This is a genomic window from Pseudomonas sp. 58 R 12, assembly GCF_900005865.1.
GTDB lineage: Bacteria > Pseudomonadota > Gammaproteobacteria > Pseudomonadales > Pseudomonadaceae > Aquipseudomonas > Aquipseudomonas tritici.
In genome coordinates this window covers 480,798-538,260 of the sequence record NZ_CVTP01000021.1, presented here as the reverse complement: position 1 = coordinate 538,260, position 57,463 = coordinate 480,798, and the positions used below count along the sequence as shown (strand labels likewise).

Sequence of the window (57,463 nt, the reverse complement as noted above, 5' to 3'; positions counted from 1 at the left end):
TAGGACGGAGCGGATTCTGCCTAGGCAAATTCCATTCGGCAAGCCTTCTTTTTCAAACGCCCGTCAGCCGCGCTTGGCACGGTAGATGCGAAAACCATTGCCTTCAGCCTTGACCGCACAAATACCCAGATGCTCTTCAATCAAGGGTTGGTACTTGAGGAAACTGTTTGCGACTACGCGAAGTTCGCCGCCTTTTGCCAGATGTTTGCCGGCTTTTCGCAGCAGGTTTTCTGTGGCGAAGTAATCGGTGTGCACGCCGACATGGAACGGCGGGTTGGTCAGAATCGCGTTCAAACCCATCGGCGCTGCGTCAATGCCATCACCGGTCAGCACCTCGGCTTCCAGGCCGTTGGCGGCCAGGGTAAGACGGCTGCTGGCGGCGGCAAACGCGTCCACGTCGAGCATCGTAACGGTGTTGTGTGGGTAGCGGCGTTTTACCGCAGCACCCAGCACACCGGCACCGCAACCGAAGTCCAGCAGATGGCCGCTCGGCAGTTTATCCAGGTGCTCCAGCAACAGCTCGGTACCGCGATCCAGGCGACCATGGCTGAACACACCGGGCAAGCTCACCACCTTGAGTGGCCCCTCAGCCAAAGGCACATCGAACACCTGAGCCAGGCTCTCCAGCTCGACCGCTTGCGGGGCATTGGCCACGGTGACTTGCCACAGTTGGCAATGCCGCGCGTTGTCGAGCTTGCGCGGTTTGCCGAAGGGGATCATCTGCTTGGCGGCGCTCTCGATACCGCCTTTTTTCTCCCCTACCAGATACACCTCAGCGCCGGGCAAGCGCGCGGCTACGGCGTTGAGCAGGTAGTCGGTGAGGTCCTTGGACTTGGGCAGGAAGATGACCGCCGCCTCGAATTCGCGCTCAGGCACATTCACGCCAAATTGGCTGCGCTCGGGGAAGCGTGCGTCCAGCGCCGCCTGGTCGCCGGCATGCCAGCACCAGCCGTTCGCGTTGGGCAGGCGACCGAGCAGGTCGTCGGCGGGCAAACCCACCAACAGCAGGTTGCCTTGAAAAAGTTCGGCCTGACGAAGCAGTACTTCACTGCGCGGATCCATGGTCTGCTCCTTGAAAAGGAGCGCAGTTTATCAACTCACAACGCGAAGCGGGGCGCCGCTGAAAAAGCCCCGGGCGTTTTCCGCCAACTGGCCAACAATGCGCTGGCGCGCCTCGCGACTGCCCCAGGCGTTGTGCGGGGTGACGATCAGCCGGGGGATATCGCCGGCCAGCAGCGGGTTGCCGTTCACCGGCGGCTCAACGCTCAGCACATCGGTCGCCGCGCCGCCCAGGTGGCCGTTGCGCAACGCATCGGCCAAGGCTTGCTCGTTGATCAATCCGCCGCGCGCGGTGTTGACCACAAACGCGCCGGGCTTGAGCAGCGCCAATTCGCGGGCGCCGATAAAGTCGCGGGTGTGGTCGTTGAGCGGGCAGTGCAAGGTCAGCGCGTCGACCTGCGCCAGCAGTTCATCCAGCGGCACGCGATCAGCGCGGGCAGGGCGACCCGGAATGGCGCCCAGTAACACGCGCATACCAAAGGCTTCGGCCAGGCGCGCAACCGCGCTGCCCAATTCACCTTGGCCGAGCAAGCCAAGGGTTTTACCTTCCAGCTCGACAATCGGATGGTCCAGCAGGCAGAACTGTTTGGCTTCCTGCCACTTGCCGGCGCTCACATCCCGTTGATAATCCTTCAAGCGCGTCGCCAGGTTGAGCAACAGCATGATCGTGTGCTGCGCCACCGACGGCGTGCCGTAGCCCTGGCAGTTGCTCACGGTAATGCCACGGGCACGGGCGGCTTCGAGGTCAACGTTGTTGGTGCCGGTGGCAGACACCAGGATCAGCTTGAGCGCCGGGCAGGCCGCCAGGGTTTCGCTGTTGAGGGCGATCTTGTTGCTGATCGCAACCTGGGCGCCTTGCAGGTGTTCGATCACGTTCAGCGGCGTGGTGTCGCTGAACAAGTGCAGGTCGCTGAAGCTGTTGCGCAGTTCGCTGAGGTCGAGGTCCCCCAAGTCCAGGGACGGGTGATCAAGGAAGACGGCGCGGCGATTGTTCGTCATCAACTGTACCTTTGTGCGACAGGGTTCGAAGGCGTAATCTGCCGAGCCTATCAGATGAAATAATCAGTTACTTAATGGAGTGCGTATGTACGTCGCCGAGTTTTTGACCGTAGCGCTGATTCACTTATTGGCGGTGGCCAGCCCCGGCCCGGATTTCGCGGTGGTGGTGCGTGAAAGTGTGACCCACGGCCGCCGTGCAGGGACCTGGACCGCGTTGGGCGTGGGGTCGGCTATTTTCCTGCACGTGGGGTATTCGTTGCTCGGTATCGGCTTGATCGTCTCCCAGTCCATCGTGCTGTTCAACGCGCTGAAATGGGCGGCGGCGGCCTACCTGCTGTACATCGGCTTCAAGGCTTTGCGCGCGCAGCCGGCCAAGCCTGCGGCCGAGGGTGAGTTGCATCGCGAAGCGGGCGAACGCACGCCCCGTGGCGCGTTTACCGCAGGTTTTGTGACCAATGGCTTGAACCCCAAGGCCACGTTGTTCTTCTTGTCGTTGTTCACCGTGGTGATCAACCCGCACACGCCACTGGCGGTCCAGGCCGGTTACGGCGTGTACCTGGCGGTGGCCACGGCGTTGTGGTTCTGCCTGGTGGCGATGCTGTTCAGCCAGCAACGCGTGCGCGCCGGGTTTGCGCGGATGGGACATTGGTTCGATCGGACCATGGGTGCGGTGTTGATTGCGATTGGGGTGAAGCTGGCGTTTACCAGCATGAAGTAAGGCTGGATAAGTAAGACCGAATGCAAGTGGGCACGGTCCATGTGTGAGCCGGGCTTGCCCGCGATGCAGGCGCCTCGGTATTTCCGATGTACCGAGGCGTTGCTATCGCAGGCAAGCCAGCTCCCACCTTGGAGCGCTGCATGTCCCCGATGCTGGCGCAAAGCTAGCATTCATTGGGCGCTGCAAATCATTCCTTTGGCTGATTTGGCTGAAACATAAGGTCTCTAAAGTGCAGGTCTTCAAGCCAAGACCGTGCAGTCATAAAAGGGATTCGTATGTTGCAGACCCGTGTCATTCCGCCCGCCGAAGGTGCGTACCAATACCCGCTGCTGATCAAGCGCCTGCTGATGTCCGGGACCCGTTACGAGAAAACCCGGGAAATCGTCTACCGCGATAAATTGCGCTACACCTATCCAACCCTGATCGAACGGGTCGCGCGCCTGGCCAATGTGCTGACAGAAGCCGGGGTCAAGGCCGGTGACACGGTGGCGGTGATGGACTGGGACAGCCATCGCTACCTGGAATGTATGTTCGCCATTCCGATGATTGGTGCGGTGATCCACACCATCAACGTGCGCCTGTCGCCGGAACAGATCCTGTACACCATGAACCATGCCGAGGACCGCTTCGTGCTGGTCAACAGCGAGTTCGTGGGTCTCTACCAGGCCATTGCCGGGCAACTCACTACCGTTGACAAGACGTTGTTGCTCACCGATGGCGAGGCCAAGACCGCCGAGCTGCCAAACCTGGTAGGCGAGTACGAAACCCTGCTGGCCGCTGCCAGCCCGAAGTACGACTTCCAGGACTTCGACGAACACTCCGTCGCCACCACCTTCTACACCACTGGCACCACCGGCAACCCCAAGGGCGTGTACTTCACTCATCGCCAATTGGTGCTGCACACCATTGGCGTGGCGACCATCATGGGCAGTGTCGACAGCGTGCGCCTGCTCGGCACCAATGACGTGTACATGCCGATCACGCCGATGTTCCACGTGCACGCCTGGGGCCTGCCGTACGTGGCGACCATGCTCGGTTTGAAGCAGGTCTACCCCGGCCGCTACGACCCGGAATACCTGGTGGAGCTGTGGCGCAAGGAAAAGGTCACTTTCTCCCATTGCGTGCCGACCATCCTGCAAATGGTGCTCAATGCAAAAGCCGCCCAGGACGTGGATTTTGGCGGTTGGAAAATCGTCATTGGCGGCAGCGCGCTCAACCGCACCCTGTATGAAGCATCCAAGGCCCGTGGCATTCAACTGACCGCAGCCTATGGCATGTCTGAGACCGGGCCGCTGGTGTCCTGCGCGCACCTCAACGAAGAGCTGATGGCGGGCACCGAGGATGAGCGCACCACCTACCGCATCAAGGCCGGCGTGCCAGGGCCCTTGGTGGAAGCCGCGATCATCGACAGCGACGGCCATTTCCTGCCCGCCGACGGCGAGTCCCAGGGCGAACTGGTATTGCGGGCACCGTGGCTGACCGAAGGTTATTACAACGAGCCGCAGAAGGGCGCCGAGCTGTGGGCGGGCGGCTGGATGCACACCGGCGACGTGGCGACGCTGGATGCCTTTGGCGTGATCGATATTCGCGACCGCATCAAGGATGTGATCAAGACCGGCGGCGAGTGGATCTCTTCCCTGGCCCTCGAAGACCTGGTCAGCCGTCACCCGGCGGTACGCGAAGTAGCGGTGGTGGGCATCGCCGACCCGCAGTGGGGGGAACGCCCGTTTGCGTTGTTGGTGGTGCATGATGGCCATGTGATAGGGGCCCGCGAGCTCAAGGAACACCTCAAGCCGTTCGTGGAGCTGGGCCACTTGAGCAAGTGGGCGATTCCAAGCCAGATCGCTGTTGTTACTGAAATTCCCAAGACCAGCGTCGGCAAGCTCGACAAAAAACGTATCCGCATTGACATCATCGAATGGCAGGCCAACAACAGCACGTTCCTGTCCACCCTCTGAGCTGATTCGCCGTGCCCTTGTTGCACGGCGATGCTCTATCTCGCGCCTTCACTTGTGATTTGCCAATTTTCAGCCATCCTTCCCGCGTCGGCCTTCGTCGACGTGGCGAAAGGGTCGTGGCAGACGGGTTGCTGATGCAAATCACACTTTAGAGGGATCAAGCACTACCCCCTGCTGGCTATAGTCCCTTCCAGAGTTTTTCAAGGATGCGGTGCTGCGGACCATGGAGGTTCAGTTGCAGTCCGGCATTGGAATCGTTGTATTCCGGCCGTTACAAGCATCACAGAACGAACTCACTGCCATAACAATAATGCACATGGAGTAGCGTCGATGACCTCAGTAAACCAGTTCTGGCGCCGGGCTAAATTGCCCCTGGCCGTCAGTCTCGCCTCTACGCTCGCCGGGCCCGCATTCGGCGTCAGTTTCAATATCGGTGAAATCGAAGGGAGTTTTGACTCGTCTCTTTCCGTGGGGGCGAGCTGGTCGACGGCCAAGCCCAATCAGGATCTGATCGGTGTTAACAACGGTGGCAATGGCCTGTCCCAGACGTCCGATGACGGCCACCTGAACTTCAAGCGTGGCGAGACGTTCTCGAAAATCTTCAAGGGCATCCATGATCTAGAGCTGAAATACGGCGACACCGGCGTATTTGTGCGTGGCAAGTACTGGTATGACTTCGAACTCCAGGACGAGAGTCGCGAGTTCAAGGACATCAGCAACAGCAATCGCAAAGAGGGCGCCAAGTCCTCCGGCGGGCAAATTCTCGATGCTTTCGTTTACCACAACTACTCGATTGCTGATCAGCCCGGCAGCGTGCGGCTCGGTAAGCAAGTGGTGAGCTGGGGTGAAAGTACCTTCATCGGTGGGGGCATCAACTCCATCAACCCGATCGACGTGTCTGCGTTCCGTCGTCCGGGGGCTGAGGTCAAGGAAGGCTTGATTCCGGTCAACATGTTCTATGTGTCGCAGACGCTGACCGATAACTTGTCGGCGGAAGCGTTCTATCAGTTGGAATGGGACCAGACGGTTACCGATAACTGCGGGACATTCTTCTCTCAGCCGGACGTCATCTCTGATGGTTGCGACAACAACCTACGGGTGTTGAACAAGCGCTCTCGCATCTCGCCTCTTGCTTATCCAACCCTCAATACTTTGGGTGTTGATGTGAACGAAGAGGGCGTATTGGTGCGCCGTGGTCCTGACCGTGATGCTCGCGACAGCGGTCAGTTTGGCGTTGCCATGCACTACAACTTCGAGCCGTTGGACACCGAGTTCGGCGCTTACTTCATGAACTATCACAGCCGTGCGCCGATTTTCAGTGCACAAGGTGCGCCAGCGTCAGCGTACAACCGTCCTCTGGGTGGGCTGGCGGCGCTACGCCCGGTGATTGTGGCGGGTAGCTCCAACTACTTCGTCGAATACCCGGAAGACATCCGTCTTTACGGCTTGAGCTTTTCCACCACGCTGCCTACCGGTACCGCATGGAGCGGTGAGTTGAGCTACCGGCCAAACGCACCGGTGCAACTGAGCACCACCGACATACTCTATGCGGGCGTCACGCCTATTACCGGCTTTGGCAACGCTTCGGTGCTCAAAGGCTCGCCTGGTCAAGACCTGCATGGTTACAACCGCAAGGAAGTCACGCAGTTCCAGACCACATTCACGCACTTCTTTGATCAGGTGATGGGCGCGAGCCGCTTGACCACGGTGGGCGAGATTGGGGTGACTCACGTGGGCGGCCTGGAGAGCAAATCAGAGGCTCGTTATGGCCGCGACCCGGTATTTGGTCCAGGTACGTTGCCCGGTGGTTTCTGCAATACGCTTAATAACTCGACCGCCGTAGGTGCCGGCCTGGGTAATGCCAATGGGCTGAATACCAACTGCAACAACGATGGCTTTACCACGGCCACTTCCTGGGGCTACCGCGCTCGGGCAATCTGGGAATACCCGGATGTCTTCGCCGGCGTCAACCTTAAGCCAAACGTGGCGTGGTCCCATGACGTCAAGGGTTACTCCCCTGGTCCTGGCGCTAACTTCGAAGAAGGTCGCAAGGCTGTCAGCCTGGGTCTGGACGCCGAGTACCAGAACACCTACACCGCCAGCCTGAACTACACGAACTTCTTCGGCGGCGATTTCAGCACAGTGAATGACCGCGACTTTGTCGCTTTGAGCTTCGGCGCGAACTTCTAAGCACACTGCATTTCAGGAAGACCAGAACATGAAAATAACCAAAAGTCTGTTGCACGTGGGTGTGCTTGGGCTGTCGATCCTGGCGAGCAACGTCATGGCGGCAGTGTCGGCGGATGAAGCCGCCAAGCTGGGCACGAGTCTGACCCCGATGGGCGCCGAGATGGCCGGTAACGCTGCAGGCACCATTCCTAAGTGGTCGCCGTTGCCTACCAACGCCGGTGCCGTCGACGCCCGTGGGTTCCTGGCCAACCCTTACGCCAGTGAACAACCGCAATTCACCATCACCGCGCAAAACGTCGAGCAGTACAAAGACAAGCTGGCGCCGGGTCAGTACGCGATGTTCAAGCGCTACCCCGAGACCTTCAAGATGCCGGTCTACCCGACCCATCGCGGCGCTACCGTGCCGGCTGATGTGTTCGCCGCTATCAAGAAGAACGCCACCACCACCAACCTGGTGTCCGGCGGCAACGGCCTGGAAAACTTCGAGACCGCCGTGCCGTTCCCGATTCCCAAAAGCGGCGTTGAAGTCATCTGGAACCACATCACCCGTTATCGCGGTGGCAGCGTGACCCGCCTGGTAACCCAGGCTACGCCACAAACCAACGGTTCCTACAGCCTGGTGTACTTCCGCGACCAGTTTGTGTTCCGCGACAAGATGAAAGACTTCGACCCGAAAAACCCGGGCAACGTGCTGTTCTACTTCAAGCAGCAAGTGACCGCGCCGGCCCGTCTGGCCGGTGGTGTGCTGCTGGTGCACGAAACCCTGGACCAGGTGAAGGAGCCTCGTTCGGCCTGGGTCTACAACGCCGGCCAGCGCCGTGTGCGCCGGGCGCCGCAAGTGTCCTATGACGGCCCAGGTACCGCCGCTGACGGCCTGCGTACCTCCGACAACCTCGACATGTACAACGGTGCACCGGACCGCTACGACTGGAAATTGGAAGGCAAGAAAGAAATCTACATCGCCTCCAACAGCTACAAGATCGACGATCCGAAGCTCAAGTACGCCGACATCATCAAGGCCGGCCACATCAATCAGGACCTGGCTCGCTACGAGCTGCGCCGTGTCTGGCATGTAGTCGCCACCTTGAAAGAAGGTCAGCGCCACATCTACGCCAAACGTGATTTCTTCATCGACGAAGACACCTGGCAAGCGGCGGTCATCGACCACTACGACGGCCGTGGCCAACTGTGGCGCGTGGCTGAAGCGCATGCCGAGAACTACTACGACAAGCAAGTGCCGTGGTACGCCCTGGAAACCCTCTACGACCTGCAGTCCGGCCGCTACCTTGCACTGGGCATGAAGAACGAAGAGAAACAGGCGTATGACTTCGGTTTCACCGCCACCACCAGCGACTTCACCCCAGCGGCCCTGCGCCAGGATGGCGTGCGCTAAGCTGAGTTAACCGAGGCCGCATCCTCGGAAAAAAGCCCCGACCCGTTCGGGGCTTTTTTATGTGGCGAATTTTTTTGTCGCAGTTCTTTTTCAGGCAAATGTTGCAAAGATCTACAAACCTGCTGCTTTTACCGCTAGTCTGCGGACATCTGCAATGCCGACAACAGCCTTCTACAAGAGCCCGGCGATGACTGATCTGTCCCGAATCCAAGGGCCTGCCAGTGCGGTAATTCCCACCCTGGAAGGTCGCTTCTACAGGCCACCGCTGCCTGACGGCTACGTGCTGCGTCCGCGCCTGTGCGAACGCCTGAGTGCTGGCCTGCAAGGGCGGCTGCTGCTGGTCAGTGCACCGGCAGGGTTCGGCAAGAGTTCGTTGGCGGTGGAGTTCTGCCAGAGCCTGCCGGCCCATTGGCAAAGCCTGTGGCTGGGCCTGAGCCCACGGGATAACGACCCCGGCCGTTTCCTTGAGCGCCTGCTCGACGGTTTACAGCAATTTTTCCCGCAACTCGGCGCCCAATCCCTGGGCCTGCTGAAAATGCGCCAGCGTCACCAACCCTTTGCCTTTGAAGAATGGCTGGACGGACTGCTCGATGAGCTGACCGTGCACCTGTCCCCGCGCGCGCCGTTGTTATTGGTACTGGATGACTACCATCTGGCCCAGGGGCCGGTGCTCGACCGGTGCCTGCAGTTTTTCCTCAACCATTTGCCCGATGGCCTGGTGGTGCTGGTCACCAGCCGTCAGCGCCCGGACTGGCATCTGGCGCGGCTGCGTTTATCGCGCCACCTGCTGGAGTTGCACGAACAGGATTTGCGCCTGACGCACAGCGAATCCCTGGCGGTGCTGGATCGCCACAGCAGTTCCTTGCGCGGCGAAGCCCTCGACAACCTGATCCGCCGCAGCGAAGGCTGGGTTGCCGGGCTGCGTTTCTGGTTGCTCGCCGCCTCCGAGGCCGGCAACGACGGGGCATTGCCGCAGAGCTTGCACGGCGGCGAAGGGCTGATCGGCGATTATTTGCTTGAAGAGGTGATCGACTGCCTGCCCGCCGAAGTGCAGGCGTTTTTGTACGACACAGCCCCTCAGGATCGGTTTTGCAGCGAACTCTGCGACGCGGTGCGCGAAGCCCATGACAGCGCTGAAATCCTGCGTTACCTGCAAGCCCACCAAGTGTTCCTGGTGCCTCTGGACGAGCAGGGCCACTGGTACCGTTATCACCATTTGTTTTCAGACCTGCTGCGCACCCGCCGCGCCAGCAGCAATGTGCTGCCGCCGGCCAGCCTGTACCTGCGCGCGTGCCGCTGGTTCAATGCCCAGGGCTTGATCGATGAGGCCGTGGAGCAAGCGTTGCGCGCCGGCCATCTGGATGTCGCCGCCAACCTGGTTCAGAACCTGTCCGAGGAGCAACTGCTGGCCGAGCAGAACGTGGGCATGCTGCTGCGTTGGAAAATGGACTTGCCCGACAGCTTGCTGATCAGTACGCCGCGCCTGATTGTTCTCTACAGCTGGGCCTTGGGCCTGGCCTGCCAGTTGGATGCGGCGGAAGAATTATCCAGCTACCTCAGCCGCTTCCTGCCAGCACCGTCGGCCACGGCGCAAAAATCGATGCTGGCACAGTGGCTGGCGCTGAGCGGGATCATCGCCCGGGGCCGGGGCGATCGCGAGCTGACCCAGCGCTATTGCAGCGAGGCGCTGGAAAGCCTGCCGCAACGGCGTTACGGCCAGCGGTTGATGTGCCTGTCGACCCTTTCCAACCTGGCCATTGTCGATGCCGACCTGTGGCGTGCGCGTGGCTTGAATCGCGAATCCCTGGAGTTGGCGCAGCGCGTCGGCAACCCATTGTTCGAGGCCCTGGCCCATTACGACCGTGCGCGTGTGTTGCAGGCCCGCGGTGAAATCCTGCGTTCCCTGGATGAAGTGCATCAGGGCCTGCAACGCCTGCAGGGCTTAGCGCCGCAGCGGTTGTACGCGGTGCGCGCGCGGTTGTCACTCTACGAAGGTTTTTTGCTGCTGGTGCGGCTACAACCCGAAGCCGGACTCGCCCGCTTACGCGCCGGGCTCGTCGAAGCCCGTGCCTGCCGCGACATCAGTGTGTTGATCGGGCATTGCGTGATCGCCAATTTCGAAGGCCGCCGTGGTGACTTCGGCAAAGCCTTTGCTGAACTCGCCGAGGCCGAGCGCCTGATGCATATCTGGGACGTGCCGCCGATCTACTACCTGGCAATGATCACCCTGATCAAATGCGAACTGTGGCTGGCCCAGGGCCGTACAGATCTGGCCGACGCCTGGCTGACCCGCCTGGGGCAGACCTACAACGGTGAGCAGGCCGCCGCCGCGCCGGAATTTCACCCGCACCTGCCACAACATATCGAGCTTCAACAAGCGGCGCTGGATGCCACTCGCCATCAACCTGTTGCCGCATTGCAACGGCTTGAAGCGTTGGCGCAGCAGGCGCACAACAGCGGCCGCCAGATGATTGCCCTGATGGCGCTGACGCAGCAGGCCCAGTTGCTCTTGGAAAGTGGCCAGGAAGCCAAGGCGCGCGCGGTTCTGGTCCAGGCCCTTGAGGCCGGCGCCGGGGGCGCGCTGCAACCTTTCCAGCGCTTGTTGGAAGGGCACCCTGGCTGGATGCGCGAGCAATTGGGCAAGGATGCGCATGGCCTGCTGAACCAGAGTTTGCTGGTGCTTCTGCCGACGGTGGTGACACCCGAGGTAGCGCCGGCTCACGAAACCTTGAGCGCGCGTGAGTTGGCAGTGCTGAAACTGATTGCCCAAGGCTGCTCGAACCAGGAAATCAGTAACCAGCTGTTCATCTCACTGCACACCGTGAAGACCCACGCCAGCCACATCAACAGCAAGTTAGGGGTGGAGCGGCGGACCCAGGCGGTGGCCCGTGCCAAGGCAATGGGACTGCTGGCGTAGACCCTCCGAAGTCTATGGCGCGCTTGGGCACTGGTTGGACGGCCTGTCGACTGCCTGGCGAATCTGCGCCGCGAAGCGTTTGAGATTGTTCTGGTGGGCGAGCACCAAGTCGTCAATGCTCGCGCCGGCCGACGACTGCAAGGTGGTGCGGCAGGTCAGCGGCGCGCGATCACTGCCGCTGGCCGGCCGCAGACGCCATTTGACGTCAAGCAGTGCGTACTGGCCGGGCACGGAGTCAAAGCGCTGCACCTCAAGGCGCAACAGCATGGGTTGTCGAGGGTTGCTGTTAGCCAATTGGTCCACCAGCGCGCTCCTCAACTCATCCACCAGGCTGGCAGCCCACCACTGGGTGTCCAGGATCGCGACGCCGCTGTTGCCTTGGCGAACCACAATCTGCGGGCGGTCGACTTGTGGCGGCACACTGATACTTTCGATTTTTATCCCACCCGCGTCGGCCCCGGTGGTGTTGCTCCACTGCGCCGGGGTCAGGGTATGAAAAGTAATCGGTGTACTGCTGCATGCCCCCAGCGCAAGCAATGCGCTGAGCAGGGTGATTTTCAACGGTAACGTCATGGCGCTTGCTCCACGGTTCATTTGCGCGGCGGTCCTTGCAGGTCCAATGGGGCGGCGTTGTCTGGGCGGCCGCGAATCAGTGATTCCGGGTGTCGGCCCAGGTAGTCCGACAGCTCGCGCAAGGAACGCGACATGCGACCCAGCTCATCCAGGGTCTGGGTCAGTTGCTCGCGTTGCGGTGAGTCTTCGGCCAGGGTCGAGCTGGCCGATTGCAATGTCTTGCTCACGTCAGCCAGGGTGTTCTGGACGCTGGGCAAGGTCTTGGCGTTGAACTGGGTCAGTCCTTTGCGCAGTTCCACGAGGTTGCTGTCGAGGTTGCCGGCGATACGTTCGATCGGTAGCTGGTTGATCTTGTTGACGATGTTTTCGAGTTTTTCCTGCAACTGTTCCAGGTTGCCAGGAATCGTGGGAATGCTGACCGGACGCGCCTTGGGATCAAACGCCACCTTCTCGGCTTTCGGGTAGAAGTCCAGGGCGATGTATAACTGGCCGGTCAGCAAATTGCCGCTGCGCGCCTGGGCCCTCAGGCCGTTTTCGATAAACGAGCCGATCAGGCGCACACCGGCGGCTTCATCATTGGGGTCATGGTTCATCGTCTTGAGCAACTTGGTATGGGCCTGACCGAGCAATTGCGGGTAGATCACGATGCCGACGTTGAGCGGAAAGCTGCGCTTCTTCGCGTCGAAATCCAGGTTGATCGACACCACCTTGCCAAACTCGACGCCGAGGAATTCCACCGGTGCACCGACCTTGAGCCCGCGCAGAGCCTGGTCGAAGCGCAGGCTCATGTATTGCCCCTGGCCGTTGGGCGGGGCGAGGGCGGCGAGCTGATCGTCGAACAGTTCAAACGTGCGTTCTTCACCGGCCGGCTTGTCGTTGGGGCTGTAAGGCGGTGCGAGGAAAGCGATACCGCCGACCAGCATGGACGACAGCGATTCGGTTTTCAGCGCGAAGCCATTGGCGCCCACACTCAGGTCGATGCCGCTGGCGTTCCAGAACCGCGTGTTTTCGGTGACGTAGACATCGTTGGGCGCGTGCACGAACACCTCGATATCGACGCCCTTGCCTTCGGCATCCAGCTTGTACGCCACGACCTGGCCGACCTCGATTTTGCGGTAATACACCGGCGAGCCGATATCCAGCGAACCCAGGTTCTGCGTGTGCAGGGTGAAGCGCTTGCCCGGTTCGCCGTAAGTGATGGGCGGCGGGTTTTCCAGGCCGGTAAACTGTTTGGCGCGGGTCTCGGACTGGCCAATGTCGGCGCCGATGTAGTCGCCGGAGAGCAGGGTATCAATGCCCGACACGCCGCCTGCGCCGATACGCGGGCGTACTACCCAGAACTGCGAGTCGGCGCGGGTAAAGCTGTCGGCCTGCTTGGCCAGTTTCACGGTGGCGTTGACGCTTTTCTGGTCGTCACTCAAGGCCACTTCGGTCACTTGGCCGATCACCACGTTGCGGTATTTGACCTCGGTTTTATTCGCGGTCAGGCCACTGCCGGTCTTGAAGTTAAGGATGATGGTCGGGCCTTGCTGAAGCACGCTGTGAACCACCAGCGAAATCCCCACCAACACCGCAACGATCGGTACGATCCAAACCAGCGAAACGCTGAAACGCCGAGTCTTGACGGCCGGCGAGCCTGGGGATTGCGGGGTGTCAGGGGTGGGTGACGTCATCCGAGGTATCCTTGGTGTGTGGGGGTTCCCAGATCAGCCTCGGGTCGAAGCTCATGGCGGCCAGCATGGTAAACACCACCACCAGGCCGAAAAACAGAATGCCCAGGCGTGGCTCGATAGTGCCCAGGGCCTGGAACTTGACCAACGCGGCCACCAGCGCAACCACGATCACGTCGAGCATGGACCAGTAGCCGATCAGTTCGACAAACCGAAACAGCTTCGAGCGCTCCTTGCGCGCCCAGCGGCTGTTGCGCTGCACGGTGACCAGCAGCAGCGTCAACGACACAAACTTGATGCCCGGCACCGCGATGCTGGCGATGAAAATAATCAGCGCAATGTCCCACGCGCCATGCTGCCAGAACTCCAGCACGCCGCTCATGATGGTGCTGTCTGCGCCTGAACCGAGCATGGTGGTGTTCATCACCGGCAGCAGGTTGGCCGGCACATAAAACGCCAGCGCCGTCAGCATATAGGCCCAGGTACGGGTCAGCGAGTTGATTTTGCGCCGGTGCAGGGGGGCGTCACAGCGCTGGCATTCCGGCGCGCCGGTGCTGATGTCGGCAGACAGGCCGCAACTGTGGCACAGGCACAGGTTAAGCTCGCTGGCAGTCGGTGGCGGGTTCATACGGCGTCCCACAGGTCGCGCACGTCACGACCGGCAATGCGGATCAGCAACAGGCTGAGCGCCGCCAGGGCAAAAAGCCCGGTGCCGGGGATCACATCCAGCATACCGGCCAGCTTGAACACGGCCACCATCGCACCAAGCAGGCACACTTCCAGCATGCTCCAAGGTCTGAGCGCTTCCAGCCAGCGCATGCATCGCTTGAAGGCGGGCGAACGTCTGCCCGAGAGGGCAAAACTCAGCACCCAGGTCAGCAGCAATAGCTGAAACACCGGTGCGATGATGATGGAAATAGCGGCCACCAAGGCGATAAAGGTAATCGGCCCCAGACTCAGCGCAACCACTGAATCCCACAGGGTGGCGCTGTTTTTCAGTCCTTGCAGGCTGATGCTCATCACCGGATAGAAATTGGCGAAAGTCCATAACACGGCGGCGGTCAGCGTCAGGGCAAGACGCTGTTGGACTGACAGGCCGTTGTAACGCTGGAGTACGCCCGCGCAGCGCACGCAATGGGCTTTTTGATGTTTGGCGAGCGTGACTTTTTCGTACACACAGTCGCAGTGCTCGCAGATGATCAGCTGATTCGCCATGGGGCTCGCTCCAGCGCGGCGCGGTTGCGGTCTTGGATTGTTCTTCAATGGCGCTTGGAAAGCTTAGCCGTTGGTACTCGGGACGCAATGCTCCCTTTCGGGTCAGGGGTATCGTCAACCATACTCTGTGCCGAATATGCCATAGAGCCTGCTGGAGCACCGATGAATATTGAACACGCCGCACTCATCCGCGAGACCTTTCCCGTCGGCCCGCTGCAGTGCAACTGCACCATCATCGGCGACCCGATCAGCAAAAAAGCCATCGTGGTCGACCCGGGTGGCAACCATGAGCTGATCCTGGCGCGCCTTGATGCATTGGGCCTCAAGGTCGTGAGCATTATCCACACCCATGCCCATCTCGATCACTTCCTGGCGTCCGGGCAGTTGAAAGAGAAGACCGGCGCCACACTGCACTTGCACAAGGAGGATCAATTCCTCTGGGACAATCTGGAAATGCAATGCCAGATGTTTCGCGTTCCCTACACCCCGGTGCCTTCGCCTGATCGCTGGCTGGAAGATGATGAGGAATTGGCCTGCGGCTGCGGTGTGGCGTTGCACACACCGGGGCATACGCCGGGGTCGATGAGCTTCTGGTTTGCCGATGCCAAGCTGCTGATTGCGGGTGACACGCTATTTCGTCGCGGTATCGGGCGTACAGATTTGTGGGGCGGGGACCAGGCGACCATTGTGCGTTCGATCAAGCAGCGCTTGTATACCTTGGATGAGGGCGCAACGGTGGTAACCGGTCACGGCCCCGATACCCGGTTGGGGGATGAAATGCGCGAGAACCCTTTTGTGCGGGCGTAACGGAATAGTTGCCACGCAGGTGCTGTTCTATAGCGGGCACGCCTTGTAGCAAAAACTCAGGTCGTGTTCAGCGTGCATCTGCTACGGTTTTTGTAGCCACGGAATTTTTACCGTTTGTCGCGTTCCAAACTCGGCACAGGTCCATTGCCAATGTCCTTTGCACCTCAGAATGCAAAAGTAGGAGCTCCCTTCATGTTCACTTCGCGTCGTCTGCTTGTTGTTGCTACCGCCGTAGCCTTGTTGTCCGGCTGCGCATCACCTAACCCTTATGACGGCAGCAGCCAGGGACAGGCGAGTAACGAATCCGGCGGTATGAGCAAGACCGCCAAGTACGGTGGCCTGGGTGCCCTGGCGGGCGCATTGGCGGGTGCGGCCATCGACCATAACAACCGTGGCAAGGGCGCACTGATCGGTGCCGTGGTTGCGGGTGCCGGTGCTGCGGGCTACGGCTACTACGCCGACCAACAGGAAAAGAAACTGCGTGAAAGCATGGCCAACACCGGTGTTGAAGTTCAGCGCCAGGGCGACCAGATCAAGCTGATCATGCCGGGCAACATCACCTTCGCGACCAACTCGGATGCGATCTCCAGCAGCTTCTATCAGCCGCTGAACAACCTGGCCAACTCGCTCAAGCAGTTCAACCAGAATACCATTCAGATCGTTGGTTACACCGACAGCACCGGCAGCCGCCAGTTGAACATGGACCTGTCCCAGCGTCGGGCGCAGAGCGTGGCCAACTACCTGACGTCCCAGGGTGTCAATGGTGCCAACCTGACTGCACGCGGTGCCGGCCCGGATAACCCGATTGCCAGCAACGCCGACGTCAACGGCCGCGCCCAGAACCGTCGCGTGGAAGTGAACCTCGGTCCAATCCCAGGCCAGCAGTATGGCCAACCAGGTGCCCAGCAACAGGCGCCACAGCAGAACAACCAGTTCCAGGGCAATCCGTACTCTCAATACCAATAAACAATCGTTAATAAAAAAGGGCGCCATGCGGCGCCCTTTTTTGTGGCTGCGTGATTACATCAATCGATGTACTCGAAGACCTTGACGATTTTCTGCACGCCGGACACACCCTGCACCAGATTGGATGCACGGGTTGCTTCAGCCTGGGTCAGCAGGCCCATCAGGTAAACGATGCCGTTGTCGGTGACGACCTTGATGCGCGAACCAGGGATCGCGTTATCAGTGAGCATCTGCGCCTTGATTTTGGTGGTCAGCAGGGCGTCATTGCTGATGGCGAGCAGAGTGATCGGTTCCATCACCTGCAACTCGTTGTGCACCTTCTTCACGCGCTGCACAGCGGCAGCAGCTTGTTCGGCCTGGGCCTTGAGGTCGGCGCGTGGCGTCTGGCCTGCTAGCAGCACGACGCCGTTGAAGCTGGTCACAACAATGCGCGATGCGCCGTTGCCCAGATCGGTCGCGGCCTTGGCGACGTTGACTTCGACCTTGGTTTCGATCAGCGAGTCATCGATCTTGCTGCCGAAGGTACGGGTGCCCTTGTCGTCCTGAATAGGGGTGTCGCGTGTTGCGGTGATGGCCGTGCTGCAGCCGCTGATAGCGAGGCACAGGGTAATGGCCAAAAGGCTGAGGCGGTTAACGGTCATTCTTCACTCCCAAACAGTTGGCTGTCGATCAGATCGCACAGGCAGTGGATCGCCAGCAGGTGGACTTCCTGGATACGTGCAGTGACATTGGCCGGGACGCGAATCTCCACGTCTTCCGGCAACAGCAGCGAGGCCATGCCGCCACCATCGCGTCCTGTCAATGCTACGACAATCATTTCGCGATCATGTGCGGCCTGGATCGCTTGAATAATATTCGCCGAGTTGCCGCTGGTGGAAATCGCCAGCAGCACGTCACCGGGTTGGCCCAGGGCGCGGATCTGCTTGGAGAAAATTTCGTTGTAGCTGTAATCGTTGGCGATCGAGGTGATCGTCGACGAGTCGGTGGTCAAGGCAATGGCCGGCAGGCTCGGGCGCTCACGTTCGAAACGGTTGAGCAGCTCGGACGAAAAATGCTGGGCATCGCCGGCCGAACCGCCGTTGCCGCACGAAAGCATTTTGCCCTCGTTGAGCAGGGCATTGACCATGACCTGACTGGCTTGCTCGATGTGCGGTGCAAGTACGTCCATCGCCTGTTGCTTGGTGTCGATGCTGGCCTGGAAAAGCTGGCGAATTCGGGATTGCATGTCCATCTGTGTGACCTTAAGTAGCGCGGCTGTTTGGCACAGGAATGTGTAGCCCGCAAAGCAAAGAGCAAAAGTGTGTGGTGAAGATGTCCGGCGAATCAACTGTCGAAGGCATTTTTAAGCCAGTTCAGATCAGCCTGACCAGACGGCGTGCTTTCTATGGCAACCACATCGAAACGGCAGGGGGCGTCGGCCCAGCGATGCTCTTTTTGCAGGAAAAACTGCGCTGCGAGTATCAGTTTCTGACGCTTGCGCCCGTCGATACTGGCGAGTGCGCCACCCCATTGTGCGTGTTTTCTGTAGCGGACTTCGACGAATACTACTGTATCGCCGTCAAGCATGACCAGATCAAGCTCGCCGCGTTTGCACAACCAGTTCTGCGCCAGGAGGCGCAGACCCTGCTGTTGCAAGTGTTTCAGTGCTTGAAGTTCGGCGTCCTTGCCGCTTTGTGCGCTGGACCGCTCGGGCATCAGCGCGGGGTGTCCGGCAGGCGCTGGATCTCGCCACCGACGAACTTGGCCCATGGCATCTGACGATCAACGCGCTGGTTGGTGCTGATGCCCAGGTTGCCCGAAAGGCCGTCAATACGGGTATCCGGCAGTGCCTTGAGCTGGCCCAGGCGCGGCGCCAGGCGGTAGGCATCGACGCCCATCGCGTACAGGCGACCCAGGCTGCCATTGGCTTGCGGCCATTGGGCAGCAACCTGGTTGCGCAGCGGATCGGTGGTGTTAAGCAGCCAAGGGGTTTCGCAGAACATCACGTTAGTCATGTCCAGGTACTGGTTCTTGTCGCCGCTGGCACTGAACACATGGGACGTGGCGTACACCGGCACATCACCGGCGTATTGGAAGTTCAGGGTCGGCTTGATCTGCTGGGCCAACTGGGGGGGCACGGCCAGGAAGATGAACTCGATGTCCTGGCGACGCGAGGGTTGCGCGGCGACGTCGGTGCCGACGGTGCTTTGCAGGCTCTTGGCGCGGCCTTCGCTTTTACGCAGTTGGAACAGGTCGGCAATTTGCTGGGCGAGGGCGACTGGCTGGTCGACATACTCGACACCCATCACCGTGCCGCCATTGGCTTCCCAATCCTGGCGGAAGGCCTTGTAGACACGTTCGCCCCACTCACCACGCGGCACCATCGCCGCAGCGCGATGCAGGCCGTCGGCCCGTGCGCGGCGCGACACTTCGCGGGCTTCGTCTTCAGCAGCCAGGCCAAACTGGAACAGCTGCGGCGGGCCTTGGTCAGTCTCGCTGTAGTTCAGCGCCAGGGTGGTAATCGGCAACTGCGCACGTGCGCTGAGTTGTTTGACCAGTGGTTTTTCCAGCGGGCCGACCACCAGTTGCACGCCGGCGGCCTGGGCCTTGGCGTAGAACTCATCAATGGACGTCAGGCGCGAGCTGTCATAGAACTCGATGACCGGCGGCTTCTGCCCGGCTTGTTCAGCCTGGTAGTGCGCAGCCATGAAGCCCTCGCGTAGTGCTTTGCCGACGGCGGCCAGCGGGCCGTCTTGTGGCAGCAGCAGGGCAATCTTGGTCAGGGGCTGGCTGGCCAGCTCCTTGAGTTTGGTCAGCGGCGACGGCAGTTGCACGGCGGCTGGGTGGCCCGGGTTCTGTGCACGCCAAGTGTCGATCGCGGCTTGTTGTTGCTCCAGCGTCCCGGCGCCCTTGACCGACTGGGCGAGGGTGATCCAGCCGTCCAGCACTGGGTTGCCGCTGGCTTGCAGCTGTTCGGCCGGCAGGGCGGCAATCAGTGCCCAGATAGCTTCGTGGTTGCTGTTAGCGGCATCGCCAGTGAGCAGCGGGGCCATGGCAACACGCTCACGCGCAGCAGCCAGGGTCTGGCCGTCGGCTTCATAAGCACGGGCGTGCACGCTGCCGGTGCGGATCTGCTGTTCAGGCGGCAGGTCCTTCAGGCTTTGCAGGCTCGGGTGGTTCAGGGCGGTCAGCGCCGCCTTGGGCTGGTTGCGTGCCATGGCCAATTCGGCGGCCAGGGTGCTCGCAAAAACCTGCGGGGCTGGCTTGAGGACATCCAGGGGCACCTGCGCAAGAATCTGCGCTGAGCGGCCTGGGTTGTTCTGTTTGTAGGCCATGTCTGCCGCACTCAGGCGCAGCATGGCGGCCTTTTCTGGCGTGTTGGCGGTCGTGGCCTGTTCGAGCAGTTGCTCGATACTGGCGTCCGGAGTCCGTGGAAGGTCGCCAAGGCTGGACGAGGGCGAGCTGGCGCAAGCGGCCAACAAGGCAGCGAGGCAGAGGGCGGAGAGCAGCCGCAGGCAAGCGATCATGTAAGTGTTCCTGATACCGATCAAATTAGCGTGGAATTGTACCCAAGCACTGGCTCAGGCGCGATGTCAGTGGCGTGAAACTGTCGATTTAGATCGTGCAAATGTTGCTATTAGCTACTAACGGCTGAAACGGCATCTACCGTGATGGCATATTTTCAAGGCGCCTACGCGCTACAATGTCGCTTTTGCCAACCATCGAGGTGTGCGTTTTGACTGCTCCAGGTCCTTTGAATTCCACTGCAGGCTCGCTTTTTGTCGTGGCGACGCCCATTGGCAACCTGGACGACATCAGCGCTCGGGCGCTTAAGGTGTTGCGCGACGTCAAATTGGTTGCGGCTGAAGACACGCGGCACTCCCAGCGATTAATGCAGCATTTTGGTATCAGCACCCCACTGGCGGCCTGCCACGAACATAACGAACGCGAAGAGGGCAGTCGTTTTATCGTGCGTCTGCTGGCCGGCGACGATGTGGCGCTGATCTCCGACGCGGGCACCCCGCTGATTTCCGACCCAGGCTACCATCTGGTGCGCCAGGCACGGGCTGCTGGTATCAATGTAGTGCCTGTTCCGGGGGCGTGCGCACTGATCGCCGCATTGTCGGCGGCAGGCTTGCCCTCCGACCGTTTTATCTTCGAAGGTTTTCTGCCGGCCAAGGCCGTGGGTCGTCGCGCGCGTCTTCAGGCGTTGAAGGAAGAACCGCGCACCCTGATCTTTTACGAGGCCCCGCATCGCATCCTTGAATGCCTGCAAGACATGGAGTTGGTGTTTGGCGGCGAACGCCTGGCACTGCTGGCTCGTGAGCTGACCAAGACCTTTGAAACACTCAAGGGCCTGCCTTTGGAAGAGCTGCGCGGGTTTGTCGAAGGCGACAGCAATCAACAGCGCGGCGAGTGCGTGGTGCTGGTGGCGGGCTGGACGGCGCCGGAGGATGAAGATGCCGTGGGCAGCGAGGCGATGCGCATACTCGACCTGCTGCTCAAGGAAATGCCCCTCAAGCGTGCTGCGGCCCTGGCGGCGGAAATTACCGGCGTTCGCAAGAACCTCTTGTACCAGGCTGCGCTGGATAAACAGAAAGCCGAATAGTTCCGGGCTAAACCTGTATTCCGTCTGAGCGTGATGGTAATTCTGAACTTTTATTACTTGTCCTAAGTCCGCCGTGCCGTTAACCTGCGCGGCGGAGAGTCGATTGGACAGTCGCTGCCTTCTATGAAAATTAGGAGGGGGAGGAAAGTCCGGGCTCCATAGGGCGAAGTGCCAGGTAATGCCTGGGAGGCGTGAGCCTACGGAAAGTGCCACAGAAAATAACCGCCTAAGCGCTTCGGTGCCGGTAAGGGTGAAAAGGTGCGGTAAGAGCGCACCGCACGACTGGCAACAGTTCGTGGCTAGGTAAACCCCACTTGGAGCAAGACCAAATAGGGTCCCAAGGCGTGGCCCGCGCTGGGACCGGGTAGGTTGCTAAAGGTGTCCAGTGATGGCCATCGTAGACGAATGACTGTTCAAGACAGAACCCGGCTTACAGATCGACTCTCCACCTTTTTCCTTCTGTCTGAATCTCGGGCAGAAAACCGGTAGTAACGCAAGAATCCCTCCCTGCCAAATCATTGGCAGATGCATCTTCGTAATACCAAAAAAATCTTACTCTTAATAAATCACTTTAACTTTAAGCCATAGCTCTTTGAGCTATCTGCGCTTGTTGAGCCAAAAATACCGACGAACTCTGGTTTCTCCTCCGTTTACGCTCCTAAATCTCCGTTCTGTAAGGCTTTTCCTTGAATCCGCGCCTTGACGGTGTGGTGGGCGCATTCCTATAGTGTGCGCAAGTGGCGGAAAGTGGCACAAAGTGGGTTTTTTGAACGTAAAACGCTAAAATTTGGAGAAACGCATCTGTGTTTCGCGGAGCTAATGCAATCAGTCTCGATGCAAAAGGCCGTCTCGCTATGCCGAGCCGGTATCGTGACGAGCTGATTTCGCGAAGTTCCGGGCAGTTGATCATCACCATCGATGCCGTTGACCCTTGTTTATGTGTTTACCCGCTCGATGAGTGGGAGTTGATTGAAACCAAATTGCGCGCCCTGCCTTCATTGCGTGAAGAAAACCGCCGCCTGCAGCGTTTGCTGATTGGTAATGCCGTCGACCTCGAGCTCGATGGCAGCGGTCGCTTTCTGGTGCCTCCGCGTTTGCGCGAGTACGCCAAGCTGGATAAGCGCGCAATGCTGGTCGGCCAACTGAACAAGTTCCAATTGTGGGACGAAGATGCCTGGGATGCAGTTTCTGCAGCAGACCTGGCTGCTATTCAACAACCGGGCGCCATGCCTGATGAACTGCGTGATTTGATCCTGTGACTATTGATAGCGGCTTTAACCACATCACCGTACTGCTTGACGAAGCCGTTGAGGCTCTCGCCGTACGCGCGGATGGCTGCTATTTGGATGGCACTTTCGGCAGGGGCGGTCATAGCCGGTTGATCCTCAGCCAGCTTGGGTCGGACGGTAAACTCCTCGGGTTTGACAAAGACCCCCAAGCGATTGCCACCGGGCAAGCGCTAGCGGCCGAAGACGGCCGCTTTGTCGTTGTGCAGCGTAGCTTTGCCGAGCTGGGCGCTGAAGTCGCCGAGCGCGGCATGGCGGGCAAGGTGGCCGGGGTTTTGCTCGACCTGGGCGTGTCTTCGCCACAGCTCGACGACCCGGAGCGCGGCTTCAGTTTCATGAATGACGGCCCGCTCGACATGCGCATGGACCCGACGCGTGGCGTCAGTGCTGCACAGTTCATCGCCACCGCACCCGTGGAAGAAATCGCCCGTGTGTTCAAGGAATACGGTGAAGAACGCTTCGCCGGTCGCATGGCGCGTGCCGTGGTCGAGCGCCGCGAAATCCAGCCATTCGAGCGCACTGCTGATCTCGCCGAAGTGCTGAAAGTCGCCAACCCCGCGTGGGAAAAAGGCAAGAACCCGGCGACCCGTGCGTTCCAGGGCCTGCGTATTCACGTCAATAACGAATTGGGCGACCTGGAGGCCGGCCTCGAAGCTGCCCTCGAGGCGCTGGAAGTGGGCGGTCGGCTTGTTGTGATCAGCTTCCACTCCCTGGAAGACCGTATCGTCAAACTGTTCATGCGTCGCCTGGTCAAGGGTGAGTCCGACAACCTGCCGCGCAACCTGCCGGTACGTTTCGAAGCCTTTGTGCCGAAAATCAAAGTCCATGGCAAAGCGCAGTTCGCTTCCGAAGCTGAACTCAAGGCCAACCCACGTTCCCGTAGCGCCGTCATGCGCGTTGCGGAGAAGTTGCGGTGAGCAAGCTTTTCGCCAAGCCCCTCCCGGGCGGCAGCTTCTTTATGTTGCTGCTGTTTGTCGGCGTGCTGATTTCCGCGATTGCGGTGTCCTACAGCGCCCACTACAACCGTCAACTGCTCAACACCCTGTACGGGGAGTTGAGTGTGCGCGACAAGGCGCAAGCGGAGTGGGGGCGGCTGATCCTGGAGCAAAGCACCTGGACCGCCCATAGCCGTATCGAAGTGCTGGCCACCGAACAGCTGAAAATGCACATCCCCGGCGCGGCCGAAGTCCGCATGGTGGCGCCATGATGAAGCTCGAAGGCGCACTCTACCCATGGCGCTTCCGCCTGATGGTGGGGCTGCTGGCGTTGATGGTGGGTGCGATCGCCTGGCGGATCATTGATCTGCAAGTGGTCGACCGTGAGTTCCTGATCGGCCAGGGCGATGCACGTAGCCTGCGGCATATTCCGATTCCTGCGCACCGCGGCCTGATCACAGACCGTAACGGCGAGCCTTTGGCCGTCAGTACTCCGGTGACGACCCTGTGGGCCAACGCCAAGGAACTGCAGGTGGCCAAGGACCGTTGGCCAGCGCTTGCCGCTGCCCTCGGCCAAGACCCGAAAGCCTTGGCCGAGCGTCTGGAAGCGCAAGCCAACAAAGAATTCATCTACCTGGTTCGCGGCCTCACCCCCGAACAGGGCCAGCAAGTGCTCGATCTTAAAGTCCCCGGTGTCTACGGCATCGAGGAATTCCGTCGTTTCTACCCGGCGGGTGAAACCACCGCGCACATGGTGGGTTTTACCGACATCGATGACCACGGCCGCGAAGGTGTGGAGCTCGCCTACGATGAATGGCTCGCTGGAGTTCCCGGCAAACGACAAGTTATCAAGGATCGGCGCGGCAGGTTGATCAAGGATGTTCAAGTCACCAAAAACGCCAAGGCCGGTAAGCCCTTGGCGTTGTCGATTGACCTGCGCCTGCAATACCTGGCCAACCGCGAGCTGCGTAACGCGATCATCGAGAACGGTGCCAAGGCCGGCAGCCTGGTGATCATGGACGTGAAGACCGGCGAGATCCTCGCCATGGTCAACCAGCCGACCTACAACCCCAACAACCGTCGCAACCTGCAGCCGGCGATGATGCGCAACCGCGCGATGATCGACGTGTTCGAACCGGGTTCGACCATGAAAGCCATCTCGATGAGTGCTGCCCTGGAAACCGGACGCTGGAAACCCAGCGACAAGGTCGAGGTGTACCCAGGCACCTTGCAGCTGGGCAAATACACCATTCGTGACGTGTCTCGCACCGAAGGTCCGGTGCTGGATTTGACAGGTATCCTGATCAACTCCAGTAACGTGGGCATGAGTAAGGTCGCCTTCGATATCGGCGGCGAAACCATTTACCACCTGGCGCAGAAGATCGGTTTGGGCCAACCCACCGGCCTGGATTTCCCTGGCGAGCGTGTGGGCAACCTGCCGAACTACCGCGACTGGAAAAAGGCCGAGACCGCCACACTTTCCTACGGCTACGGCCTGTCGGTGACGGCGATCCAACTGGCCCATGCTTTCTCTGTATTGGCAAATAATGGCCGGATGGTTCCACTGAGCCTGATCCACATCGACGAAGCGCCGAAAGCCACCCAGGTCATCCCGGAAAACGTCGCCAAGACCATGCAGGGCATGCTGCAACAAGTGATCGAAGCACCGCGCGGCGTATTCCGTGCTCAGGTGCCGGCGTATCACGTGGCTGGCAAGTCGGGTACCGCGCGTAAGACATCGGTTGGCACCAAGGGCTACGCCGAAAACTCCTACCGTTCGTTGTTCGCCGGCTTCGGTCCGATGAGCGACCCACGCTACGCCATCGTCGTCGTGATCGATGAACCGAGTAAAGCGGGCTACTTCGGTGGCCTGGTATCGGCGCCGGTGTTCAGCAAAGTGATGTCCGGCACCCTGCGCCTGATGAACATCACACCGGACAACCTGCCGCCGACTCAACAAGCGAACGCCGGACCACCGGCCGCTGCTGTAAAAGCCAATGGAGGGCGCGGCTGATGTCTCTTAGCCTGAACAAGATTTTTGCCCACGCTGGTCGCGACCTGTTGATTCGCGAGTTGAGCCTGGACAGCCGTAATGTGCGTGCCGGTGACCTGTTCCTGGCCGTGCCTGGCGGTAAATTCGATGGCCGCGCGCATATCGCAGACGCGTTGCAGCGTGGTGCTGCCGCCGTGGCTTACGAAGTGGAAGGCGCTACCGTGCTGCCGATCACCGACGTGCCATTGATTCCGGTCAAAGGCCTGGCTGCACAACTGTCTGACATTGCCGGGCGCTTCTATGGCGACCCGAGCCGCCAGCTCAATCTGGTCGGCGTTACGGGTACCAACGGCAAGACCAGCGTGACCCAATTGGTCGCCCAGGCCCTTGACCTGCTCGGTCAGCATTGCGGCATTGTCGGTACCCTCGGCACTGGCTTCTATGGCGCGCTGCAAAGCGGCCTGCACACCACGCCAAACCCGATCGCCGTGCAAGCGACCCTGGCCGACCTGAAAAAGGCCGGTGCCAAGGCCGTTGCGATGGAAGTGTCGTCCCATGGCCTGGACCAGGGACGCGTCACCGCGCTGGCGTTCGACGTGGCGGTGATGACCAACCTGTCCCGTGATCACCTGGACTACCACGGCACCATGGAAGCCTACGCGGCGGCCAAGGCCAAGCTGTTTGCCTGGAATGACCTCAAGTGCCGGGTTGTGAACCTGGACGACGCGTTCGGTCGCCAACTGGCAGCCGAAGACCGTGAATCGCGCCTGATCAGCTACAGCCTGGAAGACTCCAGCGCTTACCTGTATTGCCGCGAAGCCCAATTCAATGACGAAGGCGTGCGCGCCACCTTGGTTACGCCGCAAGGCGAACACCATTTGCGAAGCACCTTGCTCGGTCGTTTCAACCTGAGCAACGTACTCGCTGCTATCGGCGCGTTGCTCGGCCTGGATTACGCCCTGGACGAAATCCTGCGCGTACTGCCCAAGCTGGAAGGCCCAGCCGGTCGCATGCAGCGCCTGGGTGGCGGCACACAGCCGTTGGTGGTGGTCGATTACGCCCACACGCCAGACGCTTTGGAAAAAGTACTGATGGCCCTGCGTCCACACGCCAAGGGCAAATTGCTGTGCCTGTTTGGTTGCGGCGGCGATCGCGATCGCGGCAAACGCCCGCTGATGGCCGACATTGTCGAACGCCTGGCTGATGGCGTGCTCGTCACCGACGACAACCCACGCAGCGAAGACCCGAGCCAGATTTTTGACGACATCCGTGTTGGCTTCAAAGAGGCGTCCAAGGTCACTTTCGTCGCCGGTCGCGGCGCGGCTATCGCCCAACTGATCGCCAGCGCCAGTGCTGACGACGTGGTCGTGCTGGCCGGTAAAGGTCACGAGGACTATCAGGAAATCAACGGCGAGCGGCATGCCTTCTCCGATCTGGTCGAGGCTGACCATGCCTTGACGGCCTGGGAGGTTGCTCATGCTTAAAGCGATGAAGTTCAGCGAACTCGCCCAGGCGCTGTCGGCCCGCGTGTTGTCGAGCGATTGCAGTTTCGACGGCGTCAGTATCGACAGTCGCGCCATCAAGCCGGGGCAACTGTTTGTTGCGCTGACGGGTCCGCGTTTCGACGGTCATGACTACCTGAATGACGTCGCCGCCAAAGGCGCAGTCGGCGCGTTGGTTCAGCACGAAGTCGCGGATTCCACATTGCCGCAATTGCTGGTCGCTGATACCCGTCTGGCCCTGGGCCAGTTGGGCGCGTTGAACCGCGCCGCCTTTGATAAGCCGGTTGCCGCCATCACCGGCTCCAGCGGTAAGACCACGGTCAAGGAACTGCTTGCCGGTGTGCTGCGCACGCGCGGGCCGGTCCTTGCCACACGTGGCAACCTGAACAATGATTTCGGCGCTCCGCTGACCCTGCTCGAACTGGCCCCGGAACACACCGCGGCCGTGATCGAACTGGGCGCTTCGCGCGTCGGTGAAATTGCCTACACCGTGGCCTTGACCAAGCCCCACGTGGCAATCATCAACAATGCCGGTACCGCCCACGTCGGCGAGTTCGGTGGCCCGGAAAAAATCGTCCAAGCCAAAGGTGAAATCCTTGAAGGCCTGGATGCGTCGGGCACTGCTGTTCTGAATCTTGACGACAAGGCTTTCGAAACCTGGCGCGTACGCGCTGCCGGGCGCAAGGTCCTGACGTTTGCCGTGCTGAATGCAGCGGCCGATTTCCATGCCTCCAACATCACGGTCGATGCGCGTGGATGCCCGTCCTTTACCTTGCACACTCCGCAAGGCAGTGAGCACGTGCAGTTGAACCTGCTGGGCAACCACAACGTCGCCAATGCCTTGGCCGCCGCCGCTGCTGCTTACGCCCTGGGCGTGTCGTTGTTCGGTATCGCCACCGGTTTGGGCGCGGTGCAGCCGGTCAAGGGCCGCACTGTGGCGCAGTTGGCCACCAACGGCATGCGCGTGATTGATGACACGTACAACGCCAATCAGTCCTCGGTCTGCGCCGCCATTGACCTGCTCAAAGGCTTTGATGGCCGCAAGGTACTGGTGCTGGGTGATATCGCCGAACTGGGCGAGTGGGCCGAACAGTCGCACCGTGAAGTCGGTGCGTATGCCGCAGGCAAGGTTGACGCGCTCTACGCCGTCGGCCCGAACATGGCTCACGCGGTAAACAGCTTTGGTTCCGGCGCGCGGCATTTCGCGACCCAGGCCGAGCTGATCCAGGCGCTGACGGCGGCTGAACAAGACAAACACACAACCATTTTGATCAAGGGATCGCGCAGCGCGGTGATGGAAAACGTCGTCGCGGCCTTGTGTGGCTCAAGTACGGAGAAACATTAATGCTGCTGCTGCTGGCTGAGTATCTGCAACAGTTCCACAAAGGCTTCGCGGTCTTTCAGTACCTGACCCTGCGCGGGATCCTGGGTGTGCTGACCGCGCTGTCTCTGTCGCTGTTTTTGGGGCCGTGGATGATCCGCACCCTGCAGAACCTGCAAATTGGTCAATCGGTTCGCAATGACGGCCCGCAGTCGCACCTGTCCAAATCCGGCACTCCGACCATGGGCGGCGCGCTGATCCTGTCGTCCATCGGCATCAGCACCTTGCTGTGGGCTGACCTGCACAACCGTTACGTCTGGACGGTGCTGCTGGTGACCCTGTTGTTCGGCGCCATCGGCTGGGTGGATGACTACCGCAAGGTAATCGAGAAAAACTCCAAGGGGCTGCCAAGCCGCTGGAAGTATTTCTGGCAATCGGTGTTCGGCCTGGGCGCAGCGATTTTCCTGTTCATGACGGCGCCGAGCGCCGTCGAGACCACCTTGATCATCCCAATGCTCAAGGACGCCAGCATTCCACTGGGCATCGGCTTTGTGGTGTTGACCTACTTCGTGATCGTTGGCTCGAGCAACGCGGTGAACCTGACTGACGGCCTCGACGGCCTGGCGATCATGCCGACGGTGATGGTCGGCGGTGCGCTCGGCATCTTCTGCTACCTGTCGGGTAACGTGAAATTCGCTGAATACCTGCTGATTCCTTACGTACCGGGCGCGGGTGAGTTGATCGTGTTCTGCGGCGCGCTGATCGGCGCCGGCCTGGGGTTCCTGTGGTTCAACACCTACCCGGCGCAAGTCTTCATGGGCGACGTCGGCGCACTGGCGCTGGGCGCGGCCCTGGGCACCATCGCGGTGATCGTTCGCCAGGAAATCGTGCTGTTCATCATGGGCGGTGTGTTCGTGATGGAAACCCTGTCGGTGGTCATCCAGGTGGCCTCCTTCAAATTGACCGGGCGTCGTGTGTTCCGCATGGCGCCGATTCATCACCACTTTGAACTCAAGGGCTGGCCCGAGCCGCGTGTGATTGTCCGTTTCTGGATCATCACCGTGATTCTGGTCCTGGTCGGCCTTGCCACCCTGAAACTGAGGTAGAAACGAGTGTCCCTGATCGCTTCAGACCACTTCCGCATCGTTGTCGGCCTCGGCAAGAGCGGCATGTCCCTGGTTCGCTTCCTGGCGAACCGGGGCACGTCGTTTGCCGTGGCCGACACGCGGGAAAATCCACCGGAGCTGGTCACGCTGCGCCGTGACTACCCGCACGTGGAAGTGCGTTGTGGCGAGCTGGATGTCGAGTTTCTGTGCCGCGCCGATGAGCTCTACGTGAGCCCCGGCCTGGCGTTGGCGACACCGGCCCTGCAAGCCGCAGCGGCGCGTGGCGTGAAACTGTCCGGCGATATCGACCTGTTCGCGCGTCACGCGAAGGCGCCGATCGTGGCGATCAGCGGTTCCAACGCAAAAAGCACCGTCACCACCCTGGTCGGCGAGATGGCTGTGGCGGCCGGTAAGCGCGTCGCCGTGGGCGGCAACCTCGGTACGCCGGCGCTGGACCTGCTCAGCGACGACATCGAGTTGTACGTGATGGAGCTGTCGAGCTTCCAGCTGGAAACGACTCACGACCTTGGCGCCGAAGTCGCCACCGTCTTGAACGTCAGCGAAGATCACATGGACCGCTACAGCGGCCTGCCGGCCTATCACCTGGCCAAGCACCGAATCTTCCGCGGCGCCAAGCAAGTGGTGGTCAACCGCCAGGATGCGCTGAGCCGTCCGCTGATGGGCGAGGGCCTGCCGTGCTGGACCTTCGGCCTGAGCAAACCCGATTTCAAAGCCTTCGGCATCCGCGAAGAGCACGGCGAGAAGTACCTGGCCTTCGAATTCCAGAACCTGATGCCGGTGCGTGAGCTGAAAATCCGTGGCGCACATAACCAGTCCAACGCCCTGGCGGCCTTGGCGCTCGGCCATGCCGTGGGCCTGCCGTTCGACGCTATGTTGTCGGCCCTGCGCACCTTCGGCGGTCTTGAGCATCGCTGCCAGTGGGTCCGCGACCTGGATGGCGTCAGCTATTACAACGATTCCAAGGCCACCAACGTCGGTGCGGCGCTGGCTGCCATCGAGGGCCTTGGCGCCGATATCGAAGGCAAGCTGGTGCTGATCGCCGGTGGCGACGGCAAGGGCGCCGACTTCAAGGACCTTAAAGGCCCAGTGGCCGCGCATTGCCGTGCCGTGGTGCTGATCGGGCGCGATTCTGACTTGATCGCCGCCGCCCTGAGCGATGCCGTGCCGCAAGTACGCGCCACGTCGCTGGACGACGCCATCGCCCACTGCAAAGCCCTGGCCCAACCGGGCGATGCGGTGCTGCTGTCGCCGGCATGCGCCAGTTTCGACATGTTCAAGAACTACGAAGAGCGCGGCCAGCTGTTCGCCCGCGCCGTGGAGGCCTTGGCATGAGTATCGACTTCAGAAACATCATCAAGCCGTACCCGTCGCCGATTATTACCGGGCGCGGTATCGACCTGGATTTCCCAATGCTCGCCGGTTGCCTGGCGCTGCTGGGCCTGGGCCTGGTGATGATCACGTCGGCGTCCTCCGAAGTGGCCGCCGTGCAGTCTGGCAACACCCTGTACATGATGATCCGTCACTTGGTGTACCTGGTGATCGGCCTCGGTGCCTGCGTTGTGACCATGATGATCCCGATCGCAACCTGGCAACGCCTGGGTTGGCTGATGCTGATCGGTGCGTTTGGCTTGCTGATCATGGTGATCCTGCCCGGCATCGGCCGCGAGGTGAACGGTTCGATGCGCTGGATCGGCTTCGGTGCGTTCAACGTGCAGCCGTCGGAAATCGCCAAGGTATTCGTGGTGATCTACCTCGCCGGCTACCTGGTACGTCGCCAGAAAGAAGTGCGCGAAAGCTGGATGGGCTTCTTCAAGCCATTCATCGTGCTGCTGCCCATGGCCGGCCTGTTGCTGATGGAGCCCGACTTCGGTGCCACCGTCGTCATGATGGGCGCGGCGGCGGCGATGCTATTCCTCGGTGGCGTTGGGCTCGTACGTTTCGCCTTGATGGTCGTGCTGGCGGTGGTTGCGGTCTACCTTCTGGTCCTGGCGCAACCCTATCGGATGGCCCGCCTGATTACCTTTACCGACCCATGGTCCGATCAGTTTGGCGCGGGTTACCAGTTGACCCAGGCGCTGATCGCCTTTGGCCGCGGCGGGTGGTTTGGCGTGGGGTTGGGGAACAGCGTGCAGAAACAGTTTTACCTGCCGGAAGCCCACACCGACTTCGTGTTCTCGGTACTGGCGGAAGAGCTGGGTGTCGTGGGTTCGCTGTGCACTGTTGCGCTGTTTGTATTTGTCTGTGTGCGCGCCATGTACATAGGCCTGTGGGCCGAGAAAGCCAAGCAGTACTTTGCCGCCTACGTTGCCTATGGGTTGGCATTCCTATGGATCGGCCAATTCCTGATTAACGTCGGGGTGAATATCGGACGGCTGCCGACCAAGGGCCTGACCCTGCCGTTCCTCAGCTACGGCGGCAGCTCATTGGTGATTTGCTGCATCTGCCTGGGCTTGTTGTTGCGTATCGAGTGGGAGAGTCGAACCCACTTGGGCAGCGAAGAGATGGAGTTCAGCGAAAGCGACTTCGCCGAGGAGCCGACCCATGGGCGCTAACGTGCTGATCATGGCGGGCGGCACCGGGGGCCATGTGTTCCCGGCCCTGGCCTGCGCGCGTGAATTCCAGAACCGTGGCTATACCGTGCACTGGTTGGGAACACCGCGTGGCATCGAAAACGAATTGGTGCCGAATGCCGGCTTGCCGCTGCACCTGATCAACGTCACCGGCCTGCGTGGCAAGGGCAAACTGTCCTTGCTCAAGGCGCCGTTCGTGTTGCTCAAGGCGGTATGGCAAGCGCGCAAGGTCATTCGCGAATTGAAACCGGTGTGCGTGCTCGGCTTTGGCGGTTACGTGACCGGCCCAGGTGGCGTCGCGGCCAAGCTTGCCGGCGTGCCGGTGATCGTGCACGAACAGAACGCCGTCGCCGGGACTGCCAACCGGCTGCTGGTGCCCTTGGCTGCACGGGTGTGCGAAGCGTTCCCGAATACGTTTGCAGCATCGGACAAGCGCCGCACCACCGGTAATCCGGTGCGCACCGAACTGTTTATGGACATCGCCCGCGAAGCATTGGCCGGGCGCAAGGCGCACCTGCTGATCCTGGGCGGAAGCCTGGGCGCCGAGCCGCTGAACAAATTGCTGCCGGAAGCCGTGGCGCAACTCCCTGTGGACGTGCGCCCGGAGATCTTCCATCAGGCCGGCAAGCATCACGATGAAGTCACCGCGACGCGCTACCGCGAAGCCGGTGTAGAGGCGAACGTACAGCCCTTCATCAAAGACATGGCCCAAGCCTATGGCTGGGCCGACCTGGTGGTTTGTCGCGCTGGTGCGCTGACCGTCAGTGAACTGGCCGCCGCCGGTCTGCCGTCCTTGCTGGTGCCTCTGCCCCACGCGATTGACGATCACCAGACCCGCAACGCCGAATATTTGGCCGGGGAGGGCGCTGCCTTCCTGCTGCCGCAAAGAACGACTGGCGCCGCCGATTTGGCCGCACGCCTGACCGAGGTTTTGATGCAACCGGAACGACTCAATAGCATGGCGAGCACCGCAAGCCGCCTGGCCAAACCTGACGCAACCCGCACCGTGGTCGATATCTGCCTGGAGGTGGCCCATGGTTGAGAATCAGAAAGCCATGCCCCAGCCGGAAATGCGCCGCATCCGTCGCATCCACTTCGTCGGTATTGGCGGTGTGGGCATGTGCGGCATTGCCGAAGTATTGCTGAACCTGGGCTACCAGGTGTCCGGCTCTGACTTGAAAGAGTCGCCGGTCACCGATCGCCTTAAGACGTTTGGCGCGCAGATCTTCATCGGCCACCGTTCCGAGAACGCCGCCGAAGCTGACGTATTGGTAGTGTCCAGCGCCGTGAACACCTCCAACCCGGAAGTGGCCACGGCCCTTGAGCGCCGTATTCCGGTGGTGCCACGCGCCGAGATGCTCGCCGAGCTGATGCGCTATCGCCACGGCATCGCCGTTGCCGGTACCCATGGCAAAACCACCACCACCAGCCTGATCGCCTCGGTGTTCGCTGCCGGCGGCCTGGACCCGACCTTCGTGATCGGCGGCCGCCTGAATGCAGCCGGCACCAATGCCCAGCTCGGCACCAGCCGTTACCTGATCGCCGAAGCCGATGAAAGTGATGCGAGCTTCCTGCACCTGCAGCCGCTGGTCGCGGTCGTCACCAACATTGACGAAGACCACATGGCGACGTACGACGGTGACTTCAACAAGTTGAAGAAAACCTTCGTCGAGTTCCTGCACAACCTGCCGTTCTACGGTCTCGCCGTGGTGTGCCTGGACGACCCGGTAGTGCGTGAAATCCTCCCATCGGTCAAACGCCCGACGGTGACCTACGGTTTCAGCGAAGACGCCGACGTGCGCGCGATCAATGTGCGCCAGGAAGGCATGCAAACCTACTTCACCGTGCTGCGCCCGGATCGTGAGCCGCTGGATGTCTCGGTGAACATGCCGGGCAACCACAACGTCTTGAACTCCCTGGCGACTATCTGCATTGCAAGCGACGAGGGCGTCAGCGATGAAGCCATCGTCGAAGGTCTGTCGCGCTTTGCCGGCGTGGGCCGTCGCTTCCAGGTCTACGGCCAACTGCCAGTAGAAGGCGGCGACGTGATGCTGGTGGACGACTATGGTCACCACCCGACCGAAGTGGCCGCCGTGATCAAGGCCGTGCGTGGTGGCTGGCCGGAGCGCCGCCTGGTGATGGTTTACCAGCCGCACCGCTACAGCCGTACCCGGGATTTGTACGACGATTTCGTCAATGTACTGGCCGACGCCAACGTGCTGTTGTTGATGGAAGTCTACCCGGCCGGTGAAGAACCGATCCCGGGCGCCGACAGCCGCAAGCTGTGTAACAGCATCCGTCAGCGTGGCCAGTTGGACCCGATCTACATTGAGCGCGGTGTGGACCTGGCGCCAATCGTCAAGCCGCTGCTGCGTGCTGGCGACATTCTGCTGTGCCAGGGTGCCGGTGACATTGGCGGGCTCGCCCCTAAATTGCTCGCGAGCCCGCTGTTTGCGGCCGCTAAGGGGAAGTCGAAATGACCACTGGCTACGGCTCCCTGTTCTCCACTATCACGCCTGCCGACTTCGGTCGCGTAGCGGTGTTGTTCGGCGGCAAAAGCGCTGAACGCGAAGTGTCGCTCAAGTCCGGTAACGCCGTGCTTGAAGCCTTGCAAAGCGCGGGTGTAAACGCGTTTGGTATCGACGTAGGCGACGACTTCCTCGCCCGCCTGCAGGCCGAGAAAATCGACCGCGCCTTCATCATCCTGCACGGCCGTGGCGGTGAAGACGGCAGTATGCAAGGCCTGCTGGAGTGCGCTGGCATTCCTTATACCGGCAGCGGCATCCTCGCGTCGGCATTGGCCATGGACAAGCTGCGCACCAAGCAGGTGTGGCACAGCCTGGGCATTCCGACCCCGCGTCACAGCGTGCTGTGCAGCGAAGACGATTGTATTTCTGCAGCCAAGGAACTGGGCCTGCCTTTGATCGTCAAACCAGCCCATGAAGGCTCCAGTATCGGCATGGCCAAAGTGAACTCGGCCGCCGAATTGATCGACGCATGGAAAGCGGCAAGCACCTACGATTCGCAAGTATTGGTTGAACAGTGGATCCAGGGTCCCGAGTACACCATCGCCACCCTGCGTGGCCAGGTATTGCCGCCCATCGCATTGGGCACGCCCCACACCTTTTACGACTACGACGCCAAGTACGTGGCTTCCGATACCCAGTACCGGATCCCATGCGGCCTTGATGCAACCAAAGAACAGGAATTGATGGACCTCACGGCGAAAGCCTGTGAGGCGCTGGGTATCGCCGGTTGGGCGCGGGCAGACGTGATGCAGGATGACCAAGGGAATTTCTGGTTCCTTGAAGTCAATACCGCTCCGGGCATGACCGATCACAGCCTGGTACCCATGGCCGCTCGCGCAGCCGGTCTGGATTTTCAGCAGTTGGTGCTGGCGATCCTCGCGGCAAGCATTGAGCCCAGAGGCTAAGACATGAAAGGCGCATCGCTTCGTCATCAGCCCCCACAAGCACCGAGCCGCAAGCCGGTGCCTCGGGGTGCCAGCCGAATGGTGGCTAAAGAGCCGATGTCGGCGCGCCTGCCGAAAGCCAATTTTGGTTTCCTCAAGGCGCTGTTCTGGCCGGTGCTGCTAGTGGTGTTGGGTTTTGGCACTTACGAGGGCGCACAGCGTCTACTGCCGTACGCCGACCGGCCGATCACCAAGATCAGTGTGCAGGGCGACTTGAGCTACATCAGCCAGCAGGCGGTGCAGCAGCGTATCAGCCCGTTCCTGGCGTCGAGTTTCTTCACCATCGACCTGGCCGGTATGCGCGCGGAGCTGGAACAGATGCCATGGATCGCCCACGCCGAAGTCCGCCGTGTATGGCCGGACCAGGTCACGATCCGACTGGAAGAACAACTGCCCGTGGCCCGTTGGGGCGATGAAGCGCTGTTGAACAACCAGGGCCAGGCGTTCACCCCGCGTGAGCTGGCCAACTACGAGCACCTGCCGCAGTTGTTCGGGCCGCAGCGGGCGCAGCAGCAAGTGATGCAGCAGTACCAGGCCTTGAGCCAGATGCTGCGGCCACTGGGCTTCTCCATTGCACGCCTGGAACTGCGTGAACGGGGCAGCTGGTTTTTGACGACCGGGGCTGGCAGTTCCGGCCCGGGCATCCAGTTGTTGCTGGGACGCGACCGCTTGGTGGAAAAGATGCGCCGCTTCATTGCCATCTATGACAAGACCTTGAAAGAACAGATTACGAACATTGCGAGCGTCGACCTGCGTTACGCCAACGGCCTTGCCGTCGGCTGGCGTGAACCGGCTGCGCCCACGGCAGCGCAACCCGCTGTCGCGAAGAATTAAGAAGAGGCAGGACCCATGGCAAACGTGCAAAGCGGCAAAATGATCGTCGGTCTCGATATCGGCACCTCCAAAGTGGTGGCGCTGGTGGGCGAGGTCGGGGAAGACGGCACGATCGAAATCGTCGGTATTGGCACGCATCCGTCCCGTGGCCTGAAGAAGGGCGTGGTGGTGAACATCGAGTCCACCGTGCAATCGATCCAGCGCGCTATCGAAGAAGCGCAGCTGATGGCCGGTTGCCGGATCCACTCGGCGTTTGTCGGCGTGGCGGGCAACCATATCCGCAGCCTGAACTCCCACGGCATCGTGGCTATCCGCGACCGCGAAGTCAGCTCGGCTGACCTTGAGCGTGTACTCGACGCTGCCCAGGCCGTGGCGATCCCGGCTGACCAGCGCGTACTGCACACGCTGCCGCAAGACTACGTGATCGATAACCAGGAAGGCGTTCGCGAGCCTCTGGGCATGTCGGGCGTGCGCCTGGAAGCCAAGGTCCACGTGGTGACCTGCGCGGTCAACGCTGCACAGAACATTGAGAAATGCGTGCGCCGCTGCGGCCTGGAAATCGACGACATCATTCTCGAGCAACTGGCCTCGGCCTACTCGGTACTGACCGACGACGAAAAAGAACTCGGCGTATGCCTGGTCGACATTGGTGGCGGCACCACCGACATCGCGATCTTCACCGAGGGTGCGATCCGTCACACCGCCGTGATCCCGATTGCTGGCGACCAAGTGACCAACGACATCGCCATGGCGTTGCGTACACCGACCCAGTACGCCGAAGAAATCAAGATCCGCTACGCCTGCGCCCTGGCCAAGCTGGCCGGTGCCGGCGAGACGATCAAAGTGCCAAGCGTGGGCGATCGTCCACCGCGCGAATTGTCGCGTCAGGCCCTGGCCGAAGTGGTCGAGCCGCGCTACGACGAACTGTTCACCCTGATCCAGGCTGAACTGCGCCGCAGCGGCTACGAAGATTTGATCCCGGCCGGCATCGTGCTGACCGGTGGTACCTCGAAGATGGAAGGCGCGGTCGAGCTGGCCGAGGAAATCTTCCACATGCCCGTCCGCCTGGGCGTGCCCCATGGCGTCAAAGGCCTGGGCGACGTGGTACGCAACCCAATTTATTCCACCGGTGTGGGCTTGCTGTTGTACGGGCTGCAAAAGCAGACCGACGGCATTTCCTTGTCGGGCCCGAGCAACCGTGACAGCTACCGCAGTGACGACGACGCGAAAGCGCCGTTGTTCGAGCGTTTGCAGGCATGGGTCAAAGGCAACTTTTAAAGATTTACCGCGACACCGCAGCACAGCAATAAGCAGTAGGCGAAAAAACTAGAGAAAATGAAAGGAGAGGGAACATGTTCGAACTCGTAGACAACATCCCCGCTAGCCCGGTCATCAAAGTGATCGGTGTCGGCGGTGGCGGCGGTAACGCTGTCAACCATATGGTCAAGAGCAACATTGAAGGCGTTGAATTCATCTGCGCCAACACTGATGCCCAGGCGCTGAAAAGCATCGGCGCGCGGACCATCCTGCAATTGGGCACAGCCGTGACCAAGGGCCTTGGCGCTGGCGCCAATCCGGAAGTCGGCCGTCAAGCCGCGCTGGAAGACCGCGAGCGTATTGCTGAAGTGCTGCAAGGCACCAACATGGTGTTCATCACCACCGGCATGGGCGGCGGTACCGGTACCGGTGCTGCGCCGATCATTGCCGAAGTGGCCAAGGAAATGGGCATTCTGACGGTGGCTGTCGTCACTCGTCCGTTCCCGTTCGAAGGTCGCAAGCGCATGCAGATCGCGGACGAAGGCATCCGTCTGCTGTCTGAAAGCGTCGACTCGTTGATCACCATTCCCAACGAGAAGCTGCTGACTATCCTGGGCAAGGACGCAAGCCTGCTGTCCGCGTTCGCCAAGGCTGACGATGTACTGGCCGGTGCCGTTCGCGGTATCTCCGACATCATCAAGCGCCCAGGCATGATCAACGTCGACTTTGCCGACGTACGTACTGTCATGAGCGAAATGGGCATGGCGATGATGGGCACTGGCTGCGCCAGCGGTCCGAACCGTGCACGTGAAGCCACTGAAGCGGCCATCCGCAACCCGTTGCTGGAAGACGTGAACCTGCAAGGCGCACGCGGCATCCTGGTGAACATCACCGCCGGTCCTGATCTGTCCCTGGGTGAGTACTCCGACGTGGGTAGCATCATCGAAGCCTTCGCTTCCGAGCACGCGATGGTCAAAGTCGGTACCGTTATCGATCCAGACATGCGTGATGAACTGCACGTGACTGTGGTTGCGACCGGCCTTGGCGCTAAAATCGAGAAGCCTGTCAAGGTCATCGACAATACCGTTCATACCAGCCACAACAGCCACGCCAGCCAAGCGGCTGCTGCTCCAGCGCCTTCGCGCCAGGAACTGCCGTCGGTGAACTACCGTGATCTGGACCGTCCGACCGTGATGCGCAACCAGGCTCAGGCCGGTGCTGCGGCGTCCCGTAGCCCGAATCCGCAAGATGATCTGGACTACCTGGACATCCCGGCTTTCCTGCGTCGTCAGGCCGATTGATGGAATGTATCAGGGCTATGAAGGTGATTGGTGTTCAGCAAAGGTCTGGTCTGCTATTATCGCCAGCCTTTGTTGATACCAGTTCGCAATTTGCGCTCAAGCGGTCCAAGCCATGATTAAACAACGCACCCTGAAGAATATTATCCGTGCCACAGGTGTAGGTCTGCACTCCGGGGAGAAGGTATACCTGACCCTCAAACCTGCACCTGTCGACACCGGCATCGTGTTTGTTCGTGCCGACCTGGACCCTGTGGTGCAGATTCCTGCTCGCGCGGAAAACGTTGGCGAAACCACGATGTCGACCACATTGGTCAACGGTGACGTCAAAGTGGACACGGTGGAGCACTTGCTCTCGGCCATGGCTGGCCTGGGCATCGATAACGCCTACGTCGAGCTCTCCGCGTCCGAAGTCCCGATCATGGATGGCAGCGCTGGACCCTTCGTATTCTTGATTCAATCTGCCGGCCTGGAAGAACAGGACGCAGCCAAGAAGTTCATTCGCATTCTGCGGGAAGTGACAGTAGAGGACGGCGACAAGCGCGCCACCTTCGTCCCGTTCGAAGGCTTTAAAGTGAGCTTTGAGATCGATTTCGATCACCCGGTATTCCGTGACCGCACCCAAAGTGCAAGCGTGGATTTTTCCAGCACTTCGTTCGTAAAAGAAGTCAGCCGCGCCCGTACCTTTGGTTTCATGAGTGACATCGAGTACCTGCGCAAGCACAACCTCGCACTCGGCGGCAGCGTTGAAAACGCCATTGTGGTCGACGCGGATGGTGTACTGAACGAAGACGGCCTTCGTTACGAAGACGAATTTGTTAAGCACAAGATCCTCGATGCAATCGGTGACCTCTACCTGCTGGGCAATAGCCTGATAGGCGAGTTCAAAGGCTTCAAGTCGGGCCATGCCCTTAACAACCAGCTGCTGCGCAAGTTGATTGAGCAGACAGATGCTTGGGAAGTCGTGACCTTCGAAGATGCCAGCACCGCACCGATCTCTTACATGCGTCCCGTTGCGGCGGTGTAAGTAACAACTCTCTTTTCTTTAGTTTTGAAAGGCTGCCTTCGGGTGGCCTTTTTTTTTCTTTTAATTTCAATTAATCAGTGTTTTTTTGCACGATGGAATGGTGTGTTGAAGTTTTATTCGTGGTCAAACGGGGTTTTCAGTTCCTGCAGCCAAGTAGTGAATTTTCTCGTAATGGTTAGGCTGTTTTCTTTACCCAAGGCGACTGAGTAATGTAGCGCTGTGTTTCGATCTACCGCATGGATGCTCTGAGTTGTGGTTTCACGAATTTCGGAGTGCTTGTTATGTTGGAAATTGTTGAGTGGGGTAAAGGGTTCGATGTGTACTTCATTGGCCATGCCGGGAGTGTTCGAACATGAGCAGGGAGGATGATATTTTACAGGCGTTTGCAATGAAACTCGGATTGCCCGGGTTGAAGTTTGATGCGTCTCGTGTTTGTCAGTTGAACGTGGAGGGTCTCAAGTTAGCACTTTATGATAATAGAACCAGAAAAAGTGTGACGATCCTCTGTGACCTTGCGGACAGCTCAATGAGTCGTGGGGAGGTCGAGGACTGGCAAAAGTTCCTGTTTGAATCGCAATTTCAATTCTTGCATAAGGACACGCCTGTCGTCGGGTTCAACTCGGCGTCGGGAGCAATGGTCGCGATGAATCATATCGCTGATGACGAGCTGTCTCTTTCACGGCTCTGCGCGGAATTGAACGAGCTGATTGAATGGGTGCTGGAATGGTTCCACCAGTTTTCAATGAGATCACGGGCAGCGTTTATCGGTCTGACATCTCCCACTTATCAACCTGCCAACAGCCTGCGTAGAGGTCACCATGCCTAGTATAAGTCCAACCCATATTCCCAGTACCGGAACACTTTTGCGCGAAGCACAGGCTCCAGGCATTTTGGAAAGCAACGGTGTAAAGCGCCTTGTAACAGTCGGTGATGCCAATGGCCACTTTGGTGGGGGGCTGCCTGGCTCGCTGGGCAATGGCTCTGCGCTTTACAAAGATGTTGCGGCTCGACAGATTGTGAAGGCGTTTCGGGGGTTCATCAGTGGAAAGTCGCATGAGCGGATGATTCATAACGGATCAATATGGAAGGGGGCACCGGCCGGTACAGAGAGAAATCACGTTGATGAACTGTCGAGAAACAACCTTCACGGGCTTCGTAAAGAACTGGGGAGGCTGTCCGAGCAGGAAAGTAGCTTTTTAGACAATTTTTTTACTGTCCCCCTGTATGCAACCCATAGTACGGCCGCACCCGTAAAGCGAGAGGATGGCAGCGTTGCACTGTTCTCGCGTCAAAAATTGATCGATAGACATATTATTTTTAATACTCAAAATTCGCCTCAAGAAGATATAAAACTTTTAGGAAATGATGACTTTGTATTCTTTGCTTTGGAGGTAGGCAAGGAGCCGAAGAAACCAAGTAGTCGTTTTGGTGGCACGACATATCGCTTCGATTTTGACACGCCTGCCTTCAAGGATGCCGCGTGGTTAAGTTTGGTTGAAATGCGTTTTGCGCAGACACCTAATTTGGATAGGCATGTAGACGGCCTGGACAGCACTGAATATGGCAAGCTCTCAAAACAGAAACTTCAACCCTTTGAAACTGTTTTTTCCGGGGGGGACATGAAGGCGGGTATTGGGCTATCGATTATCCGGGATTTGCGTAAACTTTCACCGACGTCAAATTACAATTTGCTTGAAAGTAGGGGGGAAGTGGCAATCAATAAGCTTGTTAATGGCCTCTATCGTCCTGAGATAAAAGTCGCTAAACATTTCTTTTCGGACAACTATATGGAGGCAGCCGTTAGAAAGGATGACAAGGCATAAGGCCAGCGGTTAGTAGCAGCGGGGCGTGGCGTTGATGATGCGATATATCTTGGCATCAACTGATGCCTGGCAGGCGTAGGCATTACAAAGTGCTGGCATCCACAACCCGATTCCGCCCCGTATGCTTGGCCTCATACAACGCCCGATCCGCGCTCAGCAGCAGCGCTTCCAGCGACATGTGACTGCGCTTGTCCCAAGTGCTTACGCCGATACTCACGGTAATCGGCCGCTCATCCCCTGCCACCCGTGGCAAATGCTCGATGCTGCTGCGGATGTGCTCGGCAATCACGCTGGCGCCCTTGGCATCGGTATGCGGCAGCACCACCGCAAACTCTTCTCCACCATAGCGCGCGGCCAGGTCGGCCGGGCGACGGATGTTGCTGCCGATCACTTGGGCCACGGTGCGCAACGCTTCGTCCCCACCGTGATGACCGTGGCGGTCGTTGAAGGCTTTGAAGTGGTCTACGTCGATCATCACCACCGTCAGTGGCTCGGCCGAGCGCTGGGCGCGCTCCCATTCCAGGCGCAGGCGTTCGTCGAGGATGCGGCGGTTGGCCAGGCCGGTCAGGGCATCGGTGGCTGCCAGTTCTGACAGTACGCGTTCAGCGCGAAAACGGCGCCGCAGTTCCCGGCGCAGCATCCAAGTCAGCCATAGCAGGCCAACACACAGGATACCGGTGGCCCCACTGGTGAGCAGCGCGGCGCGATTCCATGGCGCGAGCACGTCTTCGCTGGACAGCGCCACCACCACGATCAGCGGCAATGTCCCGACATTGGTAAAGGTATACAGGCGCTCCTTGCCGGTGATGGCCGAGATGGCCTGAAAACTTCCTCTGCCCTCATTGAGTATGCGTTTGAAGTTGGGACGTTCGCTCAGGTCCTTGTCAATCATGTCGCGCTCCAGCAGTGGCTGCTGGGCTAACAGAATGCCGCGGTTGTTGAGCAGGTTGACCGAGCTGCCGTTGCCGATCGTCAGGCGGCTGAACAGCTGGTCGAAGTAAGCCAGGCGCATGGTCGCTACCGCTACGCCGGCAAACTCGCCATTGGGGCCTGATACGCGACGGCTGAATGCAATGCGCCACACTTGGTCGCAGTTACAGTGGATGCGGAATGGACGACTGATGAACAACCCCGTTTGCACAGCGTTTTTATGTGCCAGGAAATAGTCACGGTTGGCGAAATTACGCGGTGTCGGCGTGAGTGTCGATGAGTCTGCGATCACTGAACCATTGGCGTTCAGCAGCAGGACCTCGCCTTTGAAAGGCGCGGCGATGGATTGATCAAACTGCACCAGGTGCTGGATGTCCGCCGATGCCTGGGACAAGTCTTGACGCTGCCTGGCAGTGATCAACCCCTGCAAGGCAAAGTCATAGAGTTCGACATTACGCAACACGTCGGCGTTGATCAGTTGTGTGATGTTGCTCGTCGAGCGTTGAGCGGCCTGCAAGGTGCTGGCGTGTTCACGAATCAACAGCGCCGCGACAATGACCACAATCAAGGTCACGGTGAAACCGCTGCCCAGAATCAGTAACAGCTCCGGGCGCGCAGGCGGGGTACGAGTACGGCGTTGGCTCATCGCGCAGACTTCAGCAGGGAAGATACTGGCAGTTTAGTTCTACCCGATGAAAATTAAATCATCGCCGCGAAAGAAATCAGGGTGTCAGAACACGTTGATCGGATAGTCGACGATCACCCGGTATTCATCCACATCCCGATCCACCGCCGAGTAACCGTTGCTGCCCCGGTTGACGGCCCATTGCAGGCGCAATGCCAAGTCCTTGGCCTTGCCGCCCTGTACCACGTATTTCACATCGATATCCCGTTCCCAGTGCTTGGCGTCCTTACCGTCAGCGCTGTACCAGGCGCTGTAGCCACGGCTTTGCGGATCGACCTTGGTCAGGTCGGTCTTGCCGCTGATATAGGACACGGCCGTGCTCAGGCCGGGCAGGCCCAGGCCGCCGAAGTCATAGGCGTACTTGAGCTTCCACGAGCGTTCATTGGGGCCGTTGAAATCAGAGTATTGCTGGGAGTTGTCCAGGTACACACTGTCGCCCTGGGCAATGTAGTCGAACGGCGTGTTGCCATTGACTCGCTGGTAGGCGGCGGTGACGCTGTGATGACCCGCGTTCACGGTGAAATGCAGGCTGTAGGTATTGTTATCGATATCTCCCAGCAGCGACTGCCCGGTGTCCTGGGTGTGATAGTAGTGCAGACCGGGGTTGAGACTGATCATCTCGTTCACCACATAGGTGTAGTCCAGGTCGTAGTAGTACTGGTTCCACACGTCCTTGAGTTCGGAGGCGTAGAGGTTGCTGGTCAGCCCATCGATGCCGCTGAACGACATGCCTGCCCAGTTCATGTGCTGGCTGTCCGCGTTATTTGGCAGAGCGCCGTAGCTGGTGCCGATGCGCCGGTGGCCGCTCTGGTTGTAAAGTTTGGTGAAGCTGGCCTGGCCCCCTTCGAACATCCAGCCGTCCAGGCTGTGGTTGGCCAGGCTCACGCCACGGAAGGTCTGAGGCAGCATGCGGGTCATGCCGCCGGCGATCACCGGGTTATTCAGAAACAGGTCGCCGGCTTTCAGCTCGGTATCGAACGCACGCATTTTCAAGGTGCCACCGGCTGTGGAAAACGATCCGGGCGCCTTGCCGTTGCCACTGCCGTACGGAAGGATGCTGGAGCCATCAGTGCCGCCACCGCCGTCGAGCTTGAGGCCAAGCATGGCGTGAGCGTCCAGGCCGAAGCCGACAGTGCCCTGGGTGTAGCCGGATTCAAAAGTGCCAATGAAACCCTGGCCCCATTCTTTGCTGTCATCAGTGTGGATGTCGCGACGGTCGCGGTTCATGTAGTAATTGCGGGCGTTTAGCTTGAGGCTGGAACCTTCGACAAAGCCATCGGCAGGGGGAGCGTCTGCCGCATGGGCAAGGGGGGCAATCGTTGTTGCAATCGCGAGGAATAACGGGGTGAACGTCAGCGAGTTCTTCACCGGTGGTGCTCCTTTGGTCAATCTGGAACGGCCAATGTCGTGGGGGTGTGCCTGGCCTTTTTTACGGCAAAAAAAAGCCGCTGAAGTCAGCGGCTTTAAGACAGATTCCCAGTGTAGAGCCCTGGAAATAAGTCGAGGGAAATTCGGGTAAGCGGAAGCTGCCTTTGCCGTCGCGCTCATCGATGCGTCAAATTAACGCAGGCGAGCGGTACGATACAGAGTGTAACAAGATAAGGACTGTTGCCCAAACCGCAACAGTCGGACTGCCTGATCTTTCTGGTGTACATCGAACACACTGTGGGAGCGAGTTGGCTACACGGGAAGGGTGATGCCGAAGGTATTGCCGCCGTGCTCGCTGCGCACAAACACATCGCCGCCGTGCATCAGCGCAATCGCCTTGACGATGGCCAGGCCCAGTCCATGATTCGCGCCGCTGTTGCTGCGTGACGCATCCACCCGATAAAAGCGTTCGAACAGGCGCGGCAGATGTTCGCTGGCAATTTCATCGCCGGGGTTAGTTACGCCGATTGCCACCTGATGTTCGTGCACCTCGATGTTCACAACGATGATCTGCCCAGGCGCGGTGTGTTGCACAGCGTTGCTCAGCAAGTTGATCAGCGCACGGCGCAGGTGGGCTTTTTCGATCTGCACCGTGGCATCGCCACTTACCTGTACTTCGACCTGAGCGTCTTCGAGAATGAAGTCCAAGTAATCGAGGGTGGTTGCCACTTCATCGGCCAGGGAGCTTTCGATCAGCTTGGTGGCCTTGCTGCCCTGGTCGGCGCTGGCGAGGAAGAGCATGTCATTGATGATCGAGCGCAGGCGCTCCAGCTCTTCAAGGTTGGATTGCAGTACCTCGAAATAATGCTCGGCCGAACGCCCGCGGGTCAGCGCCACCTGGGTCTGGCCGATAAGGTTGGTCAATGGCGAACGCAGCTCGTGGGCTACATCGGCGTTGAACGACTCCAGGCGCGAATAGGCCTGCTCGACGCGGTCGAGAGTGGCGTTGAACGAGTTGACGAACTGGCTCAGCTCCGGCGGCAGTGGCGACAACTGCAGGCGCCCGGAGAGCTTAGGCGGGGCAAGTTTCTGTGCTTCATCCGACAGTTTGCCCAGCGGTTTGAGGCCGATGCGCGCTACCCAGAAGCCCAGCAGCGCGGCGAGCATGACACCCACAAAGGCCAGGCTCACCAGTGCCACCAGCAACTGGTGCTGGGTCGCGTGGAAGTTTTCTGTGTCGATGGCAATCATGAAGCGCAGCGGCGGGCGCTGGTCCTTGGCCGGGAACTGGCTCACCAGTGCCTTGAACGGGTGTTGATGGCCCGGTAGATGCAAATCGCGTTTGCCGGTGTGCCCATTGGCAAAAGCGCGGATCTGGGCATCGGGGTTGCCATACTCATAGGAGGGGACGTCGCTGACCACCCAGAAGCGGATACGCTTGTCTTCTTCACTGAGCAACTTGAGCTTGGCGGTAATCTTTGCCCAGTGATCGGGCGTCCCGAAGCGGCCCACCGACGACTCCAACACGCTGTAGCGTGCATCCAGTTCAGCCTCAGGCAACAAGCCCAGCCCCCGATCCACCTGCTGGTACAGCGCACCGCCGATCAGCAGGAAGATCACCAGCGCTACCAGGGTGAACATGCCGCTCAGGCGCAGGGCAATGGAGTTAGCTGACACTGCGACTCTCCAGCACATACCCCATGCCACGGATGGTGTGCAGCAGCTTGGTATCGAACGGCCCATCGAGTTTGGCCCGCAGGCGCTTGATCGCCACTTCCACGACGTTGGCGTCGCTGTCGAAATTGATGTCCCAGACCATTTCTGCAATCGCTGTCTTGGACAGGATCTCGCCCTGGCGCCGCGCCAATACGCTGAGCAGCGAGAACTCCTTGGCGGTCAGGTCCAGGCGCACGCCGTTACGGCTGGCCTTGCGGCTGATCAGGTCGATCCACAGGTCGGCAACGGTTACCTGCACCGGCTCATGACCACCGCTGCGGCGGGTCAAGGCTTGCAAACGTGCCACCAACTCGAGGAAAGAGAACGGCTTGCCCAGGTAATCGTCAGCGCCTTCGCGCAGACCACGAATGCGATCTTCAACGCGTTCGCGGGCGGTGAGCATGATCACCGGCGTTTGTTTGCGCGCACGCAGCGCACGCAATACACCAAAGCCATCGAGGCCGGGCAGCATCACGTCGAGCACGATCACCGCGTAGTCATTCTCCAACGCCAGGTGCAAACCCTCGACGCCTTCGCGGGCCACATCGACGGTGTAGCCCTGTTCTGTCAGGCCGCGGTGCAGGTAGTCCGCGGTTTTTTCTTCGTCTTCAATAATCAGGACGCGCATGAGCCTTTTGCTCTAGGGCGGGGCCCCAGCCTCAATGTGTGGTCGCCAACGCAGGTGTTGGTTTGGGCCTGTGGAAAAACTTCTCAAGGTACAAGTATATGACCGGCGTGGTGAACAGCGTCAGCGCCTGGCTGACCAGCAGCCCGCCGACCACCGAGATGCCCAGCGGCTGGCGCAGCTCCGCACCGGCGCCATAGCCGAGCATCAGCGGCAGGGCGCCGAGCAGTGCGGCCAAGGACGTCATGATGATCGGCCGGAACCGTGTGATGCAGGCTTCGAAGATCGCATCCTGCGGTGACAGCCCACGCGTGCGCTGGGCGTCCAGGGCGAAATCGATCAGCAGGATACCGTTCTTCTTGACGATGCCGATCAACAGCACCAGGCCGATCAGCGCCATGATCGAGAAGTCCTGGCCCAACAGCCACAGCATGACCAGCGCACCCAGGCCTGCCGAGGGCAACGTCGAGATGATCGTCAGCGGGTGCACGAAGCTCTCATACAGCACGCCGAGAATGATATAGACCGCCACCAATGCCGCAAGGATCAGCCACGGCTGGCTGGCCAGCGAACTCTGGAACGCCTGCGCCGCACCCTGGAAATTGCCGATGATCGAAGCCGGCATGCCGATCTCGTTTTTCGCCTGGTTGAGCAGAATCACCGCATCACCCAACGCAATACCGGGCGCCAGGTTGAACGACAGATTGGCGGCCGGGAACATGCCATCGTGGCTGATGGACAGTGGGCCAACTGTGGGCGCCTCGACGCGGGCCAATGCCGACAGCGGCACCATTTCATTGGTCAGCGGCGAACGCAGGTAGAAGTAATTCAGGCTTTCGGCCTTGCCGCGCTGTTGGGTGTCCAGTTCCAGTACCACTTGGTATTGGTTGATTTCGGTCTGGAACTCATTGACCTGGCGCTGGCCGAAGGCGTCATACAGCGCTTGATCGACGTCGGTGGCGGTGAGTCCGAACCGTGCGGCAGCGCGGCGATCGATGGTGATGTGGGTGATGCTGCCGCCCAGTTGCAGGTCATTGGAGATGTCGCGGAACGCCGGAATGGAACGCAGTTTTTCGGTCAGGCGTTGGGTCCAGGTGTTCAGCGTCGCGCCGTCGTTACTCTTGAGCACGTACTGATATTGACTACGACTTGGGCCGGAGCTGAGGTTGATGTCCTGGCCCGCGCGCAGGTACAACACGATGCCCGGCACCTTGGCCAGCTTGGGTCGGATGCGGTCGATGAATTGGCTGGCGGACACATCCCGATCACCTCGGGGTACGAGGGAAATCCAGAAGCGCCCGTTGGCGATGGTCTGGTTGCTACCGGTTACACCGACGGAGTGGGAGAACGCTCGCACAGCCGGATCATCCTTCATGATTTGCGCCAGCGCCTTGTGCTTGGCGACCATGTCCGGGTAAGACACGTCCGCCGCCGCCTCGCTGGTGCCGAGAATAAAACCGGTGTCCTGCACCGGAAAGAAACCCTTGGGGATAAACACATAGCCGACCACGGCCAGCGCCAGGGTCAGCATGAAGATGCCAGCCATGGTGCGCTGGTGGGCCAGGGCGCGACGCAAGCTTCTTTCGTAGGCTGCCAGCAGTCTTTCACCAAAGCCGGGTTTGTCATGCGCGCGGTGGTTTGGTGCATTCATGAACAATGCGGCCAGGGTCGGCGCCAGCGTCAGGGACACCACGACGGAAATCAGGATGGTCGACGTGGCGGTCAAGGCAAACTCCTTGAACAGCCTGCCGACTACGCCGCCCATGAACAGCAGCGGAATAAAGGCTGCCACCAGGGACACGCTGATAGACACCACGGTAAAGCCAATCTCACTGGACCCCTTGATCGCCGCCTCGCGCTTGTCCATGCCGGTCTCAAGATGGCGATGGATGTTCTCCACCACCACAATCGCATCGTCCACCACAAAGCCTACGGCCACCACGATGGCTACCAGGGTCAGGTTGTTCAGGCTGAAGCCCAGCACGTACATCAGGGCAAAACTCGCGATCAACGATACGCCCAGCACGCTGGAGACAATGATGGTCGCCGACCATTGGCGCAGGAAAATCGCCATCACCCCGACCACCAGCAATACGGCGATCAACAAGGTCATTTCCACTTCGTGCAGCGAGGCACGGATGGTGGTGGTACGGTCCATCAGCACGCTGACCTGCACCGATGCCGGCAGCATGGCTTCCAGTCGTGGTAATTCGGCCTGGATGCGCTCCACGGTCTCGACGATGTTGGCGCCGGGCTGGCGGGTAATTACCAGGTTAACGCCAGGCGTGTCGACGGCCCACGCCTGAACGTAGGCGTTTTCCGATCCGCTGACGACTTTGGCGACGTCGCGCAGTTGAACAGGGGCGCCATCCTTGTAGGAGACGATCAGGTCGCCGTATTCACCCGGGTGAAATAGCTGATCATTGGTTGCCAGGGTCGAGACGCTGTTCTTGCCGTACAGCGCCCCTTTGGCCAGGTTGAGGCTGGATTGCTGGATCGCCAGGCGGATGTCGGCCAAGGTCAGGCCGATGGCGGCGAGCTTATCGGGAGAAGCCTGCACGCGAATCGCCGGGCGCTGCTGGCCGGTGATGTTGATCTGGCCTACGCCGTCGATCTGGCTGATCTGGCGCGCCAACAAGGTTTCGACCAAATCACTCAGTTCAGTGCCGGGCATGTCGTGGGAGCTGACACTGACGATCAGAACCGGACTGTCCGCCGGGTTTACCTTACGCCAGGTCGGCAGACTAGGCATATCGCTCGGCAGTTTGCCGGCAGCGGTATTGATAGCTGCCTGCACTTCCTGCGCAGCGGTATCGATGCTTTTATCGAGGGTGAATTGCAGGGTCAGCAGAGTGGAGCCCAAGGCACTGCTGGAGGTCATCTGAGTCATGCCAGGGATTGCGCTGAATTGCACTTCCAGTGGGGTCGCAATCGACGATGCCATGGTGTCCGGGCTCGCGCCTGGTAACTGTGCGGTCACCTGAATGGTGGGAAACTCAGCCTCTGGCAGTGGGGCGATGGGTAATTTTGGAAAGGCAATCAGCCCGAGCAGCACCAGGGCGAATGTGAGCAGCAGGGTGGCGACCGGGCGGTCGATGCACCAGGCGGAAATCGAGCCCCGGGATGTCGTCATGGCTGCACCATGACGTCAGCGGTCTGGATCACTTGGGGTGGCTCTTTGAGGACCTCTATCTTGGCGCCCGCCTTGAGCCGCGACTGACCATCGCTGACCAGCACATCGCCCGCCTGGATGCCCTTGAGAATGTTGCGTTCACTGTCCTGATACACCACTTGCACCGGCACGATTTCTACCTTGTCACCGTTGACGCGGTACACGAAGTGCGAGTCCAGGCCGCGCTGCACCACGCTTGGCGGAACCGCCAGGGCGTTGCGGTCGAGGGCGGTCTGGATCTTGATCGTCACCAGTTGGCCCGGCCAGAGTTTCTGCATGCTGTTGCTGAATTCGGCCTTGGCGCGGAGGGTGCCGGTGGTACTGCTGATCTGGTTGTCGATCAGGCTCAGGCGGCCCTGGCCGAGCAGGTCGGCGTTTTCGCCTTCGGTATCGGCACCCAGGTAGGCGTCTACGCGGGCGGGATAAGCCGCTGCGATCAGGCCCTGCAATGTCGGTAACATCTGCTGGGGCAGGGAGAATTCGATGGCAATCGGGTCGATCTGGGTGACCGAGAACAGCCCTTGGGCATCGCTCATGCGCAGGAAGTTGCCTTCATCCACACTACGGATACCGACGCGGCCGGTGACGGGCGAGCGAATCTGCGTGTAAGACAGTTGCACCTGGGCCGCGTCGATGGCGGCCTGATTACCCTGTAACGTGGCTTTCAGCTGGTTGACCAGCGCCTGTTGCTGGTCGTAGGTCTGCTTGGAGATGCCATCATCAATGCTCAGTTCCTTGTAGCGCTTGAGGTTGACCTGCGCCACGTGCAGTTGCGCCTGGCTTTCGCCCAGTTGCGCCTTGGCCTGGTCGAGGCTGGCACGGATCGAGCGGTCATCGATGCTCGCCAGCAGGTCACCGGCCTTGACCAGTTGCCCCTCCTTGACCAGCAATCGAGTGAGGATGCCGTCGATTTGCGGGCGAATAACCACGCTGTGCAACGACAGCACCGAGCCGATTCCGGTCACGTAGCGCGGCAAGTCCTGCTCCACCACCTTCACGACCCTTACCGGTACGGCGGTGGAGGCAACCAGTTTGGGCTTGGCAGGTCGGGTCAGCGCCCAGGCCGCGACAGCCAGAATTGCGAGGACTCCCACGGTCAATACAGTTTTTCTTTTAATGTGCATGCTGTAAGGCGCCAAGGCAGGGGTTGAGGTAGGGGTGAGTATTTATAGCCTGCTGACCCAGTCAGTAAAGTGACCGCTATCTGACAGCCGCGTCAGTTAACTCCTGACCATTCGTACGACGCTGGTCAAAGATCTGAGTCGCGCAGGTATACTTCCTACCTATGTGATCCTTCACTTGGCCCACATCATCTTCTGCATGCCCCGGAGCTTTCATGAAATCCCCGACACACACACCTGTTGAAGCGGCCGACCTCGTCGATTCGGCCAACGCCGACGGCGTTGAAAAAGCCGAGATCCCGGCGTTCAAGTTTCCCTTCAAACCGGGTGAACTGGGTGGCAGCAAGAGTGACGCCCAGCCTTGGTACAAAAACGGTGCCAAGAACGGCCACACCAAGACCCCTGGCATGGCGCCGCCGGGTACTCGTCGTTCGATGGGTAAACGTTAGGAATAATCTGCAACGCGCCTTGCAGGATGCAACCTACAGTGCCCGCTGAAATTTCCGCTTGTAGGCTCGCGATCGTTTCTTGAAAGCTTGCACCGCTTCTGTTCGGCCTCGACTTTTTACCGAGGCTGAATAGAGGGCGCTCTTTCCGGAAAAGGATGTTTCCTGTGGCCCTGATACAGCTCTGTGTAGCGCTTGCCCTGTTGCTCGCGGTGGATGCCGTTGCTGGCATTGATCAACCGCGACGCGAAATCCGCTTCGCCGTTGCCGCGCAATTCCCCCCCTTCCAGAGCCGTAACCCGCAAGGGCAATTGGTCGGTCTGAATATCGAGCTGGGCAATGCTTTGTGCCAGCAGTTGAATGCGCGCTGCACCTGGGTCGACCAGGTGTTGGTCGAAAACTTCGAAGACCTTGATGCCCGCCAATTCGATGCAATCATGGGGATTGCGCCCACCCCCAAGCGACGGCGCTGGGTGAGCTTCAGCGATATCCTCTACCCCTTTACCACGCGCCTGGTCGCGCATCGAACCTCAGGCCTGATGCCAACGACGGCGTCGCTCAAGGGCAAGCGCGTTGGCGTATTGTTGGGCAGCAATCGCGAAGCCTTCGCCCGGTCGCAATGGGCGCGCAACGGGGTGATCATCAAGAGCTTCTGGCTCAACGACGAATTGGTGCGCAGCCTGGTGGCAGGTGATATTGACGCCACTCTGCAGGGCACCGTGGAAATCCGCAACGCCTTGCTCGACACGGTCGCAGGTGCGGATTTCGACTTCCTGGGCCCTGCGGTGTCTACCGAACTGCTGGGCGAGGGCGTGGCGATTGCACTGCGCAATACCGACACAGCGTTGCGTACGGAGCTTAATCGCGCCCTTGAACAACTTATGCACAACGGCGAGTATCAGCGGATTCTTGCGCCTTACCGGCTGGATGCACCGTGAGCGTCCACAGGCCCAGCATGCTGGCGTCGCGCTGGACGGTGCCAGCCAGCGCGTCACAAATCACGGCGCTTGTGGTGAAAGGACCATCACTATCGCGGGCTTGCCCGCGATGAGGCCGGAACAGTCTAAGCTGCCCGCAACGAAATAAACGCATAGTTGGCCGGCACCTCAGTCGCAACCCGCGCGCCGGCATCCAGCACCTGTTCGGCGATGTCCAGGCCCGACACATGGAACACCCACTCGCTGGCCACGGGTGGCTGATTCGCTGCGGACTCAAGCGCCTGGCCAAATGCGCCCATGTCCGGCAGGTAAGCGGTAAACCCATCCCCCTTGAGCGCCGTGGTCCGTATGCCCAGCAAGGCGCACACCGTTTCCTTGGTCTGCACGTCATCGCGATCGGCCTGACGTGAACGGCGGATCAACTCAGCCAGCTCCAGGTCCATCAACTCACCGCCTACGATCAGCGCAGGGCCCTGTTCCCAGGATTCCGGTGGGCAGTCCTTGGCGGCAGGGTTCAGCGGGATGTGCGGGTTGATCTCCATCGGGTAGATGCGGCACACCAATGGCCGGCGTTCGTAGATGCGGCACAGGTTGTCTTCGTCAAGATTCCGGCAGCGTCCGGCGTTGTAGGCAGCAAAGGTGATCGCCACAAACGCCTCGGTGTTGCCGCTGGGTACCACCACCGAACGGCGCTCGGCATGTTCGCGTTGCTGCTGGGGCAGGCCCAGGCCATTACCCAGGAACCCTTCCACCAGGACGATGACGTTACCGCCGTCCGCCGCCCACAGGCGGGCCTCGTCGAGTGTCAGGGGGACGTGATGGTCGGTGCAGCATTTACCGCAACCGACGCAGGAAAAGTGGGTGTTCATGGCAGATCTGTCACCAGGCTAGGTCAGAGGGCACGCAGGAACGGTGACGGGTTTTTACCTCTGTTCACCGTTCAGGCACTCTGGAAGCAAGTTATGCGCCAGCGAGTGTCAGTCGTCTGCGACCACATCCCGTAGGACAAATACCATGCCTGCGCTTTCATACAGTTGCCGGGCACGCAGGTTGCTCTCCAGCACCTTGAGGTCCACGTAGGGTTCGCCGCGCTGCTTGAATACCTGGAAGCTGTGCAGCAACAACGCACGGCCCACTCCCTGGCCCTGGGCGCAAGGGTGTACGCACAGGTTCTTGATAAAGGCGCTGGTCCAGCACTGCGCCACGCCGAGAATGCCCTCGCCGCTGCTGGCCACCAGGCACAGCGTGGGGTCGAACTCGGCATCGCTAGTGAATTGGCGCTGCCAGGTTTCCAGGTTGGGAACGCGGCCGCCGCCCTGGTCCTGGGTCATGCGCAACACCGCGTGAATCGCCGGGGCGAGGTCTGCGCGGTAATGATCCAACTGTGTATTGGCCGGCCACTGCGGTGCGGGCAGGCTGCCCCTCAGGTCGCGGCGCAGTAGTTGGAAATACTCGGTCACAGACTCTGTTGCGCCACGGTTTTGGCGGCCACTACCAGGCACTTGGTCAGCTCGGGCGAGGAAAACTTGGTCAGCACCGAGTTGGCCCCGGCCAGACGGGCTTTTTCGCTGTTCATCGCGCTGTCCAGGGAGGTGTGCAGCAACACATACAGGTGCTGGAAGTCCGGGGTTTCACGCAGGGTGCGGGTGAGGGCGTAACCGTCCATTTCGGACATCTCGATGTCCGACACCACCACATTGATCTGCTCGGCCGTGCCTTGCAGCTCCAGCAGCACATCGATGGCTTCCTTGGCACTGCGCGCAGTGTGGCAGGTGAGGCCGAGGTTGCGCAGGGTGTGCACCGATTGCTGCAGGGCGACCTGGCTGTCATCGACCACCAGGATCCGCGCATGGCCGAGTACTTCAGCTTCTTCCATGGTCAGGTCGGTAGGCGCCACTTCGATCGGAGCCGGCGCGATACCGTGGATGACTTTTTCGATATCCAGCACCTGCACCAGGCCGCCTTCCACCTGGGTGACTCCAGTGATGAACGCGCGGTTACCGCCGGAGCCATAGGGCGGCGGGCGGATGTCGGTGGTCAGGCAATGCACGATCTTGCTCACCGCCTGCACATGCAGACCCTGCTTGGAACGGCTCACATCAGTGACGATCAGGCAGCCGCCGTTGGGGTCTTCAAGGGGCATTTCGCCCAGGGCACGGCTCAGGTCGATCACTGCCAGCGAGGCACCGCGCAGGGTGGCGATGCCTTTGACGTGCGGGTGAGACTCCGGCAGCTTGGTCAGCGGCGGGCACGGAATGATTTCGCTGACTTTCAGCAGGTTGATGGCCATCAGCTTGCCGCTGCGCAAGGTAAAGAGCAGAAGCGAAAGTGAGTCTGCGCGGGCTTTGGTGGTGGACATAAAAACCTTCTGTGGATCAGGGAGGACGATCTATGGAAGGTTATCGACTTGGGGGAGCCAGGCTTTAACCGTATTTTGTGTGGTACATGCCCCGCTCCCACAGGGCATTTGTGTCAACCCTTCCAGACTTGCGGGTTCACCAGGTCCTGCGGACGTTGGCCCAGCAGGGCGCTGCGCAAATTGTCCAGGGCGCGGTTGGCCATGGCTTCACGGGTTTCATGGGTGGCCGAGCCAATATGCGGCAGGGTCACGGCATTGCTCAGCTGGAACAGCGGCGACTCGGCCAACGGCTCTTGCTCATACACATCCAGCCCGGCGCCACGGATGCGCTGGGTTTGCAGCGCTTCGATCAGCGCCGGCTCGTCGACCACCGGGCCTCGGGAGATATTGATCAGGATCGCGCTGGACTTCATCAACCCCAGCTCGCGGGTGCTGATCAGGTGGCGGGTCTTGTCGCTCAACGGCACCACCAGGCAGACGAAGTCCGCCTCGGCCAGCAGTTCATCCAGGCTGCGAAATTGTGCGCCCAGTTCCTGCTCCAGCGCCGGCTTGCGGCTGTTGCCGCTGTACAGGACCGGCATGTTGAAACCCAAGCGCCCACGCCGTGCCACGGCCGCGCCGATATTGCCCATGCCGACGATGCCCAGCGTCTTGCCATGCACATCGCAACCGAACAACGGCGCGCCCACGCTGGCTTTCCACTGGCCGGCTTTGGTCCAGGCGTCCAACTCGGCCACGCGGCGGGCGCTGCTCATCAGCAGGGCGAAGGCCAGGTCGGCGGTGCTTTCGGTGAGGACGTCGGGGGTATTGGTGAGCATGATCCCGCGCTCGTTGAAGTACGGCACGTCATAGTTGTCGTAGCCCACCGACACGCTGGACACCACTTCCAGGTTGCCCGCACCTTCCAACTGCTCGCGGCCCAGCTTGCGACCCACGCCGATCAGGCCGTGGGCGTGGGGCAGGGCTTCATTGAATTGAGCGTTGATATCGCCCAGCTTGGGGTTGGGCGCAATCACCTCGAAATCCTGTTGCAGGCGTTCGATCATTTCCGGGGTGACACGGCTGAAGGCGAGGACAGTCTTTTTCATTGCAGGCGGGCTCATCGACTACGGAAGAATGCCAAGCACGCTAACATTATTGAGTATTGTTGTGCGAATTGAGGGGGCTGTAGTGAGCGGGCTTGCCCCGCGCTGTGTGGCGAAGCCGCCCTAAAACCTAACACCTCGTTCTAACTGGAGAAATTTGGTGCTTGGGTTGGGGCGGCTTCGCCACCCAGCGCGGGGCAAGCCCGCTCACTACAATCAGTTCGCCATTCGCGCGCCGCTCAGGCTGCCACTCAACTCATACGTCACCAACTCCGCCTGGTGCGCTGCCAGAATTTCCGGCAGCGAGCCGCGCAGGTATTCCACCCAGGTTTTGATCTTCGCATCGAGGTATTGGCGCGACGGGTAGATGGCGTACAGGTTCAACTCCTGGGAGCGGTAATTGGGCATCACCCGCACCAGGGTGCCGTTGCGCAAGCCCTCGATGGCCGCATACACCGGCAGTAAGCCGATGCCCATGCCGCTGGTGATCGCGGTTTTCATCGCATCGGCCGAGTTCACCAGGAACGGCGAGGTGTTGATCGCCACGCTTTCCTGGCCTTCGGGGCCGTTGAAGGTCCACTTGTCCAGCTGGATCACCGGGCTGACCAGGCGCAGGCAGGCATGGTTGAGCAGGTCATGGGGGCGATGCGCGCAGCCCTTGGCCTTGACGTAATCCGGCGAGGCGCAGGCGATGCTGTAGGTGATGCCCAGGCGCTGCGACACGAAACCCGAGTCCGGCAGCTCGCTGGCGAGCACGATCGACACGTCATAGCCCTCGTCGAGCAAGTCCGGCACGCGGTTGGCCAGGGTCAGGTCGAAGGTCACGTCCGGGTGGGTACGGCGGTAGCGGGCGATGGCGTCAATCACGAAATGCTGGCCGATGCCAGTCATGGTGTGCACTTTCAGCTGCCCGGAAGGGCGCGCGTGGGCGTCGCTGGCTTCGGCCTCGGCTTCTTCGACGTAGGCCAGGATCTGCTCGCAGCGCAGCAAATAACGCTTTCCGGCTTCGGTCAGCGCAATGCGGCGGGTGGTGCGGTTGAGCAAGCGGGTTTGCAGATGGGCCTCAAGGTTGGAGACCGCGCGCGACACGTTGGCCGTGGTGGTATCCAGGTGCACGGCGGCGGCGGTGAAGCTGCCGGCTTCGGCCACGCAACTGAAGGCGCGCATGTTTTGCAAAGTGTCCATGGAGAGTTCTCAGGGGAGATGCCAAATTGTGACAGAAAGTTACGCCGTCCAGTGATCCCTACCAACGGATTATCGCTTGAACGGTAACAAAGATTCACAGGAATGCCAGCTTATCGTCCTCCATGCCGCCGCCTAGAATTGCGCCACCTCTCCCCGCACCCCCACCTCAGGAATTCGCAGCAGTGCCGCGTCGCATCAACAGAGAGTTGAAGGCTCTCAGTGTTTGGGCTTTATCGTTAGCAATCAGCGGCTGCATCGGAACCGGAGGAATCGCCCCCCAAGGCCAGTCCCTCAACGCCAACAACCTGGCCACCGACGAAGCGATCCAGAGTGCC

The 57,463-nt window shown here is 60.2% G+C and carries 50 protein-coding genes, 1 other RNA gene and 1 riboswitch (2 of these 52 only partly in view); of the genes, 30 read left to right on the top strand and 21 right to left on the bottom strand.

The annotated features are described in order from the left end of the window. Nucleotides 1-12, bottom strand: a riboswitch (yybP-ykoY riboswitch); it reaches 108 nt to the left of the window's first position. A gap of 51 nt (nt 13-63) precedes the next feature. After that, complete coding sequence (locus BFP95_RS19725) at nt 64-1,062, bottom strand: class I SAM-dependent methyltransferase (RefSeq protein WP_065910592.1); 999 nt, start codon at nt 1,060-1,062, stop codon at nt 64-66. Between the two features lie 30 nt (nt 1,063-1,092). Then, nucleotides 1,093-2,058, bottom strand: a complete 966-nt coding sequence (locus BFP95_RS19720; RefSeq protein ID WP_065910591.1) for a 2-hydroxyacid dehydrogenase — start codon at nt 2,056-2,058, stop codon at nt 1,093-1,095. An 85-nt stretch (nt 2,059-2,143) separates the two neighbouring features. Between BFP95_RS19720 and BFP95_RS19715 the strand changes: the two genes are divergently transcribed. The 5 genes from BFP95_RS19715 to BFP95_RS19695 all read left to right on the top strand — a co-directional run bounded on the left by BFP95_RS19715 (nt 2,144) and on the right by BFP95_RS19695 (nt 11,234). Then, nucleotides 2,144-2,776 (top strand): LysE family translocator, encoded by a 633-nt coding sequence (locus BFP95_RS19715; protein ID WP_003188636.1) that lies wholly within the window; start codon nt 2,144-2,146, stop codon nt 2,774-2,776. Nucleotides 2,777-3,051: 275 nt separating this feature from the next. Then, nucleotides 3,052-4,734 carry a fatty acid--CoA ligase gene (locus BFP95_RS19710; RefSeq protein WP_065879598.1) on the top strand — a complete coding sequence of 561 codons (1,683 nt, stop codon included), beginning with the start codon at nt 3,052-3,054 and terminating at the stop codon, nt 4,732-4,734. A gap of 330 nt (nt 4,735-5,064) precedes the next feature. Beyond that, complete coding sequence (locus tag BFP95_RS19705) at nt 5,065-6,924, top strand: DUF1302 domain-containing protein (protein ID WP_065875064.1); 1,860 nt, start codon at nt 5,065-5,067, stop codon at nt 6,922-6,924. A 28-nt stretch (nt 6,925-6,952) separates the two neighbouring features. Then, nucleotides 6,953-8,317, top strand: a complete 1,365-nt coding sequence (locus BFP95_RS19700; protein WP_065875063.1) for a DUF1329 domain-containing protein — start codon at nt 6,953-6,955, stop codon at nt 8,315-8,317. Between the two features lie 187 nt (nt 8,318-8,504). Then, the gene (locus tag BFP95_RS19695; protein ID WP_065910590.1) at nt 8,505-11,234 is read left to right on the top strand and encodes a LuxR C-terminal-related transcriptional regulator; all 2,730 of its coding nucleotides are present in this window, start codon (nt 8,505-8,507) and stop codon (nt 11,232-11,234) included. Between the two features lie 12 nt (nt 11,235-11,246). On the opposite strand, the gene BFP95_RS19690 is transcribed toward BFP95_RS19695, so the two are convergent. From BFP95_RS19690 to BFP95_RS19675, 4 genes are read right to left on the bottom strand one after another with little or no spacing between them, the layout of a single operon-like run. Next, nucleotides 11,247-11,807 carry a PqiC family protein gene (locus tag BFP95_RS19690; RefSeq protein ID WP_065910589.1) on the bottom strand — a complete coding sequence of 187 codons (561 nt, stop codon included), beginning with the start codon at nt 11,805-11,807 and terminating at the stop codon, nt 11,247-11,249. A 17-nt stretch (nt 11,808-11,824) separates the two neighbouring features. Next, on the bottom strand, nt 11,825-13,480 hold the full coding sequence (locus tag BFP95_RS19685; RefSeq protein WP_065875060.1) for a PqiB family protein: 1,656 nt from the start codon (nt 13,478-13,480) through the stop codon (nt 11,825-11,827). After that, nucleotides 13,461-14,105 (bottom strand): paraquat-inducible protein A, encoded by a 645-nt coding sequence (locus tag BFP95_RS19680; RefSeq protein WP_065910588.1) that lies wholly within the window; start codon nt 14,103-14,105, stop codon nt 13,461-13,463. The genes BFP95_RS19685 and BFP95_RS19680 overlap by 20 nt, the downstream gene beginning before the upstream one ends. Next, nucleotides 14,102-14,692: a paraquat-inducible protein A gene (locus BFP95_RS19675; protein ID WP_065910587.1), complete on the bottom strand. Its 591-nt coding sequence runs from the start codon at nt 14,690-14,692 to the stop codon at nt 14,102-14,104. The genes BFP95_RS19680 and BFP95_RS19675 overlap by 4 nt, the downstream gene beginning before the upstream one ends. Before the next feature lie 162 nt (nt 14,693-14,854). On the opposite strand from BFP95_RS19675, the gene BFP95_RS19670 reads away from it, so the two are divergent. Both BFP95_RS19670 and BFP95_RS19665 read left to right on the top strand, forming a co-directional pair. Continuing rightward, nucleotides 14,855-15,499 (top strand): MBL fold metallo-hydrolase, encoded by a 645-nt coding sequence (locus tag BFP95_RS19670; RefSeq protein WP_012722282.1) that lies wholly within the window; start codon nt 14,855-14,857, stop codon nt 15,497-15,499. Between the two features lie 192 nt (nt 15,500-15,691). Then, nucleotides 15,692-16,465, top strand: a complete 774-nt coding sequence (locus tag BFP95_RS19665) for an OmpA family protein (RefSeq protein WP_065875058.1) — start codon at nt 15,692-15,694, stop codon at nt 16,463-16,465. Nucleotides 16,466-16,524: 59 nt separating this feature from the next. On the opposite strand, the gene BFP95_RS19660 is transcribed toward BFP95_RS19665, so the two are convergent. The 4 genes from BFP95_RS19660 to BFP95_RS19645 form a co-directional block, all read right to left on the bottom strand. Then, nucleotides 16,525-17,106, bottom strand: coding sequence for a BON domain-containing protein (locus BFP95_RS19660; protein ID WP_065875057.1), 582 nt, complete (start codon nt 17,104-17,106; stop codon nt 16,525-16,527). Continuing rightward, complete coding sequence (locus tag BFP95_RS19655; protein WP_007904374.1) at nt 17,103-17,696, bottom strand: phosphoheptose isomerase; 594 nt, start codon at nt 17,694-17,696, stop codon at nt 17,103-17,105. Before BFP95_RS19655 ends, BFP95_RS19660 begins: the two co-directional genes overlap by 4 nt. A gap of 92 nt (nt 17,697-17,788) precedes the next feature. After that, the gene (locus BFP95_RS19650) at nt 17,789-18,160 is read right to left on the bottom strand and encodes a YraN family protein (RefSeq protein ID WP_061435353.1); all 372 of its coding nucleotides are present in this window, start codon (nt 18,158-18,160) and stop codon (nt 17,789-17,791) included. Continuing rightward, nucleotides 18,160-19,971: a penicillin-binding protein activator gene (locus tag BFP95_RS19645; RefSeq protein ID WP_065910586.1), complete on the bottom strand. Its 1,812-nt coding sequence runs from the start codon at nt 19,969-19,971 to the stop codon at nt 18,160-18,162. Before BFP95_RS19645 ends, BFP95_RS19650 begins: the two co-directional genes overlap by 1 nt. Nucleotides 19,972-20,147: 176 nt before the next feature. Between BFP95_RS19645 and rsmI the strand changes: the two genes are divergently transcribed. The 20 genes from rsmI to BFP95_RS19545 all read left to right on the top strand — a co-directional run bounded on the left by rsmI (nt 20,148) and on the right by BFP95_RS19545 (nt 41,498). Then, entirely contained in the window at nt 20,148-21,053 is a 906-nt protein-coding gene (gene rsmI / locus BFP95_RS19640) for a 16S rRNA (cytidine(1402)-2'-O)-methyltransferase (RefSeq protein WP_162490583.1), read from the top strand. Between the two features lie 95 nt (nt 21,054-21,148). Next, nucleotides 21,149-21,502: RNase P RNA component class A (gene rnpB / locus BFP95_RS19635), an RNA gene on the top strand. A gap of 354 nt (nt 21,503-21,856) precedes the next feature. Beyond that, nucleotides 21,857-22,312: a division/cell wall cluster transcriptional repressor MraZ gene (mraZ, locus tag BFP95_RS19630; protein ID WP_003171868.1), complete on the top strand. Its 456-nt coding sequence runs from the start codon at nt 21,857-21,859 to the stop codon at nt 22,310-22,312. After that, the gene (gene rsmH, locus BFP95_RS19625) at nt 22,309-23,256 is read left to right on the top strand and encodes a 16S rRNA (cytosine(1402)-N(4))-methyltransferase RsmH (protein ID WP_065875055.1); all 948 of its coding nucleotides are present in this window, start codon (nt 22,309-22,311) and stop codon (nt 23,254-23,256) included. Before mraZ ends, rsmH begins: the two co-directional genes overlap by 4 nt. Next, a complete protein-coding gene (gene ftsL, locus BFP95_RS19620; RefSeq protein ID WP_010213047.1) occupies nt 23,253-23,546 on the top strand; it encodes a cell division protein FtsL in 294 nt (97 codons plus the stop codon). Before rsmH ends, ftsL begins: the two co-directional genes overlap by 4 nt. Beyond that, entirely contained in the window at nt 23,546-25,288 is a 1,743-nt protein-coding gene (locus BFP95_RS19615) for a peptidoglycan D,D-transpeptidase FtsI family protein (RefSeq protein WP_167345855.1), read from the top strand. The genes ftsL and BFP95_RS19615 overlap by 1 nt, the downstream gene beginning before the upstream one ends. Next, nucleotides 25,288-26,751: a UDP-N-acetylmuramoyl-L-alanyl-D-glutamate--2,6-diaminopimelate ligase gene (locus BFP95_RS19610; RefSeq protein ID WP_065910585.1), complete on the top strand. Its 1,464-nt coding sequence runs from the start codon at nt 25,288-25,290 to the stop codon at nt 26,749-26,751. The genes BFP95_RS19615 and BFP95_RS19610 overlap by 1 nt, the downstream gene beginning before the upstream one ends. After that, the gene (murF, locus tag BFP95_RS19605; RefSeq protein ID WP_065875053.1) at nt 26,744-28,114 is read left to right on the top strand and encodes a UDP-N-acetylmuramoyl-tripeptide--D-alanyl-D-alanine ligase; all 1,371 of its coding nucleotides are present in this window, start codon (nt 26,744-26,746) and stop codon (nt 28,112-28,114) included. Before BFP95_RS19610 ends, murF begins: the two co-directional genes overlap by 8 nt. Further along, on the top strand, nt 28,114-29,196 hold the full coding sequence (gene mraY / locus BFP95_RS19600) for a phospho-N-acetylmuramoyl-pentapeptide-transferase (protein ID WP_065875052.1): 1,083 nt from the start codon (nt 28,114-28,116) through the stop codon (nt 29,194-29,196). The genes murF and mraY overlap by 1 nt, the downstream gene beginning before the upstream one ends. 6 nt (nt 29,197-29,202) lie before the next feature. Then, nucleotides 29,203-30,549, top strand: coding sequence for a UDP-N-acetylmuramoyl-L-alanine--D-glutamate ligase (gene murD, locus BFP95_RS19595; protein ID WP_065910584.1), 1,347 nt, complete (start codon nt 29,203-29,205; stop codon nt 30,547-30,549). Next, nucleotides 30,546-31,769 (top strand): putative lipid II flippase FtsW, encoded by a 1,224-nt coding sequence (gene ftsW / locus BFP95_RS19590; protein WP_065875050.1) that lies wholly within the window; start codon nt 30,546-30,548, stop codon nt 31,767-31,769. The genes murD and ftsW overlap by 4 nt, the downstream gene beginning before the upstream one ends. Continuing rightward, a complete protein-coding gene (gene murG, locus BFP95_RS19585) occupies nt 31,759-32,829 on the top strand; it encodes an undecaprenyldiphospho-muramoylpentapeptide beta-N-acetylglucosaminyltransferase (RefSeq protein WP_065875049.1) in 1,071 nt (356 codons plus the stop codon). Before ftsW ends, murG begins: the two co-directional genes overlap by 11 nt. Continuing rightward, nucleotides 32,822-34,267 (top strand): UDP-N-acetylmuramate--L-alanine ligase, encoded by a 1,446-nt coding sequence (murC, locus tag BFP95_RS19580; protein ID WP_065875048.1) that lies wholly within the window; start codon nt 32,822-32,824, stop codon nt 34,265-34,267. Before murG ends, murC begins: the two co-directional genes overlap by 8 nt. Next, on the top strand, nt 34,264-35,220 hold the full coding sequence (locus BFP95_RS19575; RefSeq protein WP_065910583.1) for a D-alanine--D-alanine ligase: 957 nt from the start codon (nt 34,264-34,266) through the stop codon (nt 35,218-35,220). The genes murC and BFP95_RS19575 overlap by 4 nt, the downstream gene beginning before the upstream one ends. Before the next feature lie 3 nt (nt 35,221-35,223). Further along, entirely contained in the window at nt 35,224-36,093 is an 870-nt protein-coding gene (locus BFP95_RS19570; RefSeq protein ID WP_065910582.1) for a cell division protein FtsQ/DivIB, read from the top strand. A 15-nt stretch (nt 36,094-36,108) separates the two neighbouring features. Continuing rightward, a complete protein-coding gene (ftsA, locus tag BFP95_RS19565; RefSeq protein ID WP_065875045.1) occupies nt 36,109-37,371 on the top strand; it encodes a cell division protein FtsA in 1,263 nt (420 codons plus the stop codon). 74 nt (nt 37,372-37,445) lie between these two features. Then, nucleotides 37,446-38,651 carry a cell division protein FtsZ gene (ftsZ, locus tag BFP95_RS19560; protein ID WP_065875044.1) on the top strand — a complete coding sequence of 402 codons (1,206 nt, stop codon included), beginning with the start codon at nt 37,446-37,448 and terminating at the stop codon, nt 38,649-38,651. A 112-nt stretch (nt 38,652-38,763) separates the two neighbouring features. Beyond that, nucleotides 38,764-39,675 (top strand): UDP-3-O-acyl-N-acetylglucosamine deacetylase, encoded by a 912-nt coding sequence (lpxC, locus tag BFP95_RS19555; protein ID WP_003171886.1) that lies wholly within the window; start codon nt 38,764-38,766, stop codon nt 39,673-39,675. A 352-nt stretch (nt 39,676-40,027) separates the two neighbouring features. Continuing rightward, on the top strand, nt 40,028-40,501 hold the full coding sequence (locus BFP95_RS19550; protein ID WP_065875043.1) for a CesT family type III secretion system chaperone: 474 nt from the start codon (nt 40,028-40,030) through the stop codon (nt 40,499-40,501). Between the two features lie 37 nt (nt 40,502-40,538). Continuing rightward, entirely contained in the window at nt 40,539-41,498 is a 960-nt protein-coding gene (locus tag BFP95_RS19545; protein WP_065910581.1) for a hypothetical protein, read from the top strand. A gap of 82 nt (nt 41,499-41,580) precedes the next feature. Here BFP95_RS19545 and BFP95_RS19540 read toward each other — a convergent pair whose 3' ends face one another. From BFP95_RS19540 to BFP95_RS19515, 6 genes are all read right to left on the bottom strand, one after another. After that, nucleotides 41,581-43,074, bottom strand: coding sequence for a sensor domain-containing diguanylate cyclase (locus BFP95_RS19540; protein WP_065910580.1), 1,494 nt, complete (start codon nt 43,072-43,074; stop codon nt 41,581-41,583). Nucleotides 43,075-43,158: 84 nt separating this feature from the next. After that, nucleotides 43,159-44,481 carry an OprD family porin gene (locus BFP95_RS19535; protein ID WP_065875040.1) on the bottom strand — a complete coding sequence of 441 codons (1,323 nt, stop codon included), beginning with the start codon at nt 44,479-44,481 and terminating at the stop codon, nt 43,159-43,161. Between the two features lie 312 nt (nt 44,482-44,793). Continuing rightward, nucleotides 44,794-46,158, bottom strand: coding sequence for a heavy metal sensor histidine kinase (locus BFP95_RS19530; RefSeq protein WP_065879593.1), 1,365 nt, complete (start codon nt 46,156-46,158; stop codon nt 44,794-44,796). After that, entirely contained in the window at nt 46,148-46,825 is a 678-nt protein-coding gene (locus BFP95_RS19525; RefSeq protein ID WP_010213025.1) for a heavy metal response regulator transcription factor, read from the bottom strand. Before BFP95_RS19525 ends, BFP95_RS19530 begins: the two co-directional genes overlap by 11 nt. A gap of 31 nt (nt 46,826-46,856) precedes the next feature. Beyond that, nucleotides 46,857-49,955 carry a multidrug efflux RND transporter permease subunit gene (locus BFP95_RS19520; protein ID WP_065910579.1) on the bottom strand — a complete coding sequence of 1,033 codons (3,099 nt, stop codon included), beginning with the start codon at nt 49,953-49,955 and terminating at the stop codon, nt 46,857-46,859. After that, nucleotides 49,952-51,118 (bottom strand): efflux RND transporter periplasmic adaptor subunit, encoded by a 1,167-nt coding sequence (locus BFP95_RS19515; RefSeq protein ID WP_065875037.1) that lies wholly within the window; start codon nt 51,116-51,118, stop codon nt 49,952-49,954. Before BFP95_RS19515 ends, BFP95_RS19520 begins: the two co-directional genes overlap by 4 nt. A 212-nt stretch (nt 51,119-51,330) precedes the next feature. Here BFP95_RS19515 and BFP95_RS19510 point away from each other — a divergent pair, with 212 nt between their 5' ends. Both BFP95_RS19510 and BFP95_RS19505 read left to right on the top strand, forming a co-directional pair. Continuing rightward, a complete protein-coding gene (locus BFP95_RS19510; protein WP_065875036.1) occupies nt 51,331-51,564 on the top strand; it encodes a hypothetical protein in 234 nt (77 codons plus the stop codon). A 164-nt stretch (nt 51,565-51,728) separates the two neighbouring features. Beyond that, nucleotides 51,729-52,499: a transporter substrate-binding domain-containing protein gene (locus BFP95_RS19505; RefSeq protein WP_065875035.1), complete on the top strand. Its 771-nt coding sequence runs from the start codon at nt 51,729-51,731 to the stop codon at nt 52,497-52,499. A gap of 125 nt (nt 52,500-52,624) precedes the next feature. Here the strand turns inward: BFP95_RS19505 and BFP95_RS19500 are convergent, their stop codons facing one another. From BFP95_RS19500 to BFP95_RS19480, 5 genes are all read right to left on the bottom strand, one after another. Further along, nucleotides 52,625-53,368 (bottom strand): YkgJ family cysteine cluster protein, encoded by a 744-nt coding sequence (locus BFP95_RS19500; RefSeq protein ID WP_065875034.1) that lies wholly within the window; start codon nt 53,366-53,368, stop codon nt 52,625-52,627. Nucleotides 53,369-53,476: 108 nt separating this feature from the next. Next, nucleotides 53,477-53,959: a GNAT family N-acetyltransferase gene (locus tag BFP95_RS19495; RefSeq protein ID WP_065875033.1), complete on the bottom strand. Its 483-nt coding sequence runs from the start codon at nt 53,957-53,959 to the stop codon at nt 53,477-53,479. After that, entirely contained in the window at nt 53,956-54,858 is a 903-nt protein-coding gene (locus tag BFP95_RS19490; protein WP_065875032.1) for a chemotaxis protein CheV, read from the bottom strand. Before BFP95_RS19490 ends, BFP95_RS19495 begins: the two co-directional genes overlap by 4 nt. A gap of 113 nt (nt 54,859-54,971) precedes the next feature. Then, nucleotides 54,972-55,946: a 2-hydroxyacid dehydrogenase gene (locus BFP95_RS19485; RefSeq protein WP_065875031.1), complete on the bottom strand. Its 975-nt coding sequence runs from the start codon at nt 55,944-55,946 to the stop codon at nt 54,972-54,974. A gap of 213 nt (nt 55,947-56,159) precedes the next feature. Continuing rightward, a complete protein-coding gene (locus BFP95_RS19480) occupies nt 56,160-57,128 on the bottom strand; it encodes a LysR family transcriptional regulator (protein ID WP_065879589.1) in 969 nt (322 codons plus the stop codon). Nucleotides 57,129-57,310: 182 nt separating this feature from the next. Here BFP95_RS19480 and BFP95_RS19475 point away from each other — a divergent pair, with 182 nt between their 5' ends. Beyond that, nucleotides 57,311-57,463, top strand: partial view of an efflux transporter outer membrane subunit gene (locus BFP95_RS19475; RefSeq protein WP_065875029.1) — the 5' portion only. The gene runs 1,359 nt beyond the window's last position; 153 of the gene's 1,512 nt are visible here — the first part of the coding sequence; the start codon lies at nt 57,311-57,313; its stop codon lies beyond the right edge, outside the window.

Excerpts from the sequence above, each read along its gene's own strand:
- ftsW (WP_065875050.1), top strand. The coding sequence starts at position 30,546 with ATGAGTATCGACTTCAGAAACATCATCAAGCCGTACCCGTCGCCGATT.
- BFP95_RS19705 (WP_065875064.1), top strand. The coding sequence starts at position 5,065 with ATGACCTCAGTAAACCAGTTCTGGCGCCGGGCTAAATTGCCCCTGGCC.
- BFP95_RS19725 (WP_065910592.1), bottom strand. The coding sequence starts at position 1,062 with ATGGATCCGCGCAGTGAAGTACTGCTTCGTCAGGCCGAACTTTTTCAA.
- ftsA (WP_065875045.1), top strand. The coding sequence starts at position 36,109 with ATGGCAAACGTGCAAAGCGGCAAAATGATCGTCGGTCTCGATATCGGC.
- ftsZ (WP_065875044.1), top strand. The coding sequence starts at position 37,446 with ATGTTCGAACTCGTAGACAACATCCCCGCTAGCCCGGTCATCAAAGTG.
- BFP95_RS19710 (WP_065879598.1), top strand. The coding sequence starts at position 3,052 with ATGTTGCAGACCCGTGTCATTCCGCCCGCCGAAGGTGCGTACCAATAC.
- BFP95_RS19665 (WP_065875058.1), top strand. The coding sequence starts at position 15,692 with ATGTTCACTTCGCGTCGTCTGCTTGTTGTTGCTACCGCCGTAGCCTTG.
- BFP95_RS19480 (WP_065879589.1), bottom strand. The coding sequence starts at position 57,128 with ATGGACACTTTGCAAAACATGCGCGCCTTCAGTTGCGTGGCCGAAGCC.
- BFP95_RS19645 (WP_065910586.1), bottom strand. The coding sequence starts at position 19,971 with ATGATCGCTTGCCTGCGGCTGCTCTCCGCCCTCTGCCTCGCTGCCTTG.
- murG (WP_065875049.1), top strand. The coding sequence starts at position 31,759 with ATGGGCGCTAACGTGCTGATCATGGCGGGCGGCACCGGGGGCCATGTG.
- BFP95_RS19655 (WP_007904374.1), bottom strand. The coding sequence starts at position 17,696 with ATGGACATGCAATCCCGAATTCGCCAGCTTTTCCAGGCCAGCATCGAC.
- BFP95_RS19700 (WP_065875063.1), top strand. The coding sequence starts at position 6,953 with ATGAAAATAACCAAAAGTCTGTTGCACGTGGGTGTGCTTGGGCTGTCG.
- BFP95_RS19540 (WP_065910580.1), bottom strand. The coding sequence starts at position 43,074 with ATGAGCCAACGCCGTACTCGTACCCCGCCTGCGCGCCCGGAGCTGTTA.
- lpxC (WP_003171886.1), top strand. The coding sequence starts at position 38,764 with ATGATTAAACAACGCACCCTGAAGAATATTATCCGTGCCACAGGTGTA.
- BFP95_RS19660 (WP_065875057.1), bottom strand. The coding sequence starts at position 17,106 with ATGACCGTTAACCGCCTCAGCCTTTTGGCCATTACCCTGTGCCTCGCT.
- BFP95_RS19610 (WP_065910585.1), top strand. The coding sequence starts at position 25,288 with ATGTCTCTTAGCCTGAACAAGATTTTTGCCCACGCTGGTCGCGACCTG.
- BFP95_RS19680 (WP_065910588.1), bottom strand. The coding sequence starts at position 14,105 with ATGAACCCGCCACCGACTGCCAGCGAGCTTAACCTGTGCCTGTGCCAC.
- BFP95_RS19510 (WP_065875036.1), top strand. The coding sequence starts at position 51,331 with ATGAAATCCCCGACACACACACCTGTTGAAGCGGCCGACCTCGTCGAT.
- rsmI (WP_162490583.1), top strand. The coding sequence starts at position 20,148 with ATGTCGCTTTTGCCAACCATCGAGGTGTGCGTTTTGACTGCTCCAGGT.
- BFP95_RS19690 (WP_065910589.1), bottom strand. The coding sequence starts at position 11,807 with ATGACGTTACCGTTGAAAATCACCCTGCTCAGCGCATTGCTTGCGCTG.
- BFP95_RS19490 (WP_065875032.1), bottom strand. The coding sequence starts at position 54,858 with ATGTCCACCACCAAAGCCCGCGCAGACTCACTTTCGCTTCTGCTCTTT.
- BFP95_RS19685 (WP_065875060.1), bottom strand. The coding sequence starts at position 13,480 with ATGACGTCACCCACCCCTGACACCCCGCAATCCCCAGGCTCGCCGGCC.
- murF (WP_065875053.1), top strand. The coding sequence starts at position 26,744 with ATGCTTAAAGCGATGAAGTTCAGCGAACTCGCCCAGGCGCTGTCGGCC.
- mraY (WP_065875052.1), top strand. The coding sequence starts at position 28,114 with ATGCTGCTGCTGCTGGCTGAGTATCTGCAACAGTTCCACAAAGGCTTC.
- murC (WP_065875048.1), top strand. The coding sequence starts at position 32,822 with ATGGTTGAGAATCAGAAAGCCATGCCCCAGCCGGAAATGCGCCGCATC.
- BFP95_RS19715 (WP_003188636.1), top strand. The coding sequence starts at position 2,144 with ATGTACGTCGCCGAGTTTTTGACCGTAGCGCTGATTCACTTATTGGCG.
- BFP95_RS19520 (WP_065910579.1), bottom strand. The coding sequence starts at position 49,955 with ATGACGACATCCCGGGGCTCGATTTCCGCCTGGTGCATCGACCGCCCG.
- BFP95_RS19485 (WP_065875031.1), bottom strand. The coding sequence starts at position 55,946 with ATGAAAAAGACTGTCCTCGCCTTCAGCCGTGTCACCCCGGAAATGATC.
- BFP95_RS19525 (WP_010213025.1), bottom strand. The coding sequence starts at position 46,825 with ATGCGCGTCCTGATTATTGAAGACGAAGAAAAAACCGCGGACTACCTG.
- BFP95_RS19695 (WP_065910590.1), top strand. The coding sequence starts at position 8,505 with ATGACTGATCTGTCCCGAATCCAAGGGCCTGCCAGTGCGGTAATTCCC.
- BFP95_RS19670 (WP_012722282.1), top strand. The coding sequence starts at position 14,855 with ATGAATATTGAACACGCCGCACTCATCCGCGAGACCTTTCCCGTCGGC.
- BFP95_RS19575 (WP_065910583.1), top strand. The coding sequence starts at position 34,264 with ATGACCACTGGCTACGGCTCCCTGTTCTCCACTATCACGCCTGCCGAC.
- BFP95_RS19570 (WP_065910582.1), top strand. The coding sequence starts at position 35,224 with ATGAAAGGCGCATCGCTTCGTCATCAGCCCCCACAAGCACCGAGCCGC.
- BFP95_RS19720 (WP_065910591.1), bottom strand. The coding sequence starts at position 2,058 with ATGACGAACAATCGCCGCGCCGTCTTCCTTGATCACCCGTCCCTGGAC.
- BFP95_RS19615 (WP_167345855.1), top strand. The coding sequence starts at position 23,546 with ATGAAGCTCGAAGGCGCACTCTACCCATGGCGCTTCCGCCTGATGGTG.
- BFP95_RS19675 (WP_065910587.1), bottom strand. The coding sequence starts at position 14,692 with ATGGCGAATCAGCTGATCATCTGCGAGCACTGCGACTGTGTGTACGAA.
- BFP95_RS19500 (WP_065875034.1), bottom strand. The coding sequence starts at position 53,368 with ATGAACACCCACTTTTCCTGCGTCGGTTGCGGTAAATGCTGCACCGAC.
- BFP95_RS19650 (WP_061435353.1), bottom strand. The coding sequence starts at position 18,160 with ATGCCCGAGCGGTCCAGCGCACAAAGCGGCAAGGACGCCGAACTTCAA.
- BFP95_RS19550 (WP_065875043.1), top strand. The coding sequence starts at position 40,028 with ATGAGCAGGGAGGATGATATTTTACAGGCGTTTGCAATGAAACTCGGA.
- BFP95_RS19515 (WP_065875037.1), bottom strand. The coding sequence starts at position 51,118 with ATGCACATTAAAAGAAAAACTGTATTGACCGTGGGAGTCCTCGCAATT.